Source organism: Actinomadura macrotermitis, assembly GCF_009604375.1.
Lineage (GTDB): Bacteria > Actinomycetota > Actinomycetes > Streptosporangiales > Streptosporangiaceae > Spirillospora > Spirillospora macrotermitis.
In genome coordinates, this window is record NZ_WEGH01000002.1 from 1342760 (window position 1) to 1395790 (window position 53031).

At 73.2% G+C, this 53031-nt stretch carries 62 protein-coding genes (2 of these 62 only partly in view); 35 read left to right on the forward strand and 27 right to left on the reverse strand.

What is annotated here, in order from left to right; genetic code table 11:
* On the forward strand, positions 1 to 360 hold the 3' portion of the coding sequence (locus ACRB68_RS18110; RefSeq protein WP_153533664.1) for an NUDIX domain-containing protein. It extends 186 nt beyond the left edge of the window; the window shows 360 of its 546 coding nt (coding positions 187–546); its start codon lies beyond the left edge, outside the window; its stop codon occupies positions 358 to 360.
* A gap of 5 nt (positions 361 to 365) precedes the next feature.
* On the opposite strand, the gene ACRB68_RS18115 is transcribed toward ACRB68_RS18110, so the two are convergent.
* Entirely contained in the window at positions 366 to 713 is a 348-nt protein-coding gene (locus ACRB68_RS18115; protein WP_153533666.1) for a DoxX family protein, read from the reverse strand.
* 80 nt (positions 714 to 793) lie between these two features.
* Positions 794 to 1273: a MarR family winged helix-turn-helix transcriptional regulator gene (locus ACRB68_RS18120; protein ID WP_207709723.1), complete on the reverse strand. Its 480-nt coding sequence runs from the start codon at positions 1271 to 1273 to the stop codon at positions 794 to 796.
* A gap of 51 nt (positions 1274 to 1324) precedes the next feature.
* Between ACRB68_RS18120 and ACRB68_RS18125 the strand changes: the two genes are divergently transcribed.
* Positions 1325 to 1714, forward strand: a complete 390-nt coding sequence (locus ACRB68_RS18125; protein ID WP_153533670.1) for a nuclear transport factor 2 family protein — start codon at positions 1325 to 1327, stop codon at positions 1712 to 1714.
* A 7-nt stretch (positions 1715 to 1721) separates the two neighbouring features.
* On the opposite strand, the gene ACRB68_RS42500 is transcribed toward ACRB68_RS18125, so the two are convergent.
* The 4 genes from ACRB68_RS42500 to ACRB68_RS18145 all read right to left on the reverse strand — a co-directional run bounded on the left by ACRB68_RS42500 (position 1722) and on the right by ACRB68_RS18145 (position 6354).
* A complete protein-coding gene (locus ACRB68_RS42500; protein ID WP_153533672.1) occupies positions 1722 to 3218 on the reverse strand; it encodes a DUF4153 domain-containing protein in 1497 nt (498 codons plus the stop codon).
* A complete protein-coding gene (locus tag ACRB68_RS18135; protein WP_328594375.1) occupies positions 3215 to 4225 on the reverse strand; it encodes a sensor histidine kinase in 1011 nt (336 codons plus the stop codon). Before ACRB68_RS18135 ends, ACRB68_RS42500 begins: the two co-directional genes overlap by 4 nt.
* A complete protein-coding gene (locus tag ACRB68_RS18140; protein WP_328594376.1) occupies positions 4222 to 4902 on the reverse strand; it encodes a response regulator transcription factor in 681 nt (226 codons plus the stop codon). Before ACRB68_RS18140 ends, ACRB68_RS18135 begins: the two co-directional genes overlap by 4 nt.
* A gap of 63 nt (positions 4903 to 4965) precedes the next feature.
* Positions 4966 to 6354 carry a glutamate--cysteine ligase gene (locus ACRB68_RS18145; protein WP_235959436.1) on the reverse strand — a complete coding sequence of 463 codons (1389 nt, stop codon included), beginning with the start codon at positions 6352 to 6354 and terminating at the stop codon, positions 4966 to 4968.
* Positions 6355 to 6651: 297 nt separating this feature from the next.
* Here ACRB68_RS18145 and ACRB68_RS18150 point away from each other — a divergent pair, with 297 nt between their 5' ends.
* Entirely contained in the window at positions 6652 to 8010 is a 1359-nt protein-coding gene (locus ACRB68_RS18150) for a sensor histidine kinase (protein ID WP_153533676.1), read from the forward strand.
* Positions 8011 to 8087: 77 nt separating this feature from the next.
* On the opposite strand, the gene ACRB68_RS18155 is transcribed toward ACRB68_RS18150, so the two are convergent.
* Positions 8088 to 8648, reverse strand: coding sequence for a YceI family protein (locus ACRB68_RS18155; RefSeq protein ID WP_153533678.1), 561 nt, complete (start codon positions 8646 to 8648; stop codon positions 8088 to 8090).
* Between the two features lie 131 nt (positions 8649 to 8779).
* Between ACRB68_RS18155 and ACRB68_RS18160 the strand changes: the two genes are divergently transcribed.
* From ACRB68_RS18160 to ACRB68_RS18170, 3 genes are all read left to right on the forward strand, one after another.
* Positions 8780 to 9406 carry a TetR/AcrR family transcriptional regulator gene (locus ACRB68_RS18160; protein WP_153533680.1) on the forward strand — a complete coding sequence of 209 codons (627 nt, stop codon included), beginning with the start codon at positions 8780 to 8782 and terminating at the stop codon, positions 9404 to 9406.
* A gap of 87 nt (positions 9407 to 9493) precedes the next feature.
* Positions 9494 to 10462: a hypothetical protein gene (locus tag ACRB68_RS18165; protein WP_153533682.1), complete on the forward strand. Its 969-nt coding sequence runs from the start codon at positions 9494 to 9496 to the stop codon at positions 10460 to 10462.
* Positions 10459 to 11517 (forward strand): hypothetical protein, encoded by a 1059-nt coding sequence (locus ACRB68_RS18170; protein ID WP_153533684.1) that lies wholly within the window; start codon positions 10459 to 10461, stop codon positions 11515 to 11517. The genes ACRB68_RS18165 and ACRB68_RS18170 overlap by 4 nt, the downstream gene beginning before the upstream one ends.
* On the opposite strand, the gene ACRB68_RS18175 is transcribed toward ACRB68_RS18170, so the two are convergent.
* The 3 genes from ACRB68_RS18175 to ACRB68_RS18185 are packed head-to-tail and all read right to left on the reverse strand — an operon-like array spanning position 11489 to position 13848.
* Entirely contained in the window at positions 11489 to 11953 is a 465-nt protein-coding gene (locus ACRB68_RS18175) for an NUDIX hydrolase (protein WP_153533686.1), read from the reverse strand. The two genes, ACRB68_RS18170 and ACRB68_RS18175, sit on opposite strands and share 29 nt — an antisense overlap.
* A gap of 39 nt (positions 11954 to 11992) precedes the next feature.
* Complete coding sequence (locus ACRB68_RS18180) at positions 11993 to 13195, reverse strand: sensor histidine kinase (RefSeq protein WP_153533688.1); 1203 nt, start codon at positions 13193 to 13195, stop codon at positions 11993 to 11995.
* Complete coding sequence (locus ACRB68_RS18185) at positions 13192 to 13848, reverse strand: response regulator transcription factor (RefSeq protein WP_153533690.1); 657 nt, start codon at positions 13846 to 13848, stop codon at positions 13192 to 13194. Before ACRB68_RS18185 ends, ACRB68_RS18180 begins: the two co-directional genes overlap by 4 nt.
* Before the next feature lie 145 nt (positions 13849 to 13993).
* Between ACRB68_RS18185 and ACRB68_RS18190 the strand changes: the two genes are divergently transcribed.
* From ACRB68_RS18190 to ACRB68_RS18205, 4 genes are read left to right on the forward strand one after another with little or no spacing between them, the layout of a single operon-like run.
* A complete protein-coding gene (locus ACRB68_RS18190) occupies positions 13994 to 14512 on the forward strand; it encodes a hypothetical protein (RefSeq protein WP_153533693.1) in 519 nt (172 codons plus the stop codon).
* Entirely contained in the window at positions 14509 to 15624 is a 1116-nt protein-coding gene (locus ACRB68_RS42505; RefSeq protein WP_328594378.1) for an efflux RND transporter periplasmic adaptor subunit, read from the forward strand. Before ACRB68_RS18190 ends, ACRB68_RS42505 begins: the two co-directional genes overlap by 4 nt.
* On the forward strand, positions 15621 to 16343 hold the full coding sequence (locus ACRB68_RS18200) for an ABC transporter ATP-binding protein (protein ID WP_328594379.1): 723 nt from the start codon (positions 15621 to 15623) through the stop codon (positions 16341 to 16343). The genes ACRB68_RS42505 and ACRB68_RS18200 overlap by 4 nt, the downstream gene beginning before the upstream one ends.
* Complete coding sequence (locus ACRB68_RS18205) at positions 16340 to 17542, forward strand: ABC transporter permease (protein WP_153533695.1); 1203 nt, start codon at positions 16340 to 16342, stop codon at positions 17540 to 17542. Before ACRB68_RS18200 ends, ACRB68_RS18205 begins: the two co-directional genes overlap by 4 nt.
* A 37-nt stretch (positions 17543 to 17579) precedes the next feature.
* On the opposite strand, the gene ACRB68_RS18210 is transcribed toward ACRB68_RS18205, so the two are convergent.
* Positions 17580 to 18770 (reverse strand): lipid-transfer protein, encoded by a 1191-nt coding sequence (locus ACRB68_RS18210; RefSeq protein ID WP_328594380.1) that lies wholly within the window; start codon positions 18768 to 18770, stop codon positions 17580 to 17582.
* A gap of 110 nt (positions 18771 to 18880) precedes the next feature.
* On the opposite strand from ACRB68_RS18210, the gene ACRB68_RS18215 reads away from it, so the two are divergent.
* From ACRB68_RS18215 to ACRB68_RS18225, 3 genes are read left to right on the forward strand one after another with little or no spacing between them, the layout of a single operon-like run.
* Positions 18881 to 20467 (forward strand): acyl-CoA synthetase, encoded by a 1587-nt coding sequence (locus ACRB68_RS18215; protein WP_153533697.1) that lies wholly within the window; start codon positions 18881 to 18883, stop codon positions 20465 to 20467.
* A gap of 33 nt (positions 20468 to 20500) precedes the next feature.
* Entirely contained in the window at positions 20501 to 21346 is an 846-nt protein-coding gene (locus ACRB68_RS18220) for a MaoC/PaaZ C-terminal domain-containing protein (RefSeq protein ID WP_153533699.1), read from the forward strand.
* Between the two features lie 53 nt (positions 21347 to 21399).
* Positions 21400 to 23121 (forward strand): WD40 repeat domain-containing protein, encoded by a 1722-nt coding sequence (locus tag ACRB68_RS18225; RefSeq protein ID WP_153533701.1) that lies wholly within the window; start codon positions 21400 to 21402, stop codon positions 23119 to 23121.
* A 140-nt stretch (positions 23122 to 23261) separates the two neighbouring features.
* On the opposite strand, the gene ACRB68_RS18230 is transcribed toward ACRB68_RS18225, so the two are convergent.
* The 3 genes from ACRB68_RS18230 to ACRB68_RS18240 all read right to left on the reverse strand — a co-directional run bounded on the left by ACRB68_RS18230 (position 23262) and on the right by ACRB68_RS18240 (position 27355).
* Positions 23262 to 24524 (reverse strand): hypothetical protein, encoded by a 1263-nt coding sequence (locus ACRB68_RS18230; protein ID WP_153533703.1) that lies wholly within the window; start codon positions 24522 to 24524, stop codon positions 23262 to 23264.
* A 146-nt stretch (positions 24525 to 24670) separates the two neighbouring features.
* Complete coding sequence (locus tag ACRB68_RS18235; protein ID WP_153533705.1) at positions 24671 to 25564, reverse strand: SAM-dependent methyltransferase; 894 nt, start codon at positions 25562 to 25564, stop codon at positions 24671 to 24673.
* Between the two features lie 165 nt (positions 25565 to 25729).
* The gene (locus ACRB68_RS18240; RefSeq protein ID WP_153533707.1) at positions 25730 to 27355 is read right to left on the reverse strand and encodes an SAM-dependent methyltransferase; all 1626 of its coding nucleotides are present in this window, start codon (positions 27353 to 27355) and stop codon (positions 25730 to 25732) included.
* Between the two features lie 280 nt (positions 27356 to 27635).
* Here ACRB68_RS18240 and ACRB68_RS18245 point away from each other — a divergent pair, with 280 nt between their 5' ends.
* From ACRB68_RS18245 to ACRB68_RS18260, 4 genes are read left to right on the forward strand one after another with little or no spacing between them, the layout of a single operon-like run.
* Positions 27636 to 27824, forward strand: coding sequence for a hypothetical protein (locus ACRB68_RS18245; RefSeq protein WP_153533709.1), 189 nt, complete (start codon positions 27636 to 27638; stop codon positions 27822 to 27824).
* A 59-nt stretch (positions 27825 to 27883) separates the two neighbouring features.
* The gene (locus ACRB68_RS18250; protein WP_153535070.1) at positions 27884 to 28468 is read left to right on the forward strand and encodes a DedA family protein; all 585 of its coding nucleotides are present in this window, start codon (positions 27884 to 27886) and stop codon (positions 28466 to 28468) included.
* Positions 28468 to 29379, forward strand: a complete 912-nt coding sequence (locus ACRB68_RS18255; RefSeq protein WP_153533711.1) for an ATP-binding cassette domain-containing protein — start codon at positions 28468 to 28470, stop codon at positions 29377 to 29379. The genes ACRB68_RS18250 and ACRB68_RS18255 overlap by 1 nt, the downstream gene beginning before the upstream one ends.
* Complete coding sequence (locus ACRB68_RS18260; RefSeq protein ID WP_153533713.1) at positions 29376 to 30143, forward strand: ABC transporter permease; 768 nt, start codon at positions 29376 to 29378, stop codon at positions 30141 to 30143. Before ACRB68_RS18255 ends, ACRB68_RS18260 begins: the two co-directional genes overlap by 4 nt.
* A 2-nt stretch (positions 30144 to 30145) precedes the next feature.
* Here ACRB68_RS18260 and ACRB68_RS18265 read toward each other — a convergent pair whose 3' ends face one another.
* Entirely contained in the window at positions 30146 to 30793 is a 648-nt protein-coding gene (locus tag ACRB68_RS18265; RefSeq protein WP_328594381.1) for a response regulator transcription factor, read from the reverse strand.
* Complete coding sequence (locus ACRB68_RS18270; protein ID WP_153533715.1) at positions 30790 to 32268, reverse strand: sensor histidine kinase; 1479 nt, start codon at positions 32266 to 32268, stop codon at positions 30790 to 30792. The genes ACRB68_RS18265 and ACRB68_RS18270 overlap by 4 nt, the downstream gene beginning before the upstream one ends.
* Positions 32269 to 32486: 218 nt before the next feature.
* Here ACRB68_RS18270 and ACRB68_RS18275 point away from each other — a divergent pair, with 218 nt between their 5' ends.
* From ACRB68_RS18275 to ACRB68_RS18285, 3 genes are read left to right on the forward strand one after another with little or no spacing between them, the layout of a single operon-like run.
* Positions 32487 to 33659, forward strand: coding sequence for an NAD(P)/FAD-dependent oxidoreductase (locus ACRB68_RS18275; protein ID WP_153533717.1), 1173 nt, complete (start codon positions 32487 to 32489; stop codon positions 33657 to 33659).
* Between the two features lie 23 nt (positions 33660 to 33682).
* Positions 33683 to 34579: an RNA polymerase sigma-70 factor gene (locus ACRB68_RS18280; RefSeq protein WP_153533719.1), complete on the forward strand. Its 897-nt coding sequence runs from the start codon at positions 33683 to 33685 to the stop codon at positions 34577 to 34579.
* 1 nt (position 34580) lies between these two features.
* A complete protein-coding gene (locus ACRB68_RS18285) occupies positions 34581 to 35102 on the forward strand; it encodes a hypothetical protein (RefSeq protein ID WP_153533721.1) in 522 nt (173 codons plus the stop codon).
* On the opposite strand, the gene ACRB68_RS18290 is transcribed toward ACRB68_RS18285, so the two are convergent.
* Entirely contained in the window at positions 35075 to 35242 is a 168-nt protein-coding gene (locus ACRB68_RS18290) for a hypothetical protein (protein WP_153533723.1), read from the reverse strand. The genes ACRB68_RS18285 and ACRB68_RS18290 overlap by 28 nt on opposite strands.
* Positions 35239 to 35622, reverse strand: a complete 384-nt coding sequence (locus tag ACRB68_RS18295) for an ATP-binding protein (RefSeq protein WP_207709724.1) — start codon at positions 35620 to 35622, stop codon at positions 35239 to 35241. The genes ACRB68_RS18290 and ACRB68_RS18295 overlap by 4 nt, the downstream gene beginning before the upstream one ends.
* Before the next feature lie 128 nt (positions 35623 to 35750).
* Between ACRB68_RS18295 and ACRB68_RS18300 the strand changes: the two genes are divergently transcribed.
* From ACRB68_RS18300 to ACRB68_RS18330, 7 genes are all read left to right on the forward strand, one after another.
* A complete protein-coding gene (locus tag ACRB68_RS18300; protein WP_153533725.1) occupies positions 35751 to 36575 on the forward strand; it encodes a helix-turn-helix domain-containing protein in 825 nt (274 codons plus the stop codon).
* Positions 36572 to 36766, forward strand: a complete 195-nt coding sequence (locus ACRB68_RS42055; RefSeq protein WP_328594382.1) for a DUF397 domain-containing protein — start codon at positions 36572 to 36574, stop codon at positions 36764 to 36766. The genes ACRB68_RS18300 and ACRB68_RS42055 overlap by 4 nt, the downstream gene beginning before the upstream one ends.
* Before the next feature lie 32 nt (positions 36767 to 36798).
* The gene (locus tag ACRB68_RS18310) at positions 36799 to 36996 is read left to right on the forward strand and encodes a DUF397 domain-containing protein (RefSeq protein ID WP_328594383.1); all 198 of its coding nucleotides are present in this window, start codon (positions 36799 to 36801) and stop codon (positions 36994 to 36996) included.
* 32 nt (positions 36997 to 37028) lie between these two features.
* Positions 37029 to 37223, forward strand: coding sequence for a DUF397 domain-containing protein (locus ACRB68_RS18315; protein ID WP_328594384.1), 195 nt, complete (start codon positions 37029 to 37031; stop codon positions 37221 to 37223).
* 32 nt (positions 37224 to 37255) lie between these two features.
* A complete protein-coding gene (locus tag ACRB68_RS18320) occupies positions 37256 to 37456 on the forward strand; it encodes a DUF397 domain-containing protein (RefSeq protein WP_153533730.1) in 201 nt (66 codons plus the stop codon).
* A gap of 271 nt (positions 37457 to 37727) precedes the next feature.
* Positions 37728 to 38246, forward strand: a complete 519-nt coding sequence (locus ACRB68_RS18325) for a pyridoxamine 5'-phosphate oxidase family protein (RefSeq protein WP_153533732.1) — start codon at positions 37728 to 37730, stop codon at positions 38244 to 38246.
* Positions 38247 to 38251: 5 nt separating this feature from the next.
* On the forward strand, positions 38252 to 40717 hold the full coding sequence (locus ACRB68_RS18330) for an excinuclease ABC subunit UvrA (protein WP_328594530.1): 2466 nt from the start codon (positions 38252 to 38254) through the stop codon (positions 40715 to 40717).
* A gap of 10 nt (positions 40718 to 40727) precedes the next feature.
* Here the strand turns inward: ACRB68_RS18330 and ACRB68_RS18335 are convergent, their stop codons facing one another.
* Positions 40728 to 41156 carry a MarR family winged helix-turn-helix transcriptional regulator gene (locus tag ACRB68_RS18335; protein ID WP_153533736.1) on the reverse strand — a complete coding sequence of 143 codons (429 nt, stop codon included), beginning with the start codon at positions 41154 to 41156 and terminating at the stop codon, positions 40728 to 40730.
* Positions 41157 to 41251: 95 nt separating this feature from the next.
* Between ACRB68_RS18335 and ACRB68_RS18340 the strand changes: the two genes are divergently transcribed.
* Together ACRB68_RS18340 and ACRB68_RS18345 are read left to right on the forward strand one after the other, a co-directional pair.
* The gene (locus ACRB68_RS18340) at positions 41252 to 42823 is read left to right on the forward strand and encodes a DHA2 family efflux MFS transporter permease subunit (protein ID WP_153533738.1); all 1572 of its coding nucleotides are present in this window, start codon (positions 41252 to 41254) and stop codon (positions 42821 to 42823) included.
* Positions 42816 to 43427, forward strand: a complete 612-nt coding sequence (locus tag ACRB68_RS18345; RefSeq protein WP_207709725.1) for a DsbA family oxidoreductase — start codon at positions 42816 to 42818, stop codon at positions 43425 to 43427. The genes ACRB68_RS18340 and ACRB68_RS18345 overlap by 8 nt, the downstream gene beginning before the upstream one ends.
* Here ACRB68_RS18345 and ACRB68_RS18350 read toward each other — a convergent pair.
* Positions 43399 to 44541: an epoxide hydrolase family protein gene (locus ACRB68_RS18350; protein ID WP_153533740.1), complete on the reverse strand. Its 1143-nt coding sequence runs from the start codon at positions 44539 to 44541 to the stop codon at positions 43399 to 43401. The genes ACRB68_RS18345 and ACRB68_RS18350 overlap by 29 nt on opposite strands.
* 63 nt (positions 44542 to 44604) lie before the next feature.
* On the opposite strand from ACRB68_RS18350, the gene ACRB68_RS18355 reads away from it, so the two are divergent.
* Both ACRB68_RS18355 and ACRB68_RS18360 read left to right on the forward strand, forming a co-directional pair.
* Positions 44605 to 45573 carry a helix-turn-helix transcriptional regulator gene (locus ACRB68_RS18355; RefSeq protein ID WP_153533742.1) on the forward strand — a complete coding sequence of 323 codons (969 nt, stop codon included), beginning with the start codon at positions 44605 to 44607 and terminating at the stop codon, positions 45571 to 45573.
* A gap of 75 nt (positions 45574 to 45648) precedes the next feature.
* A complete protein-coding gene (locus ACRB68_RS18360; protein ID WP_153533744.1) occupies positions 45649 to 46386 on the forward strand; it encodes a phosphotransferase in 738 nt (245 codons plus the stop codon).
* 24 nt (positions 46387 to 46410) lie between these two features.
* Here the strand turns inward: ACRB68_RS18360 and ACRB68_RS18365 are convergent, their stop codons facing one another.
* Entirely contained in the window at positions 46411 to 46923 is a 513-nt protein-coding gene (locus ACRB68_RS18365) for a VOC family protein (RefSeq protein ID WP_153533746.1), read from the reverse strand.
* Between the two features lie 98 nt (positions 46924 to 47021).
* The gene (locus ACRB68_RS18370) at positions 47022 to 47924 is read right to left on the reverse strand and encodes an NADP-dependent oxidoreductase (protein ID WP_153533748.1); all 903 of its coding nucleotides are present in this window, start codon (positions 47922 to 47924) and stop codon (positions 47022 to 47024) included.
* Between the two features lie 276 nt (positions 47925 to 48200).
* Here ACRB68_RS18370 and ACRB68_RS18375 point away from each other — a divergent pair, with 276 nt between their 5' ends.
* On the forward strand, positions 48201 to 48761 hold the full coding sequence (locus ACRB68_RS18375; RefSeq protein ID WP_207709726.1) for a dihydrofolate reductase family protein: 561 nt from the start codon (positions 48201 to 48203) through the stop codon (positions 48759 to 48761).
* On the opposite strand, the gene ACRB68_RS18380 is transcribed toward ACRB68_RS18375, so the two are convergent.
* Positions 48742 to 49152 carry a MarR family winged helix-turn-helix transcriptional regulator gene (locus ACRB68_RS18380; RefSeq protein ID WP_153533750.1) on the reverse strand — a complete coding sequence of 137 codons (411 nt, stop codon included), beginning with the start codon at positions 49150 to 49152 and terminating at the stop codon, positions 48742 to 48744. The two genes, ACRB68_RS18375 and ACRB68_RS18380, sit on opposite strands and share 20 nt — an antisense overlap.
* 80 nt (positions 49153 to 49232) lie before the next feature.
* On the opposite strand from ACRB68_RS18380, the gene ACRB68_RS18385 reads away from it, so the two are divergent.
* Positions 49233 to 50162 (forward strand): NAD-dependent epimerase/dehydratase family protein, encoded by a 930-nt coding sequence (locus ACRB68_RS18385; protein ID WP_153533752.1) that lies wholly within the window; start codon positions 49233 to 49235, stop codon positions 50160 to 50162.
* On the opposite strand, the gene ACRB68_RS18390 is transcribed toward ACRB68_RS18385, so the two are convergent.
* Positions 50099 to 50554, reverse strand: a complete 456-nt coding sequence (locus ACRB68_RS18390; protein ID WP_153533754.1) for a nitroreductase/quinone reductase family protein — start codon at positions 50552 to 50554, stop codon at positions 50099 to 50101. The two genes, ACRB68_RS18385 and ACRB68_RS18390, sit on opposite strands and share 64 nt — an antisense overlap.
* Positions 50555 to 50583: 29 nt before the next feature.
* Positions 50584 to 50934 (reverse strand): ester cyclase, encoded by a 351-nt coding sequence (locus ACRB68_RS18395; protein WP_153533756.1) that lies wholly within the window; start codon positions 50932 to 50934, stop codon positions 50584 to 50586.
* Between the two features lie 82 nt (positions 50935 to 51016).
* Between ACRB68_RS18395 and ACRB68_RS18400 the strand changes: the two genes are divergently transcribed.
* A complete protein-coding gene (locus ACRB68_RS18400) occupies positions 51017 to 51631 on the forward strand; it encodes a TetR/AcrR family transcriptional regulator (RefSeq protein ID WP_153533758.1) in 615 nt (204 codons plus the stop codon).
* A gap of 22 nt (positions 51632 to 51653) precedes the next feature.
* Here ACRB68_RS18400 and ACRB68_RS18405 read toward each other — a convergent pair whose 3' ends face one another.
* On the reverse strand, positions 51654 to 52115 hold the full coding sequence (locus ACRB68_RS18405; RefSeq protein ID WP_153533760.1) for a carboxymuconolactone decarboxylase family protein: 462 nt from the start codon (positions 52113 to 52115) through the stop codon (positions 51654 to 51656).
* A 147-nt stretch (positions 52116 to 52262) separates the two neighbouring features.
* Between ACRB68_RS18405 and ACRB68_RS18410 the strand changes: the two genes are divergently transcribed.
* Positions 52263 to 52802: a GNAT family N-acetyltransferase gene (locus ACRB68_RS18410; protein WP_153533761.1), complete on the forward strand. Its 540-nt coding sequence runs from the start codon at positions 52263 to 52265 to the stop codon at positions 52800 to 52802.
* A 2-nt stretch (positions 52803 to 52804) separates the two neighbouring features.
* On the opposite strand, the gene ACRB68_RS18415 is transcribed toward ACRB68_RS18410, so the two are convergent.
* Positions 52805 to 53031, reverse strand: the final stretch of a protein-coding gene (locus ACRB68_RS18415) for a TetR/AcrR family transcriptional regulator (RefSeq protein ID WP_153533763.1). It continues 415 nt past the right edge of the window; 227 of the gene's 642 nt are visible here — the last part of the coding sequence; its start codon lies off the right edge, out of view — the gene reads right to left on this strand; it ends in the stop codon at positions 52805 to 52807.

A 53031-nucleotide genomic window follows, 5' to 3' on the forward strand; every position in this document is an offset into this window, starting at 1 on the left:
TACCCGATCGGCCGCCGCACCTGGAACTTCCCCCAGGGCTCCCTGCCGGACCGCCGGAAGGCCGAGTCGCTGGTGCTGGCCCGTCACGAACTGGCCGAAGAGACCGGCATCCGGGCGGACGAGCTCACCGAGCTCGGCTACCTGAACAGCTCCCACGGCAGCAGCGGCCAGGGCTTCACGGTCTTCCTGGCGACCGGCCTGCAGCACGGCGAGCCGAACCGCGAACTCGAAGAGCAGGACATGCGGCAGCGCTGGTTCTCCCGCGCCGAGTTCAAGCAGCTGATCCGGGACGGCCTCATCACCGACGACTCGACCCTCGCCGCCTACACCCTGCTCACCCTCCACGAAGAGGGCCGCTGACCGGCTCAGGCGGCGAGCCCGAGGCCCAGGGTGGCCACGACCGGCGCGAGGTACAGCAGGGGGAAGGCGACGGTCTTGTAGGAGTGCGCCCGCAGGATCGTGACGACCGCGCCGAGGAAGTACAGCACCAGGCCGATCGCCGCCGCGATCCCGACCGCGGGCACCACGAGGCCGGCCAGCAGGCCGGCCGCGCCGAGCGCCTTGGCCAGGGCCAGCCGCGTCCACCACGCCTCGGGCACCCCGTACTCGATCAGCGGCTGCACGACGAAGTCGGCGCGGCGCAGCAGCGAGAAGGCGGAGAAGCCGACCCAGGCGGCGCTGAGGACGGTGACGGCGGTGAGCGTGGTGGACATCGCATGCTCCTGCGGGGCTCGTTGAACGGGGTCACTACTACGACCCCGCCCCCGCAGCATGTGTGACAGCCCTCTGTAGTTCAGGCGGGCGGCCGGACGTCGCGGCGGCGGACCGCCTCTGTGCCGCCGAGTTCGTCCAGCAGCTCGACGAGCATCCGCCGGGTCTCGTCCAGGCCCTGCTCCCCGCAGCGGGCCCTCAGCCGTTCCTCGAGCTCCCGGCGCGCGCTTCGCGCCGCCTCGACCGCGGCCCGCCCGCGCGCCGTCAGCGCCACCAGCCGCACGCGCGCGTCCCGCTCACCGGGGACGCGTTCGACGTAGCCGAGGCGTTCCAACTCGGCGACCGCCTTGGAGGCGCCCTGCTGGGTCATCTCCAGCCGGGCCGCGAGTTCGCCGATCGTGGGGCGGCCGTCGACGAGGTGCTGGAAGACGTATCCGTGGGAGGTGCGCAGGCCGGTGAAGCCGGCCGCCTCCAGCTGTTCCCGGACGGCGGTGACGGCCGCCGAGCCGACGAACAGCGCGAGCGTGCCGGTGTCCAGGTCGCGCGGTTCCACAGGGGTCACGGCACCCATCCTGTTATTGACAACCATGGTTGTGCAACTAAGGTTGTCTTTATGGAGACCCCCCTTGACCTGGCCCTGCGCTACCACCGGGCCGTGGCCGGCGGCGCCACCGGCGAAGAGCTGGCCCGCTTCTTCCACCGGGACGCCGTCCACCGCGAACTCCCCAACGCGCTGTTCCCCGCAGGCGGTGTCAGCGACCTGGACGGCATACTGCGCGCCGCCGAGCGCGGGCGCCGCAAGCTCGCCGCCCAGCGCTACGACGTCGTCAACGCCGTCGCGTCCGGCGATCAGGTCGCCCTCGAGGTGGTGTGGACGGGCACGCTCGCCGTCCCCATGGGCGACCTTCCCGCCGGTCACACCCTGCGCGCCCACATCGCCACCTTCCTCGAGGTGCGCGATGGCCGGATCGCCGCCCAGCGCAACTACGACTGCTACGAGTAGCCCCGGCTCAGCAGTGGCCGAGGGGCGGGTGGGCCTTCAGGAGGGCGCGGGCCTCGGTGCGGGAGAGGTTGTGGCTCAGGGCGCTCTCGGGGCGGGACAGGTGGGCCTGGACGTCGAGGAGGGCGCAGGAGCGCACGGGTTCGGGGAGGCGGTCCAGGGCGGGGACCGCGTCGGCGGACAGGGTGCGCAGATAGGCGATGTCGATCTTGCCGGTGCGGGCGTGGCGGGTGACGTTGCGCTCGGCGATGAAGGCGTCGGGGTTCAGGGCGGCAAGGGCGAGCAGGCCGGCCGCGCCGCTCGCGGCGACGGCGCGGGGCAGCCAGGCGGCCTTCAGGCGCAGGCCCGCCGCGGCGACCAGGACGACGACCAGGCCGAGCCACAGCTCGAACGCGTGCACCCAGAGGCGCAGCCGGGTCCAGCCGTAGGTCTCCTCGTACAGGTAGAGGCGGCGCAGGGCGACCGCGACGACCACCAGCGTCAGCGCGCACAGGGCGCCGAGCAGGGCGCGGACGAGCATCCGGTCGCGCGGCGCGTGGCGGACGGCGAACGCGATCACGGCGAGGACGAGGACGGTCACGACGACGAGCTGGAAGAATCCCTGCCGCGCGTACTGGGCGTAGGTGAGGCCGGTCGAGCGCAGCAGGCGGTCCTTGTCCGAGGCCAGCAGGACGCTCGCCTGGATCGCGCAGAACGCCAGGAACAGCAGGTCGAGCGCGGCGATCGGGACCGCCCACGCCCAGCGGCCGGCGGGCGGGGCGGGGCGCGGGACCAGCATCCGCAGCGGCGGCGGGGCGAGGGCCAGGAACACCAGCGCCAGCGTGAGCAGCGCCGTCGCGGTCCCGGCGATGACGCGCACGACGACCTTGTCGGGCGAGATGTCGGGGACCAGGCCGGCCGCGATGCCGCTGAACGCGGCGTCGGCGCCGGCGAAGAGGGCGCCGAACACCAGCAGGAGCGCCCCCGCGATCAGGCCGGTGCGGATGACGGGCCAGGCGCGGCCGCGGCCGTCGTTGAGGGCGCCGGTGACGCCGTGCACCGCCCAGGGCAGCATCCGCGCGCCGGCGGCGGGCAGGGCGAGGCCGCCGCCGAGCACCTCGGCCCACGACCGGCCGCCCGTCATCGCGTAGGACGCGACCGGCAGCGCCAGCAGCAGGCCGAGCGCGGTGATCCACTCCGCGTCGCGTAGCGCGGCGATCGCGGTGAGCGCGAGCGCCAGCAGGCAGAACAGCAGGCCGGTCCGGTCGCGCAGCATCCGCCCGCCGGTGACGGGCAGGACGACGGCCGCCACGGCGAGCGCGGTGAGGGGGAGGTTGAGGCCCAGCAGGCCGTTCCCGGGGATGTCGCCGAGGGCGACGGAGCCGATCACGGCGGCCGCCAGGACGCCGCCGAGCATGACGGGGGACAGGCGCCGGGCCGGGAGTTTCCAGGCGGCGATGACCTTCTCGGTGAAGAAGGGCTGCCGGGGCGGCACGAGCGGTGCCGGGACGGAAGGGTACTGGTTCACGCGGGCGCTCCCGGGAGGACGATGCGGATGCGGCAGCCGTGCGGGCTGTCCAGGACGGAGATGTCGCCGCCGTGCAGGTCGATGACCCAGCGGGCGATGGCGAGGCCGAGCCCGGTGCCGCCGTCGGCGGCACCGCGCGACCCCCGCGAGAAGCGCTCGAAGACGCGGGCGCGCTCCTCGGGCGGGATGCCCGGCCCCTCGTCGGCGACCTCCAGGACCAGGTCGTGGCGGTGGGCGGCGGCGGTGACGGTGATGGGCGCGCCCGGCGGGCCGTGCCGGACGGCGTTGTCCAGCAGGTTGGCCAGCACCTGGTGCAGCCGGTCGCGGTCGGCGGTGGCGTGCAGGCCCGGCGCGACGTCGATCTCGATGCCGGCGCCGGGGTAGGCCGCCGCGACCTCGGCGACGAACGCGGCGACGTCCAGCCGTTCCAGGTCCAGGGGCGCGGCGCCGGCGTCGACCCGCGACAGGTCCAGCAGCTGGGTGACCAGGCGGCCGAGCCGGTCGGTCTGCTCCAGGGCCGAGCCGAGCACCTCGGGGGTGGCCGGGGTGACGCCGTCGGCCATGTTCTCCAGGACGGCGTGCAGCGCGCTGATCGGGGTGCGCAGCTCGTGTGAGACGTTGGCGACGAACTCGCGGCGCTGCCGGTCGACCTCGGCCAGGTCGGCGGCCATGGTGTTGAACGCCTGGGCGAGCTCGCCGACCTCGTCGCGGGAGGTGGCGCGGACGCGGCGGCTGTAGTCGCCGCGCGCCATCGCGCGGGCCGCCGCGGTCATCTCGCGCAGCGGCGCGGTCATGCCGTGCGCGATGAGCTGGGTGACGACCAGCGAGATGAGCACGCCGACCGGCAGCGTCTGGCGGGCGCGGAAGCCGAGGGTGTAGCCCCACAGCACCATCAAGATCGCGGTGACGCCGGTGACGACGGTGACCACGCCGAACTTGACCTTGATGGAGCGCAGCGGGTCCAGCGGGCGCGGCAGCCTGCGCCACAGGGCGTGCAGCACCCTCACCGGGCCACCTCCAGCGCGTAGCCGACGCCGTGCACGGTGCGGATGAGGTCGGCGCCGAGCTTGCGGCGCAGCGCCTTGACGTGCCCGTCGACCACGCGGGTGCCCGACGCGCCGGCCCACTCCCAGATCCGCTCCAGCAGGACGGCGCGGGTCAGCACCGTGCCGGGGGAGCGGGCCAGGCAGTCCAGCAGCTCGAACTCGGTCGGGGTGAGGTGCACCTCGCGGCCGTCGCGGCGGACGCGGCGGGCGTCGCGGTCCAGCTCCAGCGGGCCGAGCCGCAGCACGGGCCGGGCCGCCGCCGCGGCGGCGGCGTGCAGCTCGACCCGGCGCAGCACGGCCCGGATCCGCGCGACCAGCTCGCGCATGCTGAACGGCTTGGTGATGTAGTCGTCGGCGCCGACGCCGAGCCCGACCAGCAGGTCGGTCTCGTCGTCGCGCGCGGTCAGCATCACCACCGGCACGGGCCGTTCGGCCTGCACGCGGCGGCAGACCTCCAGGCCGTCGAAGCCGGGCAGCATGACGTCCAGGACGATCAGGTCCGGCGCGAACGCGCGGGCCCGCTCGACCGCCGCGGGGCCGTCGGCGGCGGACGCCACGGCGAAGCCCTCGGCGGTCAGCCGGTCCGCGACGGCCCGGGCGATGGTCGGTTCGTCCTCGACGACCAGGATGCGTGTCACGAGGCCGACTCTAGGGTCGGCGTGTGCGTGCCTCCGGCGCCGTTCGTGTGGATTGTGTGCGGATCAGGCGCCGATCGGCCAGGTGTGCACCGGGTCGCCGGAGTACATCAGCTCGGTGTAGCGGCGGGTCATCCGGCGCAGCGCCTCGTGCCGCGAGACGCCGGAGGACGCCTCGACGGCGTCCACGGTCTGGATCTGCCAGGACGCGCCGGTCTGCCCCGACACCGCGCGCCGCTCGATGATGCCGAGCAGCCGGTCGCGGCGGGCCGGGTCGACGCCCCACAGGTCCAGGCCCTGGTGGGCGAGCGGCAGCAGCCGGCGCAGCACCAGCTCGGCCGAGGGGACCTCGCCGAGGCCGGGCCAGTACAGGGTGGAGTCCAGGCCGTCGCGGGCGGCGCGGTGCAGGTTCTCCTCGGCGCTCTGGAACGACATGCGCGTCCAGAGGGGGCGCTCCTCCTCGGCGAGCATGCGGACCAGGCCGTAGTAGAAGGCGCCGTTGGCGACGACGTCGGCGACGGTCGGCCCGGCCGGCAGCACCCGGTTCTCCACCCGCAGGTGCGGGCGGCCCTTCACCACCGCGTAGATCGGCCGGTTCCAGCGGTAGACGGTGCCGTTGTGCAGGGACAGCTCGGCGAGCTCGGGGATGCCGCCGGCGTCCAGGACGGCGAGCGGGTCCTCGTCCTCGCAGAGCGGGAGCAGCGCGGGGAAGTAGCGGGTGTTCTCCTCGAACAGGTCGAACACCGAGGTGATCCAGCGCTCGCCGAACCAGACGCGGGGCCGCACGCCCTGGGTCTTCAGCTCCTCGGGGCGGGTGTCGGTGGACTGCTCGAACAGGGAGATGCGGGTCTCCTGGTGGAGCCGGTGCCCGAACAGGAAGGGGGAGTTGGCGGCGAGCGCGACCTGCGGCCCGGCGATGGCCTGCGCGGCGTTCCAGTAGGCGCCGAACTCCTCGGGGCTGACCTGCAGGTGGAACTGGACGCTGGTGCAGGCGGCCTCGGGGGTGATGTTGTCGGTGTGCATGCACATCGGCTCGGGGCCGTCGATCTCGATGTTCAGCTCCTCGCCGCGCGCGGCGAAGATCTGGTCGTTCAGCATCTTGTAGCGGCCGTTGGCCGACAGGGTCTCCTCGCCGATGTCCGAGCGGCGCAGCGTCGGCAGGATGCCGATCATGACCAGGTGGCCGCCGAGCTCCTGGGCGCGCCCGTCGGCGTGCTCCAGGTGGTCGCGGACCTCGGTCTCCAGCGCGCCGGTGCCGGCCCCGCCGAGCTCGCGCGGCGGGATGTTGATCTCCAGGTTGAACTGGCCCAGCTCGGTGGCCCAGGCCGGGTCGGCGATCGCCTTCAGCACGTCGGCGTTGCGCATCAGCGGGTCGCCGAAGGCGTCGATGAGGTTGAGCTCCACCTCCAGGCCGATGTGCGGGCGCTCGAACTCGAACTGCGACTCGCCGAGCATGCGTGCCAGTGTGTCCAGGCAGCGCCGTACCTTGTCCCGGTATCGGCGCCGATCCTCTCCGCTGATGGTGACCGGCGTGACGTCCCTGCCCATGTGACCGCCCCTGGCGTCCGGTGAACTATCACAAAACGGATGTCCCCTCAGACGGCCGTGAAACCCCGAGGCGGGTTTCGGGCACCCGATTTGTTACTGATGGGTACCTTGGGGTGACCGGCGCGCGACAGGTGACGCACGGTGATTGCGGAGACCGGGCGCCGGGCGGGATAGTCGGGCTGAGCACTGTGAACCGGGGGGAACATGCGCCTGCGGCCCCGTTCGATCCAGGGGCGGGACACGCTGATCGCGGCCGTGCTCGCGGTGCTGGTCTTCGGCGGCGTCGCCGGCGGGATCGACTTCTCGGTCCGCACCACGACCAAGGCCGCGCTGCTGCAGGAGGCCCAGCTCGCCGCGCGGCGCACCAGCGGCGGCGTCCGCGACGGGTCGCTGGCCACCCCGATCCCCGACGACACCGGCGGCCGGGTGCTGATCCAGGTCGTCGGGCCCGGCGGCCACATCCTGGACACCACGACCGCCGCGGCGGGCCGCCCGCCGCTCAGCGACCGCTGGCCGCCGCCCGCCGAGCGCGTCCAGGACCGGATGGAGTGCAGCGGCGTCGGACCGGGCGGCGAGTGCCTGATGGTGGAGGCGATCCGGGTCTCCACCGCGCCCGACTCGGTGGTGGTCTACGCCGCCGAGCGGCTGCCGCGGTACCTGGTCAACGGGCTGCTGGAGCTGCTGCTCGGGCTCGGGGTGCTGGCCCTGTCGGCGGTCGCGGCGTGGGTGACCTGGCGGATCGTCGGCCGCACGCTGCGCCCGGTCGAGCAGATCCGCGCCCAGCTGTCGGAGATCAGCGCCAGCGACCTGTCGCGCCGGGTGCCGGCCCCGCCGGGCGAGGACGAGATCGCCCAGCTCGCCCGCACCGCCAACGAGACCCTGGACCGGCTGGAGCGCGCCGTCACGGTGCAGCGCCGGTTCGCCTCCGACGCCTCGCACGAGCTGCGCACCCCGATCGCGGGGCTGCGCGCCAACCTCGAGGACGCCGCGATGCACCCCGACGACACCGACCTGCGCGAGGTCGTCGGCTCGGCGCTGCGCGACACCGACCGGCTGGAGTCGATCGTCACCGACCTGCTGCTGCTGGCCCGGATCGGCACCGGCGGCGGCATCGCGCACGAGACCCTGGACCTGGCGGCCCTCGCCCGCGCCGAGATCGAGCGCCGCGCCTTCGAGCCCAAGCTCAGCGCCGAGCTGGCCGAGGGCGTGCTGGTGCGCGGGGTGCGGATGCAGCTGGTCCGGCTGCTGAACAACCTGCTGGACAACGCGGTGCGCTACGCCGACGAGCTGGTGGAGGTCGCGGTCCTGCGGGACGGCCCGCACGCGCTGCTCACCGTCACCGACGACGGCGCGGGCATCCCGCCCGCCGACCGCGAGCGCGTCTTCGAGCGGTTCACCCGGCTGGACACCGCGCGCAGCCGGGGCGCCGGCGGCACCGGCCTCGGCCTGGCCATCGCCCGGGAGATCGCGCAGGCGCACGGCGGGACGCTGCGGGTGGAGGACGGCCCGCGCGGCGCCCGGTTCGTGCTGACCCTGCCGCTGGAGGAGGGCGGCCCGGCGTGACGAAGGGCCCGGAACGCGCGAAGGGCCGCCCCGGAGGGCGGCCCCGCATGATCGGTGCAGGTGCTGGTCGCGGAGGGTCAGGCGCGGACGGCCTGGATCTCCAGCTGCACCTCGACCTTGTCGCCGAGCAGGGCCTTGTCGCCCTGCAGCGGGACGTTGAACTCCACGCCGTAGGCCTTGCGGCTGATCGTGGTGGTGGCGGAGAAGCCGGCGCGGGTGCCGCCCCACGGGTCCTGGCCGACGCCGTTGAACTCCACGTTCAGCACGACCGGGCGGGTGACGCCGCGGATGGTCAGCTCGCCGTCCACCAGGTACTCGCCGTCCTCGGCGCGCACGCCGGTGGTGCGGAAGACCATGTTCGGGTGGTTCTCGATGTCCAGGATGTCGGCGGAGCGGACGTGCGCGTCGCGGTCGGCGTTGCGGGTGTCGACCGACGCCATCGTGATCTCGGCGGTGGCGGTGGAGGCGGCCACGTTCTCGGCGACCTGCACGGCGCCGGAGAACTCGGTGAAGCTGCCGCGCACCTTGCTCATCAGGTGCCGGACGCTGAAGGTGACCTCGGAGTGCGTGGGGTCGATGTTCCAGGTGCCGGGGGTCAGCTCGGGGGCGACGGCGGCGGTGGCGATGTCGGCGGTCATGGGAGCTCCTAAGTTGTTTAAATTTCAACGACATGACCGAAGATAGTTGAGACTTCAAGCAGTGTCAAGCGCCGGCCCCTGGGCTGCTACATACAGGACGTCCTGTTTGTTACCTGGGTAGGCTGCGGGGCATGCCGACCACCGCACGCCCCCGGCGCACGCAAGAGGAGCGCACCGCCGCCACCCGCCGCGCCCTGCTCGACGCCACCATCGAGTGCCTGGTGGAGCACGGCTACCACGGCACCACCACGACCCGCGTGGTGGAGCGCGCCGGGGTGTCGCGGGGTGCCCAGGTGCACCACTTCCCGACCAAGAACGCGCTGGTGCTGGCCGCCGTCGAGCACCTGGCCCGCAAGCGCGCCGCGCAGTTCATCGAGCAGGACCTGGACCGGCTGCGGGCCGCCGAGGACGGCGTCGGCGCGGCCCTGGACCTGGTCTGGGAGGTGCACCAGGGACCGCTGTTCGAGGCGTCCATGGAGCTGTGGGTCGCCTCGCGCACCGACCCCGAGCTGCGCGAGCACGTCGCCGGGCTGGAGCGGCTGGTCACCGCCGGCATCCTGGAGCTCAGCCGCGCGCTGATCGGCGACCGGGCCGACGACCCGGGCTTCCGCGGCGACGTCTACGTCGTCCTGGAGACGATCCGGGGCCTTCGGCTCCTGCAGTTCATCCATCCGACGACGCCCGAGCGGTCCCGCGAGCGCTGGCTGCGCAGCAAGGAGCGGCTGCGGCTGATGGCCGCGCGCTGGGCGGCCTCCTAGCCCCCTCTTGACCTGGGCATTCCATGATCGGGAGAATGTCAGGCCGCCCGGTGTCGCAATCCGGGCATTCGGGGTACGGGGGTGCCGGTGGGAGCCGAGACGGAACTGGTGCCGATCGTGGATCCGGCGCTGCCCCACGAGGAGGCGGCGCTGCTGCGCGCGCACCCCGAGGTGCTCACGGCCGCGTTCGACGAGCCGCCGCCGGCCAAGCCCCTGGGCGGGCGCACCCGCGGCAACGCCAAAGACGCCTTCCTCAGCGTGGCCGCCGCCGCGCTCCTGCCCGCCGTGGCCGGCTACTTCGCCGGCGGCCCCGCCGCCATCGCCGTCGGAACGCTCCTGCAGATCGGCCTGGTGGCGGTGTGGTGGACGGGCGGCCTGGGTGCGGGCCTGCTCGCCATGGTCGTCCTCCAGGTCGTGCTCTTCCCGGTCTTCTTCGTCACCGGCTTCGGGGAGAGCGAGCAGGTGCGGCTGGCCCGCCGCCACCACCGCCGCTACTACGTGGCGAACGACTTCGACACCGAGCCGCTCGAAAGCATGAAGCGGGCGCAGCGGGCCGTGAACACGGTGCTGGCGTCGCAGGTCAACGGGGCCGGGCTGCTGGACGACATCGCCAACGCCACCACGCTTCCCCAGCAGGAGTGGGAGGTCGCGAAGACGCTCGCCGAGGTGTCGCACGTACGGTGGGACGTGGTCGAGGTGGGGCGCGGCAGCGCGCCGACCGAGCGGGTGACGGAGATGCTGACGGCCCAGCACCGGGCGCTGGACCTGGCGACCGAGGCCGTGGAGGCGCGCATCGCGGCACTGGTGGATTACGCCGAGCGGACCCGCGCCGCCGACGAGGCCTACCGCGAGTGGGAGGTGGTCCAGGAGCTGGCCGAGCTGAGCGTCGACTCGCGCGAGCTGCTGGCCCGCACGGTCCGCGACGAGCTGGCGATCGCCGAGATCGAGGGCCTGTCCGAGCAGGCCCGGCTGGTGCAGGAGGCGCTGCGGCGCAGCGTGGAGCAGGCCCGCGAGGCCGGGCTCGCGGTGCCGGGCCTCACGGCGGTGGCGGCGTGACGCCGCTCGGGCGGACCGCCGCGCACTCGGCGATGCGGGGCATCGGCGTCCTGGCGCTGTTCTTCCAGCTCTTCCTCACGCTGGTGTGGTTCTTCACGGGCGACGACGAGCCGGCCGCGCGTGCGGGACGGCCCCCGCTGCCCACGACCGTCGAGATCACCTACATCGTCACCGGCGCGGCCGGGACGGGCGACGTGCGCTACACGACCCAGGGCGGCACCCTGGGCCGCGACGACGCCCCGCTGCCGTTCAAGGCGACCGCGCGGATCGAGCGGGGCACCTCGATCACGCTGTACGCGCAGAACCCCGGCGAGAGCAAGGGACGGCAGATCACCTGCACGATCCTGGCGGACGGGGCCGTGGTCAAGCAGTCCAGCGACAGCGGGGACAGCGCGACCGCCACCTGCGAGAGCACGGTCGGCGAGGACCCGCCGCTGCCCGGCCTCAAGGCCCCCGACACCACCCCGCGCGCGCAGCCCGGCCTCGCCGAGGGCGAGTCCCGCCTCACCAAGGTCGTCAAGGTGAAGGACTACCCGGGCAAGGGCTCGCCGGTGGTGGGCCGGGTCACCGACGACGACGCCCGCATCTCCTACGCCGAGTTCGGCGGGGACTGGGGCAAGAGCCGTGCCGTCGATCCGCATATCAGCGGCAACGACCAGGAGCAGCGGTTCGACACCGAGCCCAAGTGGCAGGCCGCGATCGTGTCGGGCGTCGTCGACTCCGACCTGATGGACCACTACACCGGCCGCGACCGCCATCGCGCCCTCGCCACGGCGGTGATGGACGAGGCGCAGAAGTACGACTACGACAGCGGCGCCGGCCGCGACGTGGCGTCCCAGCCGATCACGGTGGGCGGGCGCAAGGGGTGGGTGGTCGTCCGCGAGATCCGCTTCGTCAAGCCAGGAATCCGCGCCAAGGTGGACCTCGGCGCGACCGTCATCGTCGACACCGGCCGGGTGCGGCCCGCCTTCATCACGATCGAGATCCCCGACACGCACAAGCGGCTGTGGCCCGACATCAACGCGCTCATCGGGTCGGTGCGGACAACGTCCTGATCAGCGACTTCAGGTCGGCGGCGAGAGCGGCGGGCAGGGCGTCGGGGGAGAACCAGCCGGCCTCCAGGATCTCGGCCTCCTCCAGCGCCAGCTCGCCGCCGACCAGGTCGGCCTCGTAGAACGCCTCGACGCGGTGCCGGTAGCCGCTGCGGACGCGGACGGGCTCGTCGCGCACCCGCACCCGCAGCGACGTCTCCTCCAGCACCTCGCGCGCGACGCCGTCGGGGAGCCGTTCCCCGGCGTTGACGTAGCCGCCCGGCAGCCCCCACGGGCGGTGGTCGGGCCACAGGCGGTGCCGTAGCAGCAGCACGCGGCCCTCGTCGTCGCGCACGATGCCCGCCGCGTACACCAGGAAGGTGCTGTGCTGGAGGCGCGCGAGACGCCACTGGGTCCGGCCGCCCAGCGTTTTCCACAGCCGGGCGATGAATGTGTACATGAAACGGGCTCGATGCGATGAGGAAGGGATGCGGCCAGGTTACTCGGCCCCGTCCCCCTTACTCTGCGCATCCGGGCCCGGTAGGACGACCGTCACCGTAAGGCCGCCCCCTTCGCGCGGATGCGCCTCCACCTCGCCGTCGTGTGCGCGCGCTACCGACCGCACGATGGACAGCCCGAGCCCGGCTCCCTTGGCCGTGACGAGCCGGTCGGCGTCCCCACGCCGGAACGGCTCGAACAGCGTCGGGACGTCGTAGGGCGGAACCACAGGACCGGTGTTGGAGACCGTCAGCACGGCCCGTCCGTCGTCGCGCGCGCTACTGGTGACACGGACCCACCCGCCAGGCCCGGTGTTGTGCCGGATGCCGTTCTCGACGAGGTTCTGCACCAGCCGCTCCAGCAGCAGCGCGTTGCCCTCGCTCGGCGCCTCGCCCGCGTCCTCGTGCACGGTGACACCGGCCTTGTCCGCCTCCAGCGCGGTCTGCGCGGTCACGTGCCGGACCATGTCGGCGAGGTCGACCGGCGCCCGGCCGTCCACCCGGTTCTCGGTGCCGGCGAGCAGCAGCAGCCCGGAGATGAGCCGCTCGTGCCGGGCGTTGATCTCCAGCAGGTCGGCGCCGAGCCGCCGCACGTCGGCCGACGCGCCCGCGCGGTGCACCGCGAGCTCGACCAGGGCGCGGCCGAGGGTGAGCGGGGTGCGCAGCTCGTGCGAGGCGTTGGCGACGAAGCGGCGCTGCCCGTCGAAGGACCGGTCCAGCCGCTCGACCATCGTGTCGAAGGTGTCGGCGAGCTCCTTGACCTCGTCGGCGGGGCCGCGCAGCGCGATCCGCTCGTGCAGGCCGCGGTCGGCGGCGGGCGCGGCGGCGATCCGGCGCGCGGTCTCGGTGACCCGGTGCAGCGGCGCCAGCACCCGGCCCGCGATGAGCCAGCCGAGGCCGGTCGCCGCGCCGCCGACGACGGCGAGCGCGATGCCGCCCTGGGTGATGAGCGAGGCCGCCGCCGCGTCGTGCAGCCGGGCGCGCTCCTTGCCCAGCGCGCGGTCGGTGGCGGCGGCCTGCGCGACGGGGTCCTGGACGGCGGGCCCGCCGCCGTCGGAGCGGTAGGTCCCGAGCACGACCTTGGCGCCGTTCTGGGACAGCCGCTGGTCGAACAGCGCGTAGGTGACGCCGAGCAGCACCACGCCCGCCGCCAGGAACAGCGCGGCGTAGGTGAACGTCAGCCGGGCCCGCAGCGACAGCCTCATGGGATCCGGTACCCCGCTCCCGTGACGGTCTCCACGACGGGAGGCCCGGCGAGCTTACGGCGCAGCTTCAAGATGGTGAGGCGGACGGCGCCGGTGAACGGGTCGGTGTGCTCGTCCCACGCCTTCTCCAGCAGCCGCTCGGCCGACACCACGGCGCCCTCGGCGAGCACCAGCTCGGTCAGCACGGCGAACTCCTTGCGGGCCAGCGGGACGTAGCGGCCGTCGCGGAACACCTCGCGGCGCGCCGGGTCCAGGGTGATGCCCGCGCGCCGCAGCACCGGCGGCGCCGCCGGGCGCGCGCGCCGCCCGAGCGCCCGCACCCGCGCGGCGAGCTCGGCGAACGCGAACGGCTTGGTGAGGTAGTCGTCGGCGCCGAGGCCGAGCCCGTCCACCCGGTCGGTGACCTCGGAGGCGGCGGTCAGCATCAGCACCCGCGCCGCGGCGCCGCCCGCGGCCAGCTCCCGGCACACCTGGTCGCCGTGCACGACGGGCAGGTCCCGGTCCAGCACGACGACGTCGTAGTCGTTGACCGCCAGCCGCTCCTGCGCCGCGCCGCCGTCGTGCGCGACGTCCACCGCGTGCGCCTCGCCGCGCAGCCACTCGGCGATCGCGCCGGCCAGCAACGGCTCGTCCTCCACCACCAGCACCCGCATGCGCATCCCCTCTCGTCCGTGGCCATCGTGCCGACGCGGGCGTTTCCTCACCGTTAGGAGCGGAGGAAACAGCGGGGAAACGGGCCGCCCGGTTGCATCACCTCCCGTCGGCCGGAAGCGATCCGGCCCGGAACAAGGAGCAACGATGCGACCGTGGATCGCGGCCCTGCCGCTGGCGCTCACCCTCGCCCTGACCGCGTGCGGCGGCTCGGACGGCGACGACAAGGACGACGTGGCGTCGGCGGGCGGCGGCAAGGGCGGCGCCTCCGGCTCCGCCGCCCCGACGCTCAGCCGGGACGAGATGGGGGTGAAGTTCGCGACCTGCCTGCGCGAGCACGGCCTGGACGTCAAGGACCCCGAGCCGGGCAAGGGCCTCATGCTGACGTTCGACCGCAAGGTGGACCGGACGGTCGTCGACAAGGCGATGCAGGAGTGCCGCCAGTACGACCCGATGGCCGACGGCGGCAAGGGCGCCGACCCCAAGGGCGAGGAGCACCAGCGCGAGTACGCCGTGTGCATGCGCAAGAACGGTGTCGAGGCGTTCCCCGACCCGAAGCCGGGCCAGAAAGGCATGATCATCACCCGTGACGCCGACGCGGACCCCGACTTCAAGTCCGCGCAGGCCGCCTGCCGGCCGATCCTGCAGGGAGGCGGCGGGAAGTGACCACCGAGACCGTCGTGCAGGAGCGCGCGCCAGGGGAGACGCGCCGCCGCCGCCGGGGCGGGCGCCGGTTCGCCGTGGCCGGGCTCGCAGGGGTCGTGGGTGTCACCGCCGCCGCCTTCGCGCTGGCCGGCGGCGGCTCCGGGGACGGCCCGCAGGCCTCCGCGCTGCCGCCGAAGACCATGCCGGTGACACGGCAGACGCTCAAGGACGCCGAGAGCGCCGACGGCACCCTCGGCTACGGCGAGGCGGCGACCGCGACCAGCCGGCTGCCCGGCACGATCACCCGCCTGCCCGCCGGCGGCGACCGCATCACCCGCGGCAAGCCCCTCTACGAGGTGGACAACGACCCGGTGACGCTGCTGTACGGGTCCAAGCCCGCCTACCGGACGCTGCGTCCCGGCATGGAGGGCTCGGACGTGCGCCGCTTCGAGAAGAACCTGGCGGCGCTCGGCTACGACGGGTTCACCGTCGACGACGAGTACACCGAGGACACCGCGGACGCCGTCCGCGAATGGCAGGACGACCTCGGCCTGGAGGAGACCGGCGAGGTCGAACTAGGCCGCGTCGTGTACGCGCCGGGCGCCGTCCGGGTGGACGCGCTGCAGGCCGGCGAGGGCGACCCGACCGCGCCCGGCCGCAAGGTGCTCACCTATACCGGCACCGCCAAGGCCGTCACGGTGAAGCTCGGCGTGGAGGACCGGCGCCTCGCCCGCAAGGGCGCGGACGTGGACGTCACGCTGCCCGACGACAGCGTCGTGCCGGGCCGCATCACCAAGGTCGCCACCGTCGTCGAGCCGGCCGCCGAGGGCAAGGACCCCGAGACCAAGGTCGAGGTGGAGGTGGCGCTGAAGGGCGCGAAGGCGCAGAAGGCGGCCGACGCGTACGCGCTGGCGTCGGTCGACGTCGGCTTCACCGCCGGCACCCGCCGCGACGTGCTGACGGTCCCGGTCGCGGCGCTCGTCGCGCTGCAGGGCGGCGGGTTCGGCGTGGAGGTCGTCAAGGGCGGCACGTCGGCGTACGTGCCGGTGAAGACCGGGCTGTTCGCGGGCGGCCGGGTCGAGGTCTCCGGCGCCGGGATCGCCGAGGGCACCGCGGTGGGGGTCCCGAAGTGATCGAGCTGACGGACGTGACGAAGCGCTACCCCGGTGGCGTCACCGCGCTCGCGGGCGTCTCGCTGCGCATCGCGGCGGGCGAGCTGGTCGCGATCGTCGGGCCGTCGGGGTCGGGCAAGTCGACGATGCTGAACGTGCTCGGCACCCTGGACCGGCCGACGTCGGGCGAGGTGCGCGTGGACGGGCACGATGTGGCCCGGCTGCCCGACGCGAAGCTGTCGGCGCTGCGCGCGACCCGGATCGGGTTCGTGTTCCAGCACTTCCACCTGGCCTCGGGCACGACCGCGCTCGGCAACGTCGCCGACGGGCTGCTGTACTCGGGGCTGCGGCCCGCCGAACGGCGCCGCCGCGCGGCGGCGGCGCTGGAGCGCGTCGGCCTCGGGCACCGCATGCACCACGAGCCGCACGAGCTGTCGGGCGGCGAGCGGCAGCGCGTCGCGATCGCGCGGGCCGTCGCGGGGGAGCCGCCGCTGCTGCTGGCCGACGAGCCGACCGGCGCGCTGGACTCGGTGTCGGGGGAGGGCGTCATGCGGCTGCTGCGCGAGCTGAACGCGGCGGGCACCACGGTCGTCGTCATCACCCACGACCGCGAGATCGCCGCCGCCCTGCCCAGACGGGTGCAGATGCGCGACGGGAAAGTGGGGGGGTCGGGGCTCCCGGAGCTTGTGACGAGCCCCGAAGTCGGGGGTCTCCCTCATGAAAATAGGGAGCGGGCATGACGACTGACCTGCGGCCCGCCCGCCTCATCCCCCGCGACGTCGTCAAGGTCGGCGCGGTCGGGTTGCGGACCCGGCCGATGCGGGCGTTCCTGTCCGCGCTCGGCATCGCGATCGGGATCGCGGCGATGGTCGGCGTCGTCGGCATCTCGTCGTCGTCGCGGGCGGATCTGGACCGCGCCCTCGCCGCGCTCGGCACGAACCTGCTGACCGTCGCGCCCGGCACGAGCATGACCGGTGAGCAGGCGCAGCTGCCGCTGGAGGCCGAGGCGATGGTGGGCCGGATCAGGCCGGTGCGGCAGGTGTCGGCGATCGGCCGGGTGGCGGACGCGAGCGTCTACCGCACCGGGAAGATCCCGGCGACCGAGACCAACGGGCTCGGCGCGTACGCGGCGCGCACCGGCCTGCGCGAGGCGACCGGCGCGCAGTTGGCGAGCGGCCGGTGGCTGGACGGGGCGACCGGCTCCTACCCGGCGACGGTGCTCGGCGCGACGGCCGCGCGGCGGCTCGGGATCGGGCACGCGGGACCGGACGTGCAGGTGCTGATCGGCGGCCGGTGGTTCACCGTCATCGGCATCCTGCGGCCGGCGGCGCTGGCGCCCGAGCTGGACACCGCCGCCCTGGTCGGCTGGCCCGCCGCCACGTCGGTGCTCGGCTTCGACGGGCATCCGACGACCCTCTACACCCGGTCGCGGGACGCCGCCGTCGAGCGGGTCCGCGGGGTGCTCGGCGCGACGGCGAACCCCGAGGCGCCGAACGAGGTGGAGGTGTCGCGGCCGTCGGACGCGCTCGCCGCGCGCAAGGCGGCGGGTGAGGCGTTCACCGGCCTGCTGCTCGGCCTCGGCGCGGTGGCGCTGCTGGTCGGCGGCGTCGGGGTGGCCAACACGATGGTCATCTCGGTGCTGGAGCGGCGCGCCGAGATCGGGCTGCGCCGCTCCCTCGGCGCCACCCGGGGCCAGATCAGGCTGCAGTTCCTCGCCGAGTCGCTGCTGCTGTCGGCGCTCGGCGGCGTCGGCGGGGCGCTGCTCGGCGCGCTGGTGACCGCCGGCTACGCCCTGGTCCAGGGCTGGCCGCCGGTGGTGCCGGCGTGGGCGGTGCTCGGCGGCGTCGCCGCGACCCTGGCGATCGGCGCCGCCGCGGGCCTGTACCCGGCGATCCGGGCGTCCCGGCTGTCGCCGACCGAGGCCCTGGCCGCGCACTGAACGGGTGGGGGCGGCCCGGCCGCCCCCACCCGGGACGTCAGCGGGCGGGCTTGTAGACGGTGACGACGGCGGCGCCGCCGAGGCCGATGTTGTGCTGCAGCGCGCCGGTCACGTTCTCGACCTGGCGCTTGTCGGCCTGGCCGCGGATCTGCCAGGTCAGCTCCGAGCACTGCGCGAGGCCGGTCGCGCCGAGCGGGTGGCCCTTGGAGATCAGACCGCCGGAGGGGTTGACGACCCAGCGCCCGCCGTAGGTGTTGTCGCCGCTGTCGACGAGCTTGCCGCCCTCGCCCTCGGCGGCCAGCCCGAGCGCCTCGTAGGTGAGCAGCTCGTTGGTGGAGAAGCAGTCGTGCAGCTCCACGACCTGCACGTCCTCGGCGCCCAGGCCGGCCTCGTCGTAGGCCTGCCGCGCGGCGAGCGCGCTCATCTTCGCGCCGACCAGGGTGATCGCGCTCTTGTCGGTGAAGGTGTCCCTGGTGTCGGTCACCATCGACTGGCCGGCGATCTCGACGGCGCGGTCCCACAGGTCGTGCTCGTCCACGAACCGCTCGCTGGCGATGACCGCGGCGCCCGAGCCGTCGGAGGTCGGCGAGCACTGCAGCTTGGTCAGCGGCTCGTAGACGGTGCGGGCGGCCAGGATGTCCTCGAGCGAGTACTCGTCCTGGAACTGGGCGTAGGGGTTGTTCACCGAGTGCTTGTGGTTCTTCCAGCCGATCTTGGCGAACTGCTCGGCGGTGGTGCCGTACTTCTCCATGTGCTCGCGGCCGGCCGCGCCGAACATGTAGGGGGCGATCGGCTCGCCGGTCCACTCGTAGAGCTCGAACACCTCCTTGATGTGGTTCAGCATCGGCTGCTCGCGGTCCTCGAAGGTGGTGCCGAGCGAGCCCTTCTGCATCTTCTCGAAGCCGAGCGCGAGCGCGCAGTCGACGACGCCGGCCTTGACGGCCTGGCGGGCGAGGAACAGCGCCGTGGAGCCCGTCGAGCAGTTGTTGTTGACGTTCACCACGGGGATGCCGGTGATGCCGAGCTCGTACACCGCGCGCTGGCCCGAGGTGGACTCGCCGTAGACGTAGCCGACGTAGGCCTGCTGGATCGCGTCGTAGGAGACGCCCGCGTCCTCCAGCGCCTTGGTGCCGGCCTCGCGGGCCATGTCCGGGTAGTCCCACTCCCGGCTGCCGGGCTTCTCGAACTTGGTCATGCCGACGCCGACGACAAAGGTGCGGTTGCTCACGTGACGTACCTCCTCGATGTGCCCGCGACGCTAGGGCCTATGTTAGAAACAGTCAAGCTTGTATGTTTCTATGCTGTCCCGCCCTGAGCGCCGTACGTCCCGGAGGACGGATGCCCCGCAGCTTCAACCTGGCCGACCTGTTCGAGACCGTCGCCGACGCCGTGCCGGACAAGCTCGCGCTCGTCGCCGGAGACGTCCGGCTGACCTACCGCGAGCTGGACGAGCGGGCGAACCGGGTCGCGCACCACCTCGCCGCCGCCGGGGTGACGGCGGGCGACCACGTGTCGATCCTCGCCTACAACCGCGCCGAGTGGCTGGAGGCGCAGATCGGCGCGTTCAAGCTGCGCGCGGTGCCGGTCAACGTCAACTACCGCTACACCGCCGGCGAGCTGGCGCACGTCATCGGCGACTCGGAGTCGGTCGCGCTGGTCGGCGAGCGGTCGCTGATCGCGCGGCTCGGCGAGGCGCGCGACGGGCTGACGCACCTGCGGCACGTGCTCGTCATCGAGGACGGCTCGGCCGACGAGGTCCCCGGCGGCGTGGCCTACGAGGACGCGCTGAAGCAGGCGTCCCCCGGACGCGACTTTGAGGAGCGCTCCGGCGACGACCTCTACCTGATCTACACCGGCGGCACGACCGGACTGCCGAAGGGCGTCATGTGGCGCTCGGAGGACATCTTCATGTCGGCGATGTTCGGCGGGAACATGCTCGGCGACCCGATCGCCTCGCCCGAGGAGCTGACCGAGAAGGTGCAGGACGGCGGCCTCACCACCATGGTGTGCGCGCCGATGATGCACGGCGCGGGCATGTGGGTCGCCTGGATCGCGCTCACCTCCGGCTCCACCCTGGTCCTGTGGACCGGCCACGCCTTCGACGCCGCCGCCGTCCTCGCCACCGCGCAGGCCGAGCGGGCGCAGGTGCTGCTGCTCGTCGGCGACGTGATGGCGCGGCCGATCGTGAAGCTGCTCGCCGCCGACCCGGCCGCCTACGACCTGTCGTCGGTGCTGGCGATCGGCACCGGCGGCGCGGCGACCTCGCCCGACGTCAAGGCGCGGCTGCACGAGCTGATCCCGTCGCTGCTGCTGGTGCTGGACGCGTTCGGCGGCTCGGAGACCGGCGCGTCCGGCCAGGCGATCGAGCCCGCCCCCGACGGCTCGCCGCGCTTCCTGCCGCGCTCGGCCGACGTCGCGGTGCTGGACGACCGGCTGCGCCGCGTCCCGCCCGGCTCCGACGAGATCGGCCAGCTCGCCCGCACCGGCCGCATCCCGCTCGGCTACTGGAACGACGAGGCCAAGACCGCCCGCACGTTCGTGCTGGACGAGGACGGCAACCGCTGGTCGCTGCAGGGCGACATGGCCCGCGTCGACGGCGAGGGCGCGATCGTGCTGCTCGGCCGCGGCTCGCTGGTCGTCAACACCGGCGGTGAGAAGGTCTTCGTGGAAGAGGTCGAGGCGACGCTGAAGACGCACCCGGCGGTGGAGGACGCGCTGGTCGTCGGCGTCCCCGACGAGCGGTTCGGGTCGCGCGTCGCGGCCGTCGTCGCCGCGCGGGACGTCACGGCCGAGGAGCTGGCCGCGCACTGCCGCCTGACGCTCGCGGGGTACAAGGTGCCGCGCGACATCGTCATCGTGGACGAGGTGCGGCGGTCGCCGGCCGGGAAGGCCGACTACCGCTGGGCCAAGGGCCGCCTGGCCTGAACACGGTTCGCCACCAACCCCCAGGGAGAGATCATGACCGAGCCGAAGATGAACACCGAGAGCCTCGGCGTGTGGAGCGACCCGTTCGACTTCAAGGTCGAGCAGGCCCGCACCGTCGCCTACGCCGAGGCCACCAACGACGACAACGGGCGCTACCTGTCCGGCGAGATCGCCCCGCCGGTCTTCGCGATCGTGCCGGTGTTCGACGGGATGATCCCGCCGCTGTTCAAGGTCGTCCCCGACAGCCTGATCCCGTTCGTGGTGCACGGCGAGCAGGACATGGTGTTCCACCGGCCGATCGTGCCCGGCACCACGCTGACCTCCCGCGCCAAGGTCACCGGGTTCGCGTCCAAGTCGTCCGGCACCACCGTGTCGCTGAAGCTGGAGACGCGCGACGAGTCGGGCGAGCTGGTCAACGAGCAGTGGATGGTGTCGTTCTTCCGCGGCTACCAGGCAGGCGAGACCGTCGGCGAGCTCGCGCCGGCGCACTCCTTCCCCGAGGAGCTGCGGGACGCGCAGCCGATCGCCGAGGTCGTCCAGCACGTCGACGACGACCAGACCTTCCGCTACTCCGAGGCGTCCGGCGACCCGATGCCGATCCACCTGGACGAGGAGTTCGCCAAGTCCGCGGGGCTGCCCGGCATCATCGCGCACGGCCTGTGCACCATGGCGTTCACCTCCCGCGCGGTGATCGAGTCGGTCGCGGCCGGTGAGCCGACCCGGCTGAAGCGGCTCGCGGTGCGCTTCTCCCGCCCCGTCCTGCCGGGCCAGGACGTCACCACCCGCATCTGGGACAAGGGCGACGGGACCTACGCGTTCGAGTCGACCTCCAGCAGCGGCGACGTCGTCATCAAGGATGGCCTCGCCGAGATCGGCTGACCCGTCCCCGGGCGGGGGCCGCGCGGCCCCTGCCCGGGAGTACCCTGCCCCGGGTGGGGAAGATCATCGATTACGGGCGGTTCGCGGAGCGGCTGCGCCGGCCCGCCGGCCGCTGGGACCTGCTGCGCGGGTTCCAGGAGGAATGGGGCTACGAGGTCCCGCAGGACGCCCGCTCGTGGGAGCGCGACGCGCCCAACGAGCACAAGGAGTACGTGCGGGGCCTGAGCGGTGAGGACGGCGACGACAGCGACCCCTCCCTGCCGATCCCCGAGGCCCTCGGCGAATGGTGGGACCTGCCGTTCAACTCCTTCGTCCACAGCGCCCGCCTGTACGAGACGAACCCGGAATGGCCGCCCACGCTCCGGCCCGACCCGACCGGCTACGGCGTCTCGGACGCCCTACCGCCCGGTTCGCCCTTCATGCCCGCCAACGGCGACCCGCGCCTCTGTGTCTTCATGGCCGAGAACCAGTACTGCAACGAGTGGGGCTACCTGGCCGCCGACTCGGCCGAGCCCGATCCGCGCGTCCTGGTCAGCACCGGCGACGATTGGGTGCTGCAGGCCGCGTCCGTCTCGCAGTTCTTCCTGCACCTGGCCGTGGACCGGCTGCCCCGCCACTTCGGCTGGACGGTCGAGGTGAGCGAACTGCCCGGCGAAGTCCTGGAGCGGCTGCGCGCCGCGTACCCGCCGCTCGGCCTGGAGCCGTGGTGCGAACTCGGCAGGCACGTCACCGCGTACGGCGCCCCGGACGCGATCCTGTTCCACGACACCGGGATCGGTGATTTCGAGCTCGTCGCCACCGGCCGCACCGAGGAGGCGCTGCGCGAGGTGGCGCGCGTCCTGGAGGTGGACTGGGACGAGTGGATCTGCGAGCCCGAGTCGACGCCGCCGCGCCTGAACGTCCCGGGCGGCGACGGCTACACGATCGTGTCCGTCTCCGAGGAGCCCCTCGCCCGGCCTGACCCCGGCCTGGAGTTCGCGGACGGGCTGCGCCTCCCGGACGGCGTCACCGCCACCGCCGGCATGCCCGGCCCCATCGTCGCCATGGGCGACGCCGACGGCCTGGTCTCCCTCTGGGCGCCCGGCATCGAACCCGAGCCGTTCGGCGTCGCCCGCCGCGGCGGGCCCGTCACCGCCGTCGCGCTGGCCCGCCTGGAGACCGGCCGGGCCCTCGCCGCCGCCTGGGCGGACGGGACCGTCCGGCTGTGGGACCTGGACTCCGGTGAGGCCGCCGACCTCGAGCTCGGCCCCGCCATCGAGGTGATCACCCTGGACGCCGGCGCGACGCTGCGGGCGGGCGGCCCGGCCGGCACCGCGACGCTCGCCCTCGACCCGGACGGGCTGTGGCCGGCCCGCTCCGTCATGGTGCGGCTGCACCGGATCGACTGGTCCGGGCTGCACGGCGTGTCCGGCCCGGCCACGGCCTTCCCCGACCTGCTGGCGGCGGCGCGCGGGCCGTCCGCGCCCAAGGCGGTGGCCGCCCTCGGCGAGCTGCTGCACCGCGACGGCGAGGTCGCCCAGGCCGCCGCCGCGTCGCTCCCGTACCTGCTGGTGATCGCCTCGCTGCGCGCCACCCCCGCCCGCGTGGAGCTGCTGGAACTGGCCGGCCGGATCATCCACGCCGTCCGGACGGCGCCGCCCCCGGCCGACCCCACCTGGCACGACATGGCCCGCCAGGTCGTCGAGGACATCACCCCGGCGATCCACGCGATCGTGGAGATGGACGACGACCCGGCCGTCCGCGCCGCCGCGTCCCGCATCCTGGAGAGCGCCTAGCCCGCCGTCCAAAGGTCAGCGGTGATGCGTCTTCCAGACTCGTCCAGGTGCGGATCGACGGGAACGTGTACGACCGTGGAGAGTGGAACTCCTGCCAGTCCGTCGGGAGCCGCGGGCAGGGCCGGTCCAGCAGGGCGGGGTCACCCTTGCCCCGGGGGCGGGTGGACCATGCTGCTGCACGGCATGGTGTGGTCGCGCAATCTGGACGCGGAGATCAGCCGGTTCTCGGCCGGCATGGAGGTGCCGTCGATGACGACAGAGGTGTTCGGAGCGGCCTCGTCCAGGTCGGCCAGAAGGGTGGCCAGGAGTCTGCAGGCCAGCTCGACCGCGTCACCGAACGGGCAGACGGCAGGCAGATCCCGCTCGATGCGCAGCAGGTCGGCCAGCTCGGTCCTGAGCCTGGCGACGGTGACGCTCATAGGCCTGCTGAAGGCCATCATGAAGCCGTCCATCACGGCCGGCTCGGGCAGCTGCGGCACGGCCGCCACGCGGCTTCTGACCCGGTCGGGCAGAGAGGGGTACCAGTCCCGGATCGCCCGCATGGCCTCACCGGCATAGAGGGCCAGGGCGTAGAACGCGGCCGGGTGCGTGCTCCGCAGATCGGCGTCTTCCGCCGCGTACAGCAGCGAGATCAGCCATACCCATCTGGACGTGGTGTTCCGCACGGTCACATATCCGGTGTTCATGCGCTGGTGATCGATGGCCTGACGTTGCCGCAGTCCCCGTCCCCACACCGGCACGTGGGAGGAGCGAAGCCCTCCGGCCAGCAGATGAGCGATCCAGTCGCGCGGGAGCACCGCCAGCCGCTCGGCCGCCGCCTGGCCCGCCGGCCCGCCCCGGGATCCGTGATCGGCGGGGCTGGGCAGGGCGATCGTCCACGCCTGCAGGTCCGGTTCGGCCTCGGCGCCCTGCTCGAGCAGCACGCCCGGGTCGGTGACGACGACCGCCTGGCGCCACAGGTCGGCCGGCAGCAGGCCCGCGTCCGTCAGCAGCACGGGCCAGTGCGTGTGGTCCAGTTCCCCGATCCTGTCGATCTCATCGACCGCTGTGAGGTACACCAGCACCCCGGGCCCGGTCCGCCAGCCGATCGCGTGGACCGCTGTGCCCAGGGCTCGGTTCCCGTTCCGATCGTCCTCGATCACGGTGTGGAACAGCCGGGCCGGCCGGGGCGTCCCGGAGCGCTGCTCAGGCGGGTGGAAGATCCAGTGCGCGTCCGCAGGCACCTTGCGCCCGCTGCCCCGGCACCAGGCGTCGATGGTGTTCCGCGTCCACAGCGGAAGCCCGTCGGCATCGACCGCGTCCCTCGCCGGAAGCGGCTTGGCGCGCAGCGTCCTGGGCGAAAGGCCGACGCGGGCCGCGAACTGGGGCAGTGTGTACAGCACGGCAACCGGGGACAGGGGCAACGCGTGTCCTTTCGGGAGCAAGCCGTCTGGTCGCCTAAGGCGCAGCCGCCGTACACCGGCGGCCCGGTGAGGTGCAGCGCCGGCGAGGCCGTGGACATCGCCCGCGCACCTGGAGCAAGGTCACGATCTTGGGTCGCGGCGCACGCTCAGAAAGGAAGCCGTCCGAGGGCGCACAGCCACTGGACCTGGTCGGGCGCGGCCGGGGGAGCGGGAGGCGGCGATGGCTGCAGGGACCAGCGTTCGCATGGCGCCAGGCCGGGGCCGAGGAGCTCCAGCCCGTCCAGCAGGCCGTGGATCTGCTCGGGAGCACGTGCGGTGATCAACGGCCGGACCGTCTTGTTCCACGCGGCCACCAGGGAATCGGCGGCCGGGGGCCGCCAGCCGGGCCGGCCGGACCAGGCGGACAGATGCGTGAACAGCAGGCAGGAGCCGGCGGGCGCCGTGCGGATCAGCCGCTGCACGATCCGCCGGGCCTGATCGTGGTCGAGGATGCACTCCATCACCCCCGTCAGCACGATCCCCACCGGCCGGTGGAAGTCCAGCATGTCCGCAGCGTTGAAGAGCAGCTCATCGGGTTGGGCGAGGTCGGCGTCCAGATGGCCGACCGAGCCGGCCCGGTCACCGACCAGCAACGCCCGCGCGTGCGCCATCACGACGGGATCGTTGTCGGCGTACACCACCCGGGCGCCCGGGTGGATGTTCTGGACGATCTGGTGGGTGCTGCCGGTGACGGGCAGGCCCACGCCGATGTCCAGGAACTGGTCGATCCCCTGCGCGGCCATGTGGGCGGTCGCCCGCATCGTGCAGGCCTGGTGGTGCCGGGCCGCCGTTCTGGTGCCCGGGGCCCGCTCCTCCAGGCGGGCCGCGGCCTCCCGGTCGTGGAGGTAGCTGTCCCTGCCGCCCAGCCAGTGATTCCACACCCGCGCGCCCTGCGGGCCGGAATCCCGGCTCCATCCGCCTCGGCTGTGCAGGTCGTTCATCCCGGCCGGGCGCCCTCGCCGCGTAGTGGACGCCGAAGCGGCAGCCGATAGATCAGACATGGCGATCACCGTAAACCGGTCACTGTCACCGCAGATGTCACCCCAAAAGGAAACCTTTCCGGGACCGATCCGCGTAGACAGCGAGGGAGGTGCGAAACGGGCGCTGCCGTCCCGCGATGGGCCGATATCGCGCCAGCCGCGCCGCCATCGATCCGCCGCCTCGGCTCAGCGTGCGGCCATCACCCGGCCCACGGCTCCCAGGATCCTCATCGGCCGCTGGACGTAGGGCTGCTCGGGTCGCCAGTTCCCCACGTCGGTCAGCCCGGGCGGCATCAGGGGAAGCCCCACCATCAGTCGTTCGATCTGCTCGGGGCTGCGCAGGTTCTGCGGAATCGCGGCGTCAGGGTTGCGGGAGTCGATGTAGGGCCGCTGCCGCGGATGCAGGCGGTCGCCGCTGAGGTGGGTCATGGCCCAGGCGCTGCCGGGCGCCAGCGCGCCGACGTACCGGCGGATGATCTTGACGACGTCGTCGGTGCCCAGATCCTCGTCCGGTTCGCCCACGTACTGCAGCGTGTTGGCCGACAGCAGGCCGACCGGTTCGGACAGGTCCAGATGGCGCCGCGCGTAATCCAGGACCTTGTCGGCCTCCTGCAGATCCGCCTCCAGGAAGAACGTCGACCTGTTGTCGATCACCAGGGCCCGCGTGTGGATCGCCACGTCGGCATTGCAGTCGACGTAGACCACGCGCGGGGTCTGGGCCGACACCCGCCGCGCCACTTCATGCACGTGCGGCCATTCCGGCACCGGCATCCCCGATCCCAGGTCCAGGAACTGCCGGATGCCGTCCCGGGCGAGGACCTCCACCATGCGGATCATGCATTCGCGGTTCTCCGCGGGCAGCTTCACGGTGTCGGAGCCGTCGGCGGCGGCCTGCACCCAGGCCCGCTGCGCCGCGGTGTTGTTCTTCCCGCCCAGCAGGTAGTCGGTGACGCCGACGTTGTCGATCGTGTTGACGGGCAGGGGCCGCTGCTGCGGCTGCTCGGGAGCACGCCACAGCAGCGTCTCGTCCTCGGCGAGGATCTGTTCGCGCATCCGCTGCAGCAGGGCTCCCGGCGCGGCCCCCAGTTCGGCCTCCATCGCCTCGGCGGCCTGCTGGTAGGTCCGCAGGGCCTCCGTCCGCCGGCCCAGCCGGTACCAGGTCAGCATCAGCCGGCAGTGCAGCACTTCGTTGACCGGGTCCAGGGTGAGGTATTCGGTGATCTGCTCCACCAGCGCCGGCGAATGCCGTCCCAGGTCCAGCTGGATGCCGATGTAGGCCTCGACGGCCGAGCGCCGCTGTGTCAGCAGCGGGTGGCGCAGCCAGTTCGCGGCCGGGGTGTCGGGCAGATCGGGCAGCCCCTGCCTGAACGGCACCCCCCGCCAGGGCGTCAGCGCCTGCTGCAGATGCGCGGCAGCCTCCGACAACAGCCCCTCCTGCTGCGCCTTTTTGGCGAGCTTGACGCCTTCGCGGAACGCCGCGACGTCGATGTGGTCGCCCGGCCCCAGCGCGAACCGGTACTGCCGGCCTCCCAGCGGAGCGGGCTCGGTCACCAGCCGCTCGGCGAGCGGTCCGAGCGCCTTGCGCGCCTTGTAGACGCGCGTGGTCAACGCCGAGGTGTAGTCCTGGGTGGAGTCGACATCCCACAACAGCGCCTTGAGCTCCCGCGTGGATATCGCGCCAGGGCTCTGCATGGCCACCGCGCAGATCAGCTCCCGCACGCTCTGCTGCCGCCGCCTGCTGCCCTTCTCCAGGTCGACCGGCCGGCCCTGGTCGTCCTCGACCATCAGCTCACCGATCAGTGAAATTCTCATCTCCGCCTTCCTTCGCTCGCCCTCAGGCGACCTGACAGCCGGCGTCCCTGCGCGCCTGATACCAACCACGCTCTGATCGCTTTCCGCAAGCGCGCCGGCGGCGCGGGGCGTCGGCGAATCGTGCCTAATTAAACCGGTTCACGAAGAAAACCCGTGGTCACCGCTTCCGGTGACCGTTCGGGCCCCGGTCTAGGGGGAGCAGCCGTCGGGGGTGATGTGCCATCGGCTCGCAGCCGTCTTCCCCGCAGCACTGAGAAGAAACTACGGACCGAGGATGGCGATGGACCGGCAGACGCCCCTGCCGTACCCCTTCGACGGCGGCTATGAGAACGGGTACAGCGGAAGCGGCGCCGACGGCCTGCGCGCCGCCCGGGACGCCGCCCGCCAGATGGCCGGCGGGGAACCGTCGCCCCCGGGCGGCTGCGTCGCGGCCAGGTTCCGCCTGCCGAAAGTAGGGGGTGGCCGGTGACGTTCGCCCGGTCCGCCGGCGGGTGATCGTTTCCTAGCGTTCGAGACGTGGACGCAATCATGGAAATGCTGCACACGGCGGTGTCGTCGCCGTGGTTCTACGCCGCGCTGTTCGCGGTCGCGCTGGTCGACGGGTTCTTCCTGGTGGTGCCGAGCGAGAGCATGGTGATCACCGCCGGGGTGTACGCGGCGTCGGGGGAGCTGTCGGTGCTGCCGGCGGCGGCGCTGGCGGCGGCCGGCGCGTTCCTCGGCGACCACGTGTCGTACCTGGCCGGGCGCGCGTCGGGGGACCGGCTGGCGGGGCGGCCGGGCACCCGGCGGCACCGCGCGCTGGCGTGGGCGTCGGGGGTGCTGGCCGAGCGCGGCGGGCTGGTCCTGGTGGTGGCGCGGTACGTGCCGGGCGGCCGGACCGCGGTGACGCTGACGATGGGCGCGGCCGGGTACCCGCTGCGGTCGTTCTCGCTGTTCGCGGCGATCGCGGCGGTCGGCTGGGCCGTTTACGGGACGGTCCTCGGCTACGTGGGCGGGGTCGCGTTCGAGGACGACCCGCTGAAGGGCGTGGCCGTCGGGCTCGGCCTGGCGCTGGCGGTGACCGTGCTGGTCGAGGCGGCCCGCCACCTGGGCCGCCGGAAGGCGGCCGCCTGATGATCACGATGCGGGGGCTGACGAAGCGGTTCGGCGACAGGGTCGCCGTGCAGGACCTGACGCTGGACGTGGCGGCGGGCAAGGTCACCGGCTTTCTCGGGCCGAACGGCGCGGGCAAGTCGACGACCATGCGGATGGTGCTCGGGCTGGACCGTCCGACCGCGGGCGAGGCGCTGGTCGGCGGCCGCCCCTACGCGGCGCTGCGGCGCCCGCTGCGCGAGGTCGGCGCGCTGCTGGACGCCAAGGCGGTGCATCCCGGGCGCAGCGCCCGCGCGCACCTGCTGGCGATGGCGCGCAGCAACGCGATCCCGGCGCGGCGGGTGGACGAGGTGCTGGAGATGGTCGGGCTGACGGCCGTCGCGGGCAAGCGCGCCGGGTCGTTCTCGCTCGGCATGGGGCAGCGCCTCGGCATCGCCGGCGCGCTGCTGGGCGATCCGCGGGTGCTGATGTTCGACGAGCCGGTGAACGGCCTGGACCCCGACGGGGTGCTGTGGGTGCGGCGGCTGATGCGGTCGCTGGCGGCCGAGGGCCGCACCGTGTTCGTCTCCAGCCACCTGATGAGCGAGATGCAGCAGACCGCCGACCGGCTGGTGGTGATCGGCCGGGGCCGGCTGCTGGCGGACGCGCCGGTCGCGGACGTGATCGCGGGCAGCTCCCGCAACGCGGTCCGGGTCCGCACGCCCCGGCCGGACGTCCTGGCGGCGCGGCTGGCGGCCGAGCCGGGCGCGGAGGTGACGCGGTCGGGCGCGGACGGGCTGGTGGTGACGGGCGTCCCGGTCGAGCGGGTCGGGCTGATCGGCCACGAGGCGGGCGTGCCGCTGTACGAGCTGAGCGCGCAGGAGGCGTCGCTGGAGGAGGCCTACATGGAACTGACCGGCACGAGCGTGGAGTACGGGGTGACGGGACGATGAGCGTGCTGCGGGGCGCGGTCGCGGCGGAGTGGACCAAGCTGTGGTCGCTGCGGTCCACCTGGTGGTCGCTGGCGGGCACGCCGGCGCTGATGGGCCTGATGTGCCTCATCCTCGGTTCGTCGGTGGCGTCCGACAACACCAACGAGATCACCACCGACGACCAGGGCGTGGTGTCGGTCAGCGGCGTCGCGGTGGGCGCGGTCGACCTGGTGCAGTTCGTGCCGCTCACCCTGGCCATCCTGATGATCACCAGCGAGTACGCGACCGGGGGCGTCCGCGGCACGCTGCAGTGCGTGCCGCCGCGCGGCCGGATGCTGCTGGCCAAGGCGGCGGTAGCGGCGGCGGCGCTGTTCCCGCTGGGCGTCCTGTCGGGGCTCCTCGGCACGGCGGTGGCCGGGTTCGCGCTGGGTGAGTGGGGCCGGTTCTCGGCCGCCGACACCGCTTTCGACGCGCTGGCGATCGGCGGCTACCTGGTGCTGATCAGCGTGTTCGCCCTCGGCCTCGGCACGCTGCTGCGCAGCACCGCGGGCACGCTCACCACCGCGTTCCTGCTGGTCATGGCGGTGCCGATCCTGCTGGACGGCACCGACGCGCCGCTGCTGGAGCACGTGGCCGACGCGCTGCCGAGCGCCGCCGGGCGGATCTTCATGGGCGGCGCCGACGACGCCTCCTACCCGCAGGCGGTGGGCCTGCTGATCCTGGCGGCCTGGACGGCGGCGTCCCTGTGGGCGGCCCGCACGACCCTGCGCCACCGCGACGCCTGAGTTCAGCAGAGGCCGGCCTCGTAGGCGATGATCGCCGCCTGCACGCGGTTCCTGACCTCCAGCCGGGTCAGGATCGCGCTGACGTAGGACTTCACCGTCCCCTCCACCACGTGCAGGCGGGCGGCGATCTCGGCGTTGGACAGGCCCGCGCCGACCAGCGCCAGCACCTCGCGCTCGCGCGGGGTCAGCGCTTCGATGCGGCCGCGGGCCGCCGCGCCGTGCGCGAGGCGGCCGCCGCGCAGCTCGGTGATGAGCCGGTGCGCGACCTTGGGCGACAGGTACGCGGCGCCGCCGGCGACGGCCCGCACGCCCGCGATCAGCTCCCGGGGGTCGCCGGATTTCAGCAGGAACCCGGCGGCGCCGTCCGCCAGCGCCCGCGCGATGTAGTCGTCCTCGCTGAACGTCGTCAGCATCACCACGGCCGTGCCGGGCGCGACGCGGCGCAGCTCGGCGGCGGCGGCCAGGCCGTCCAGCCGCGGCATCCGGATGTCCAGCAGCGCCACGTCGGGGCGGTGCGCCAGCGCCAGCTCGATCGCCTCGTGCCCGTCGCCGGCCTCGGCGACCACCTGCACATCGGGGTCGGCCGACAGGATCGCCCGGACCCCGGCGCGGATCATCGCCTCGTCGTCGGCGAGCAGTACCCGGATCACCGGTCTCCTTCCCTGGGCGGCGGCGCCGCGTCCTTGGCGGCCAGCCGGCCGTCGGCGAAGCACAGCCGGTACACCGTGCCGAGCCCCAGCAGGTTGCCGTCGGAACGGTAGTAGGCGCAGCGCGCGCGCTGCGGCGGTGGGGCGAAGCGGTAGCGGACGTCGCCGGCGTTGAGCAGCTCGACCTCCGGCAGCACCCGCTCCACCTGCGTGCGCGGCTGCCCGACGCGCAGCGCCGCGTAGTCGGCCGGGTGCAGCACCGACGCGAACGTGGCGTAGGCGTAGTACCCCAGCATGATCGCCGACAGGAACGCCACCAGCGCCGCCGGGACCGTGATCGCGGTGATCAGCCCGCGGCGGACCTCCTGCCGGCCGCGCGCCAGGTGCCACGCCGACTCGCTCTCCGGCCGCGCCGGGGCGGGGACGTCGGGCAGCTCGGCGGTCACCGCGAACCCGCCCGCGCCGTCGGGGCCCGCGCGCAGCGTGCCGCCGACGAGCCGCACCCGCTCGTCCAGGCCGGTCAGCCCGTGCCCGCCCGACACCGCCGGCCGCACGGGACCGGCGGCCGGCCCGTTGACCACCGTGACGATGCTGCGGCCGCCGGAACGCTCCACCCGCACGGTCACGTCCGCGCCGGGCGCGTGCTTGGCGGCGTTGGTGAGCGCCTCCTGCACCACCCGGTGCGCGGCCAGCGCCACCATCGGCGCGCCGCCGGCGACGTCCGAGCCGGCGAGCCGCACCGGCATGCCCGACGCGCGGGCGCGCTCGACCAGGTCGGCGATGCTCTCCCGGACCGGCGCGGCGTCCTGCGGGGCGTCCTCGCGCAGCACGCCGATGATGTCGCGCAGCCGGTCGGTCGCGTCGGCGGCGCCGGCGCGCAGCTCGGCCGCCGCGGCGCGGTGCCGCTCGTCCAGGTCCGGCGCCACCTGCAGCGCGCCGGCGCGGACCGCGATCAGGGCGAGCTCGTGGCCGAGGGAGTCGTGCATGTCCTGGGCGATGCGGGCGCGCTCGCGCATCCGCTCCCGCTCGGCGACGATGCGCTGCTCGCGCTCCAGCCGCTCGGCGCGCTCCCACCCGGCGCGCACCAGCTCCTGGTACTGCCGCCAGTACCGGCCGGTGAGCCAGGGCAGCACCCCGATCACCACGAACCAGATCGTCAGCGGGAACCAGGTGGTGACGTCGATGCCGCGGACGATGTTGAACAGCGTGCCGCCGGTGAACATCGCGGTGAAGACCCACACGACGGGCCGGGCGTGCGGGGTGCGGCGTCCGGCCAGGTAGGCCGCGACGGGCAGCGAGAACGCGAAGTTGCCCTGCACCGGCAGGAACAGCGCCGACACCACCAAGAGCACCAGCGGCCGGGACCGGCTCACCGCGACCGCGCCACCGAGCGCGACCACCCCCGCCATCGTCGCCCACCACAAGGGCTTGTCCGGTTCGAGCGGGGTCAGGTTGCCGCTGATTACGGGAGCGGTCATCAGCGCCCACAGCAGTACGTTCCCGACCACCGCACGCCGCGTCCCCGAGCCGTTCACGCCGTTCACGCTACAAGCCGGTGATCTGCCGGGTTACTGCCGAAAGTCAGGGATGAGGACCCGTTTCAGCCGCCATGGATGTGATCTGGGCCACGTGATGTCACAAGTCCGCTCTGGCGGACGCCTTGTGTGCGAAACCCCGAGCGAACGGAGCAGAGACCATGACCGAAGTCATCGTGATCGGCGGCGGATACGCCGGAGTCCTCGCGGCCAACCGCCTCACCAGCCGCGACGACGTGACCGTGACCCTCGTCAACCCGCGTCCCTCCTTCGTCGAGCGGATCCGCCTGCACCAGCTGGTGGCGGGGTCCGACGACGCGGTCGTCGACTACAAGGACGTCCTGAACGAGCGCGTCGAGCTCGTGGTCGACACCGCGACCGCGATCGACCGGGACGCGCGCACCGTCTCCCTCGCCGGCGGCGGCACGCTCGGGTACGACTACCTGGTCTACGCGGTCGGCAGCCGCAGCGGCGCGCCGGAGGTGCCCGGTGCGGACCGGTTCGCCTACCCGCTCGCGACCCTGGAGGAGGCCGAGCGGCTGCGGCAGGCCGTGGACGCCGCGCCCGCCGACGCGGCGCTGACGGTCGTCGGCGGCGGCGCCACCGGCATTGAGACCGCGGCCGAGCTCGCCGAGGCGGGCCGCACCGTCACCCTCGTCTGCGGCGGGCGGCTCGGCCCCTACCTCCACCCGAACGGCCGCCGCTTCGTCGCCAAGCGGCTGGCGGCCCTCGGCGTGACCGTCGTCGAAGGCGCCGAGGCGGCGGCCGTGACGGCGGACGCGGTGCGCCTCGCCGGTGGCAGCGAGGTGCGCGGCCACCTGACCATCTGGGCCGCCGGGTTCGGTGTCCCAGACCTGGCCGCCCGCAGCGGCCTCAGCGTCGACGAGGCGGGCCGCCTCCTCACCGACGAGACCCTGACCAGCGTCGACGACGACCGCATCGTCGCCGCCGGCGACGCCGCCTCGCCGTCGGGCCTGCCCTACCGGATGGGCTGCCAGTCCGCCGTCCAGCTCGGCCCGCACGCCGCCGACGCCGTGCTCCGCCGGATCGAGGGCGGCCGGCCCGAGGCCGTCAGCGTCGGCTTCGCCGGGCTGTGCGTCAGCCTCGGCCGCGGCGCCGGCATCTTCCAGTTCGCGCGCAAGGACGACACCGCCATCCGCTTCTACGTCGGCGGCCGCGCGGGCGCGCGCCTGAAGGAGTTCGTCGTCACCCACACCGTCAAGCAGCTGGCCGACGAGGCGCGCAAGCCCGGCGCGCGCGTCCTGAAGGCCAAGGACGACAGCCGGCTGCAGCGCGTCCAGGCCGCGCGCGAGAACCAGCCCGTGCACGCCTGACCGCTCCCTGGAAGGATCCGAGGATGCACGACCACGTCGCGGACCCGGCGACCGAGGCCTTCGTCGCCCACCGCAACCTGCTCTTCACCGTCGCCTACGAGATCCTCGGCTCGGCCGCCGACGCCGAGGACGTCCTCCAGGAGGCCTGGCTGCGGTGGGCCGAGATCGACCTGGCGCAGGTCCGCGACCAGCGTGCGTTCCTCGTGCGCATCACGACCCGGCGGGCGCTCGACCGGCTGCGGGTCCTGCGGCGCCGCAAGGAGTCCTACGTCGGCCCGTGGCTGCCCGAGCCGCTGCTCACCGCCCCGGACGTCGCCGAGAACGCCGAGCTCGCCGAGAGCCTGTCCATGGCCATGATGCTCGTCCTGGAGACGCTCTCGCCCACCGAGCGGGCCGTGTTCGTGCTGCGGGAGGTCTTCGACGTCGGCTACGACGAGATCGCCGAAGCCGTCGGCAAGACCCCCGCGGCGGTCCGCCAGATCGCGCACCGCTCCCGCAAGCACGTCGACGCCCGCCGCCCCCGCGAAGCGGTGTCCTCGCGCCAGGCGCGGGCCGCCCTCGCGTCGTTCCAGCACGCAGTGGAGACCGGCGACATCCAGGGCGTGCTCGACGTGCTCGCGCCCGACGTCGTCCTGATCAGCGACGGCGGCGGCGTCCGCAGCGCCGCGCTGCGGCCCGTCACGGGCCTGGTGAAGGTGGGCCGGCTCCTGCTGGCGTCCCTCGGCGACAAGGAGGGCAAGCTCACCGGCGAGCCCACCACCGTCAACGGCGACCCGGCGCTCCTGCTGCGCCTCGACGGCGAGCTCGACAGCGTCATGGCGCTCCACCTCGAAGAGGGCCTGGTCACCGGCCTCTACTTCATCCGCAACCCCGATAAGCTCACCCACATCGCCGCGGCCACCCCCCTCACCCTGGACTGACATGGACTTCGACCGAGCACGCCGACTCGCCGAGCTGCGCCGGCGGAGCGCCGCGTTGTCGGCGTTCGTGGCCGCCTGCGCCGGCGACCGGGAACGCGCACGCGAGGCCGGACGGCTGGCCGGGCAGGTGTTCGCCGCCGACCTGGCCGACGTGGAAGCCGCCGAAGAGGCCGCCGAGACACTGGCCCGGTGGGCGGACGACCTGCGGGAACACCCGCACCGCCCGACCGAGCCGGGCCCTGAGGAAGCCGACCTGCGGATGCGCGACCACCTCAAGGACGTCGTGCGCGACCACCTGCCGGTCGAGTTCCGCGACTGGATGTCGGAGGCCCGGCTCAGCCTGGAGTTCGGCTTCCGGGCCATGAGCCGCGCATCGGATCCACGCATCCGCGAAAAGGCGGCCTACATCTACGGGCGCGGCACCATGGCCCTGGAACTGGGCCACCGCGAGGCGGCGGACCGCGAACTCGAGCGACTGCGGGAGCTGGAAGACGATCAGCGGCGGCCCTCCAGCGCGGTGTAGAGCTCGATGGCCGAGCGCGCCTGGACGAACTCGTGCCGGCCGCGCACCGCCGTCCACACGCCCCGCCCCGGATCATGGACGAACCCCCAGGTGGGGAAGGCGGTGCGCAGCCGCGCCAGCCAGACCGACGGCGGGGTCATGAGACCGGCAGGTCCAGCAGGGCGTAGACGGACTTGCCGCCCGCGGGCTCGGCGCGCTGCCCCCACTCCCGCGCCAGCGCCTCGACGATCACCAGCCCGCGCCCGCCGTCCGGCGACGGGGTGATCACGGCCCGGCCGGGGCTCGTGTCGTAGACCTCGATGCGCAGCACGGCCCGCTGCCGCACCAGCCGGAAGCCGATGAGGGAACGCGGCCGGGCCCGCACGGCGTTCGTGATCAGCTCGGACGCGACGAGCAGGGCGTCGTCGACCAGGGCGCAGAGCCCCCACTTGCGCAGGTGCGCCTCGGCCAGGTCGCGCAGCAGGCCGACGGCGGACGGCGTGGCGATCATCGCGCGCTCGAAGGTTTCCTCGGCCATCATCACCCGTCCCTGGAGGCGTTCACGGAGCGTCGGCATTCCGTCGCGTTGCGCTTCCAAGCGTGCCTTCGGCGGCCTATCCTGAGAATGCGAAGGATCGCCACGCAGCGCGACGGCGAAAGGCAGCCCCCATGCCCCGACCGCCCGACCCGATAGACGGCACAAAGAGCATTTATGCCGTATTCGCCTACGAACTCCGCCGCCAGCGCGAGGCCCGCGGCCTGTCCCAGGACGGCCTGGCCAAGGAGCTCTACATGGCCCGCTCCACCATCCAGGCCTACGAGGGCCAGACCCACGCCCCGGACGAGGACTTCGCCAAGCTCGCCGACGAGTACTGCGGCACGGGCGAGCTGTTCTGGCTCCTCTGGCACCACGCCCAGCGCGAGCACCTGGGAGGGTGGAAGGCGGAATTCGCCAATGTGGCAGAACAGGACGCTCGGCAAGTATGGATGTATCAGACGCTGGTGATTCCTGGACTTCTCCAAAATGAGGAATACATCCGAGCCCTCTATGGGGCGGCGCGTCTGCCCCCCGAGAGGGTGGAAGCGGGTGTGGCGGAGCGCCTCCAGCGACAGACTCTCCTCGGCCGAGAGAACCCGCCGCTGCTGTGGATCTTGATCCATGAGGCCGCTTTGCGGAGACTCGTAGGCGGACCGGAGGTGATGGTCTCTCAGTTGGAGCACTTGCTCCAGCTGATGACCTTGCACCATGTCGCACTCCAGATCATCCCGCTGACATGCGGCGCTGATCTTGGAGGAACGGCCGGTGGGCACATCATCTGGGAATTGCCGGATCGAGACTTGGCGTACGTAGAGGCATCCACCAGTTGCCGCCTCGTGCGGGATACCGCCGAGGTCAAGGAGGCCAGGGTGTTGCATGAGCGGCTCAGGCTCGAAGCATTGCCTCAGTCGGAGTCCTGCAAGCTGATCATGAGCATTGTGGAGAGCCACAAGTGATCCACCGCATCGAGTGGCGCAAAGCCGGCAGCAGCAAGATCGAGGGGGAGTGCGTCGAGCTGTCCACCAACGCCACCGAGGTCACCTACATCCGTGATTCCAAGGATCCGCACGGTCCGCGCCTGGCTTTACGGGCCGCCGGCCTGGCCGCCTTGGTCGGCCGGATCAAGTCCGGGGCCCTGGACCTCTGAGCTTTGCCACCTTTGAACGTGGAGGTCATGCAGTGATCGACGGCATCGAGTGGCGCAAGGCCGGGCAGAGCAGCACGCAGGGGGGCGAGTGCGTCGAGCTGTCCACCAACATCGCCGAGGTCACCTACATATGTGATTCCAAGGACCCGCATGGTCCGCGCCTGGCTTTACGGGCCGCCGATCTGGCCGCCTTGGTCGGCCGGATCAAGTCCGGATTCCTAGATCTCTAAGCTCCGCCATTCTCGAACGTGGAGGTCATGCAGTGATCGATGGCATTGAGTGGCGCAAGGCCAACAACAGCAGGACCAACAATGAATGCGTCGAGCTGTCCACGAACGTCGCCGACGTCACCCTCATCCGTGACTCCAGGGACCCGCACGGCCCGCGCCTGACCCTGCGCCCCGTCGGCCTGGCCGTCCTCGTCGGCCGAATCAAGTCCGGAGCCTTGGACCTCTGAGCTCCGCCACCCACGAACGCGGAGGCCATGCAATGAGCAACGACATCGAGTGGCGCAAGTCGAGCCGCAGCAACACTTCAACGAGCGGCGAGTGCGTTGAGCTGTCCACCAACGTCACCGAGGTCACCCACGTTCGTGATTCCAAGGACTCGCGCGGCCCGCGCCTGACCCTGCGCCCCGCCGGCTTGGCGGCCCTCGTCGGCCAGATCAAATCCGGCGCCCTAGACCTCTGAGTCCCACCGCCCCCGAAGGTAGAGGCCATGCGGCGCTCGCCGATCTGGCCGTGCTGCTGGAGTTCTGGGAGTCCGCCCAGGGCTGCTGACGCCGGTTCGGCCCACCTCACCTCGTCGCCCTCGTCCGCCCGCCGACAGAGCAACCCCGGCGGTATCTGCACAGTCGATGGAAAACATGACACAAGGTGTCTGGTTTCGCGGCGAGCATGGGTCGCCGGTCGCGTCGATGGAGAGCGCGGGCCGAGCCCTACGGACACAGACGAGGATCCCCATGCGCGAAACGCGAGAAGATCTCGAAGAGCTGCAGGCCCTGCTGGACGCCTCCCTCTCCCGTGCCACCTCGCATCTCCGCTCGATCATCAATGCCGAGAGCACGCTGACCGCGGCGGAGCTCACCGGAGTCCTCACCGGGATGTGCACCCTGGCGGTGTCCACGGTGACGGCGAAGGGCGAGCCGCGGATCAGCGGGGCGGACGGGCACTTCCTGCGCGGCAAGTGGCACTTCGGCACGGCGCGCACCGCCGCCAAGGCCCGGCATCTGGCCGCCCGTCCCGCCGTCAGCGTCGCGCACATGCGCGGTGAGGATCTGGGCGTGTTCACGCACGGCACGGTGGAGGTCCTCAACCCTCCGGGCGGCGAGCCGGCCGCGGACTGGCCGGACCTGCTCGCCTACTTCAAGGACTTCTACGGCGACGACCTCTTCGACTGGGACAACGACGTGGTCTACTACCGGCTGCACCCGCACTGGATGAGCGTCTACGCCCCCAAGCTCGCTGCGGCGTCCCGTTGAGCGGCGTGCGGGGCGTCGCGGGTACGGGGCGCGAGACCATCGACGTGGTGGGGGCTCGCACCAACAATCTGCGGAACGTGTCGGTGAGCATCCCCAAGGGCCTGCTCGTCGCCTTCACCGGGGTGAGCGGCAGCGGCAAGACCTCGCTGGCCGTCGACACCCTGCACAGCGAGGCCCAGCTGCGGTATCTGGAGGGGCTCTCGCCGTTCGTGCGGCAGTACATCACCCAGCGCAACCGCCCGAAGGTCGACCGCATCCGGGGGCTCGGCGCGACGCTCGCGGTCGACCAGCGCCGCCTGAACCGCAACCCCCGCTCCACGGTCGCGACGATCACCGGCATCGACGGGCACCTGGGGCTGCTGTACTCGCGCCTTCCGGGAGTCGGCCCGGCGGCGGAGAGCGGGGACGGGCAGCTGACGACCGCCCACTTCGACCGCAACTCCCCGGAAGGGGGCTGCGCGGACTGCCACGGGGTGGGCGGACGCTGGCAGGCGCAAGAGGATCTGGTCATCACCCATCCGGAGCTCCCGCTCTTCGAGGGGGCTTCGCCCTGGTTCGCGAAGTGGCGGTCGGGGGAGCACATGTTCGTCCCGGCGCTCGCCGAGAAACGGGGCGTGGACCTCGGGCGGCCGTGGCGGTCGCTGCCTGAGGAGTTCCGTCACTGCGTCCTGTACGGAACGGGCGACGAGACGATCGAGGCGTCCGTCGGCGTACCGACCAAGAACGGGTCGGCCCTGATGACCTACACCTCGAGCGGGCCGCTGCGGGGCGCGCTCGCCGAGGTGGAGCGGGTGTTCGTGAACGCCCAGACCTCCAGCGCCAAGCAGCGTTACCTGCCGTACATGCGCAAGCGGCCCTGCGCCACCTGCGGCGGCAGCGGTTACGACCAGGTGGCCAGGTCGGTGCGGCTCGGCGGGCTGACGTATCCCGACCTGATCGAGGTGGAGGTACGGGAAGTGCGCGGCTGGGCGGAGCGCGTGGCGGACGGCCTGGGCGCCCGGCAGCGCGAGGTGGGCGAGCCGCTGCTGCAGGACCTGGACCGCAGGCTCGCGATCCTGGACCGGCTCGGCCTGGCCCATCTCCAGCTGTCCCGGAGCGCGGCGACGCTGTCCGGGGGCGAGTTGCAGCGGACCCGGCTCGCCGCCCAGCTCGGCACCGAGCTGAGCGGCATCGTCTTCGTCCTGGACGAGCCCGGGGCCGGGCTGCACCCGGTGGACAAGGCGCACCTGCTCGACATCGCCCTGGAGGTGCGCGCGGCCGGCAACACGGTGCTCCTCGTCGAGCACGACCCCGAGCTGATCGCCCGGGCCGACTGGGTGATCGACATGGGGCCCGGCGCGGGCCGCCTCGGCGGCGAGGTCCTGGTGTCGGGCCCTCCCGCCGACGTGGCCGCTCATCCGGCGTCGCTGACCGGGCGCCATCTCGCCGGCGCGGGCCCGCGGCTGCGCCGGTCCCGCCGCCCGGTCACCGGCGGCACCGGCTGGGTGGAGCTGCACGGTCTTCGCGCGCACAACGTGACCGCGGACCTGGTGCGCTTCCCGGCCGGCCGGCTCACCTGCCTGACCGGGGTGAGCGGCAGCGGCAAGAGCAGCCTGCTCGCCGCGCTCGGGGCGGGCGCGGCGGCCGCCCTCGACGGGACGGCGACCGGCACGGTGCGCGAGGTGACCGGCCTCGCGGGGTTCGGCTGGGTCGCCGTCGTCGACCAGGAGCCGCTCGGCCGGACGCCGCGGTCCAACCCGGCCACGTACAGCAAGGCGTTCGACATCGTCCGCCGGTTGTTCGCCGAGGCCGGGACGGGGGTCGACGCCTCCTGGTTCAGCTTCAACACCGCGGACGGCGGCCGTTGCGAGACCTGCACCGGCTACGGCCGGAAACTGGTCGACATGCACTTCCTGCCGGACGTGTGGGTGGTCTGCGACGTGTGCGAGGGCAGGCGCTACAAGCCGGAGGCGCTGGAGATCAGGTACCAGGGGCTGGCCATCGACCAGGTGCTGGAGCTGACCGTCGCCGAGGCCGTGGCGCGGTTCTCCGGGCCCCCGCGGCTCGTGGAGATCCTGGGGGCCTTGGACCAGGTCGGGCTCGGCTATCTGCAGCTCGGCCAGAGCGCCACGGAGCTGTCCGGCGGCGAGGCGCAGCGGCTGAAGCTGGCGTCGGCGATCCAGCGCGGCGCGTCGAGCCGCAAGGCCGGGCTCGTCGTGCTCGACGAGCCGGTCTCGGGCCTGCACCCGTCCGACGTCCAGCGGGTGGTGGACGCGCTCGACGTGCTGCTCGACTCGGGCAACACCGTCGTCGTGGCCGAACACGACATCCCCGTCGCCGCGTCCGCGGACTGGGTGATCGACCTCGGGCCGGGGGCCGGCCCGGACGGGGGCGCGGTGGTCGCGGAGGGCACTCCGGACGCCGTCGCGGCGGCGGACACCCCGACGGCCGGTTTCTTCCGGCGGTACGCGGCGGGCCTGCCGCTTCTCTGAGACGCCGGCTCTAGATCCGGTCGAACAGGTCCGTCACCTTGCCGATGACCCGGATCGCGGCCTGCAGGTCCTCGGGCGGGACGTCCGACAGCGCCTGCTGCCACCGCTGCCGCCATCGCTCGCGGGCCTCGGCGACGAGCGCGCGGCCGTCGTCGGTGAGGACGACCTGGACCGCGCGCCGGTCGGTGCGGCTGCGCTCGCGCCGGATCACGCCCTTGGCCTCCAGGGCGTCCAGCATGCCGGTCATGGTCGCCGGGGTGACGTCGGCGTAGTCGGCCAGCTGCCGCGCGGTGGCCTGCCCCGCCTCGGCCAGGCCGTCCAGCGCGCGCAGCTGGGTTCCGGACAGGTCGCCGCCGGCCTGCTCGCGGCCGCGCTTGCGGCGGAAGGCCGTGAACAGCCCGGCGACCGCCTGTTCCACCTGCTCGGTCTCGGTGCCCATGTTCGGATCCTAACAGTCTGGTCCCTAGTTGTATGGACATGTAATCTACGGAGCCATATTGTACGGAGCCTAATCAATTTGGACGGAGGTCCCCCATGACCGGATCCCTTGCCCCTCCCGCCCCGCCCCGGCTCGGGCGCGGCGCCGTGGCGGCGGTGATGGCCGCCCTGATGCTCGGGCTGCTGCTCGGCGCGCTCGACCAGATGATCGTCGCCGCGGTGATGCGCACCGTCGCCGACCAGCTGGACGGCCTGACCCTGCAGGCCTGGGCGACCACCGCCTACCTGATCACCGGGGTGGTCTCCACGCCGCTGTACGGGCGGCTGTCGGACATCTACGGCCGCAAGCCGCTCTACCTGGCCTCGATCTCGCTGTTCCTGCTCGGCTCGCTGCTGTGCGCGGCGGCGCAGTCGATGTACGGGCTGGCCGCGTTCCGCGCCGTCCAGGGCCTCGGCGCCGGCGGGCTGATGGCGCTGGCGTTCGCGATCCTGGCCGACCTGCTCCCGCCGGAGCGCCGCAGCCGGTACCAGGCCTGGTTCGGCGCGGTGTTCGGGGTCTCCAGCGTGGCCGGGCCGGTGCTCGGCGGCCTGTTCGCCGGGATGGACGACCTCCTCGGGATGGCGGGCTGGCGCTGGGCCTTCCTGGTGAACGTGCCGGTGGGGCTCGTCGCCCTCGTCCTGGTGGTCACGCTCTACCGGCTGCCGCACACCCGCACCGCCCAGCGCGTCGACTACGGCGGCGCGGCGACGCTGCTGCTCGGGCTGGTGCCGCTGCTGGCCGTGGCCGGGCAGGGCGGCGCCTGGGGCTGGTCCGCGCCGCGCACGCTCGTCCTGGCCGCGGTGGGCGTCGCCGGGCTGGCCGGGTTCGTGCTGGTCGAACGGCGGATGGGCGACGCGGCCCTGCTGCCGCCGCGGCTGTTCACCAGCCGGCTGTTCACGGTGAGCAGCGCCGTCAACGTCGTGGTCGGCATGGGCGTGTTCGGCGGGCTCGCCGTCCTGCCGCTCTATCTGCAGATCGTCAAGGGCCTGTCCCCGACGGCGGCCGGGCTGATGCTGCTGCCGCAGACCCTGGGCATCGTCGCGGCGGGCAGGCTGTCCGGCCCCTTCGTGACCCGGACGCGCCGCTACAAGGGCCTGCTGCTGCTCGGCCTGGCCACCATGACCGCGTGCGCCTTCGCCTTCGCCCGGCTGGCGCCCGGCACGCCGCTGTGGTTCACCGGCTTCGTCGCGGCCCTCATGGGCCTCGGGATCGGCCTGTGCTTCCAGGTCATGCTGATCGCCGTCCAGGCGTCGGCGCCCGCGGGCGCCATGGGCGCCGCCAGCGCCTCCTACACCTTCTTCCGCCAGATCGGCGGCACCGCCGGAACCGCCGTCTACCTGACGATCCTCTTCTCGCTGGCCGAGGAACGCATCACCGCCGCGCTGCACCGGGCGCAGGGCACCGCCGCGTTCCAGGCCGCGCTGGCCGGCGATCCCGGAGCGCGGCGCCTGCTGGACGGCGCCGATCTCGACGACACCTCCTACCTCGGACACCTCGACCCCCGGCTGGCCCGGCCCGTCCTGGAGGGCATGGCCAGCGCGATGGACACCGTGTTCGTGGTGGTCGGCTGCGTCATGGCGGCCGGCCTGGTCCTCGCCCTCTTCCTGAAGGAGCAGCCCCGTGACTGAGGTGGAGATCTGGTCGGACGTCATGTGCCCGTGGTGCTACCTCGGCAAGAAGCGGCTGGAACGGGCCCTCGCCGGTCTGAGTGGTGTCGGCGTCACCTGGCGCAGCTTCGAGCTCCGCCCCGACCAGCCGGCGGCCCCCGGCGTCACCCTGGCCGAGATGATGACGCGGCGCTTCGGCCTGGACGGCCCCGACCTCACCGCGGTGTTCCAGCGCATCCGGCGGCTGGGCGCGGCCGAGGGCCTGGACCTGCGCCCCGCCACCGCCCGCCCCGTCAGCTCCTTCGACGCGCACCGCCTCATCCACCTGGCCGCCGGTCAAGGCCTGGCGGACGCCATGGTCGAGCGGCTGTTCCGGGCCCATCTCGTCGACAACGTCAACGTCGCCGACCCCGAGGTCCTCCGGCACCTCGCCGCGCAGACGGGCCTGCCCGACGCGGCAGTGCGTTCCGTCCTGAACACCGACGCCTACGCCGCCGACGTCCGGGCCGATGAGGAACGTGCGGCCGAGCTCGGCGTCCGCCAGGTGCCCACCTTCGTCATCGACGGCGCCCCCGCCCTCTCTGGAGCCCCGGATGTCAGGAGGCTCCGCGCCCTCCTGAGTTGAAGAACGCCCGGAGGTCGGCGATCAGCAGGTCGGGGGTCTCCAGGGCCGCGAAGTGGCCGCCGCGCTCGAACTCCGTCCAGCGCACCACGTTGTGCACCACGTCGGCCAGCGGGCGGACCGAGAAGTCGGTGGGGAACACCGCGACCGCGGTCGGCACCTTTCCGCGCTCCTTCGGCGCCCACATGGTGAAGTCGTTGAACCGCTCGTAGTAGGTGTGCGCCGCCGAGCCCGCAGTGCCGGTGAACCAGTAGACGCTCACGTCGGTGAGGATGCGGTCCCGGTCCACCGCGTCCTCGGGGAGCTCGGCGGCCGGGTCGGTCCAGTCCTTGAACTTCTCCACGATCCAGGCGAGCTGGCCGGCGGGGGAGTCGTGCAGCGCGGCCGCGACCGTCTGCGGGCGCGTGCCCTGGACCTGCATGTACGCGCCCAGCTTCTCCTGCCACTCCTTCATCCCGGCCAGCCGCCCGCGCTCGGCCTCGCTCAGCGCGCCCATGACCGCCGGATCGCCGCCGGGGAAGGTGAGCAGGCCGTTGACGTGCACGCCGATGACGGCGTCCGGCGCGGCGCGCCCCACCAGCGGGGCGATGAACGCGCCGACGTCGCCGCCCTGCACGCCGTACCGGTCGTAGCCGAGCCGGGACATCAGCTCCGCCAGCGCCGCGGCGGTGCGGCCGTCGGTCCAGCCGGGGCCGGGCAGCGGGCCGGAGAAGCCGTACCCCGGCAGCGACGGGATCACCAGGTGGAAGGGTTCGTCGCCGCCGGTGAGCGGGCCGATGAGGTCGAGGAACTCCACGACCGAACCGGGCCAGCCGTGCAGCAGCAGGAGCGGGGTGGCGCCGGGCTCGGCGGAGCGGACGTGCAGGAAGTGCACCTGCGCGCCGTCCACGGTGGTGGTGAACTGCGGGTACGCGTTGAGCGCCGCCTCCTGGGCGCGCCAGTCGAAGCCGTCGGCCCAGTAGGCGGCCAGTTCGCGCAGGTAGCCGGTCGGCACGCCGCGCTCCCACCCGGTGCCGGGCACCTCGGGGGCCCAGCGGGTGCGGCGCAGCCGCTCGTGCAGGTCGTCGAGGTCGGCCTGCGGGATCTGGACGCGGTAGGGCTGGATCTCGTTCGTCATGCCCGGCACGGTAGGAAGCATTGGTGACAGGTTCTGGCACCGATCGAGGCCACAATTGCGCCCATGCTGGAAACCTCCGCGCGGCTGCTGCGCCTGCTGTCGCTTCTGCAGACGCGCCCGGACTGGACCGGCGCCGAGCTCGCCGACCGGCTGGAGGTCGGCCTGCGCACCGTGCGGCGCGACGTCGGGCGGCTGCGCGAGCTGGGCTATCCGGTGGAGGCCGCCCCGGGCGCGGCCGGCGGGTACCGGCTCGGGGCGGGGGCCGCGCTGCCGCCGCTGCTGCTCGACGACGAGGAGGCCGTGGCGGTGGCGATCAGCCTGCGCACGGCCGCGACGGGCAGCGTCGCCGGCCTCGAAGAGAGCGCGGTGCGGGCGCTGGCCAAGCTCCAGCAGGTCCTGCCGTCCCGGCTGCGGCACCGGGTGGAGGCGTTCCGCGCGGCGACCGTGGCGCTGCCCGGGGCGGCCGATCCGGAGGTCGGCGCCGGCCTGCTGGCCGCGCTCGCCGCCGCGTGCCGCGACCGGCGCCGGGTGCGGCTGCGCTACCGGGGGCGCGGCGGCGTCACCGCGCGTGAGGTCGAGCCGCATCGGCTGGTGCACACCCGGCACCGCTGGTACCTGGTGGCGCGGGACGTGGCCAAGGACGATCGGCGCGTCTTCCGCGTCGACCGGATCGAGGGGCCGCCCGGACCGCCGGGGGCGCGCTTCACGCCGCCCGAGGAGGACGCGGCCGCCTACGTCGCGCACGCCATCACCTCGGCCCCGTACGCCTACCGGGCCCGCGTCCTGTTCCACGCCCCGCTGGAGGAGGTGGCGCCGCGCACGTCGCCCGGCGCCGGGCGGCTGGAGGCCGTGGACGCCCGCACCTGCCTGTTCACCGCCGGTTCGAACTCGCTGCGCGAGCTGGCGGTGCACGTGGCGGCGAAGGGGTTCGACTTCGAGGTGCTGGATCCGCCGGAGCTGGTCCCGGTGCTGCGCGAGGTCCGCGACCTCCTCAACCGGGCCGCGGCCAGGTCGGACCCGGGTTCGGGCTGAAGAGACCCCGCCCGGCACCGGGCACTTCCCCGGCGGTTGCGGACTTTTGCGGCCGTCCGCTCGATAATGGCCGGCATGGAGCAGGTCGAGGTCGTCGTCGCCCACCATGAGTGCGCGACCCTGCGTGTCGGCGACGTGTTCCTGAAGATCGACTCTGATCAGGCGCGCACCGGCGTCGAGGTCGCGGCGATGGCCCTGGCGCCGATCCCGACGCCCCGGGTGCTGTGGCGCAAGCCGCCCGTGCTCGCGCTGGCCGCCCTCCCCGGGGCGGCGCTCGGCCGCCTCGGCGAGCCGTCGGCCGCGTCGCCGGCGGCGTGGGCCGCGGCGGGCGCCGCCGTGCGCAAGCTGCACGACGCGCCGCTGCCGCCATGGCCCGGCCGCGGCCCCGACGAGATCAGAGCGCGCCTCGACGGCGAATGCGAGTGGCTCCTGGCCAACGACGTCATTCCCCGTGACCTGGTCACGCACAACCGCCGGATCGCCGAGACCGCGCTCCGGCCGTGGACCCCGGTGTTCGCGCACGGCGACCTGCAGGTCGCCCACGTGTTCATCGTCGGCGACGAGATCACCGGGGTGATCGACTGGACCGAGGCGGGCCCGGGCGACGCCCTGTTCGACCTCGCCATCTTGACGCTCGGGCACGAGGAGCACCTGGACGAGGTCGTCGCCGGCTACGGCGCCGACGTCGACCGCGACGTGATCCGCGCGTGGTGGTCGCTGCGGAGCCTGCAGGCGATCCGCTGGCTGGCCGAGCACGGCTTCGACCCGGCCGCGCCGGGCTGTGAGATCGACGTGCTGAAAGCCCGCATGTGAGCGCCGTCCCGCGGGACCGGCGCGTCAGCCGCGGGAGAAGGAGCCGGCGGGAGTGATCAGCTCGAGGTTGACCCCGTCGGGGTCGGAGAAGTAGGCCACCCGCGTCCCGGCGCCGTGGTGGGCGTGCTCGTCGGTGAAGGTGAACGGCGGCGCGTCGAACTCGATGCCGGCCGCGGTCATCCGGTCGTAGACGGCCTGCACGTCGTCCACCTCGAAGCACAGGTGCATGGACCCGGCGTCGGTCGGCAGCGCCTTCGCCGTGCCCATCTCGGGGTCGACGAACTGGATCATGTCGATGTTCAGGTTGGACAGCCGCAGGGTCGCGTAGCGCAGCCGGACGCCGCCCGGCCCGACGCGGTCGCTCACCTTCGGCCCGTACATCGCCTCCACGCCCCGCATGTCCTCGGCGACGAACGGGTCCCGGCCGGTCAGCGCCCGGTAGAAGCGGATGGTGCGGTCGAGGTCCCGGACGGCGATGCCGACGTGGTTGGCCTTCGTCAGCGAGACGCCGATGTCGGCGTCGGGCACGGTCTGCACGATGGCGTTCCTTCCGTGGTCGCGCGGATCCCGACAGGGCTCCTACCCCGGACGATCGGACGGCAGGGCCGGAACGCCGGAACTTTGCCGTCCCATGGTCAGCCGACCAGCAGGACGAGCTTTCCGCGCACGTGGCCGTTCTCGCCGGCGCGGTGGGCCTCCGCGATGTCGGTCAGGGGGAAGGTATGCGTGGCCGGGAGCGCGAAGCGGCCGGTCTCGATCAGCTCGCCGATCTCGCCGAGCACGTGGACGGCGCGGCCGGTGTCCCCGCGGCTGAACCGCACACCGTGTTCCTGGGCGCCGGTGAAGTCGGCGATCGTGATGACGTTCCCGGCGCCGCCGGCGAGGGCGATCAGTTCGGGCAGGTTCCCGCTGCCGGCGGCGTCGAGCGCCAGGTCGACGCCGCCGGGCGCGAGCGCGCGGACCCGTTCGGTGAGGCCCGCGCCGTAGGCGACGGGCTCGGCGCCCAGCGAGCGCAGGTGGTCGTGGTTCGCCGGGCTCGCGGTGCCGATCACGCGCGCGCCGCGCGCCGCGGCGAGCTGGACCGCGGCGCTGCCGATGCTTCCGGAGGCGCCGTTGACGAGCAGCGTGCCGCCTTTCCCGGCGCCGAGCTGGTCGAGCGCGCGGGTGGCCGTCTCGATGGCGGCCGGCAGCGCGGCGGCGTCGGCGAAGCCGAGCGACGGCGGGATCGGCGCGTAGTGGGACAGCACCGCCAGCTCGGCCTGCGCCGCCCCCGCGGCGGAGAAGCCGAACACCCGGTCGCCGGCGGCGACGCCGGTGACGCCCTCGCCGAGCTTGTCGACGACGCCCGCCGCCTCGTAGCCCAGGGTCTGCGGGAGCTCCTCGTCCATCAGGCCCCGGCGCTTCTTCCAGTCGCTCGGGTTGACGCCGGCCGCGCGCACCGCGATCCGGACCTGGCCGGGGCCCGGATGCGGATCGGGGAGATCCACGATCTCCAGGACCTCCGGGCCGCCGAAGCGGTCGAAACGGGCTGCCTTCATCGTCTGCTCCGGCTTCTGCTCACGGCCATGCCAGGACCACCGTATGCGGCGGCCTATGCCCGCCGTCATCGAACCTGCCGGCGGATCGCCTTCCCACGGGTGCCGGGAAGGACCGGCCACGCTCACGTCCGGATGCTGCGCCCTGATACGCCCGGCGTACAGGCACAACCGGAGCGGACCACAGCTCACTGGGACGTGCCACGGCCGCGCGCGATGAATCGGGCGGGTGCCGCCGGTACATACCGGTGAGCAATCGACCGAAGGGAACCATTCATCGTGAGCGTCATCGTCATCGAGTTCATCACCCTGGACGGCGTCGTGTCCGACCCGGACGGGTCCGGCGGCACGCCGGCCGGCGGGTGGGCGTTCCGGCACGGGGCCGAGGCGGTCGCCGGGGACAAGTTCCGGCTCGGCGCCACCCTGGACGAGGGCGTCCTGCTGCTGGGGCGCGAGACCTGGCAGCTGTTCTCGGGGATCTGGCCGGGGCGCGACGACCCGTTCGCCCGGCGGATGAACGCCGTGCCCAAGCTGGTCGCCTCCCGCACGCTGACCGACACTTCGGGGTGGGCCGACTCGCAGGTCGTCGACGACGTCGTCGCGGCCGTCGAGCGGGAGCGGCGCGATGTGATCATCACCGGCAGCCTGAGCGTCGTTCACCTGCTGATGGCGCGGGACCTGATCGACGAGTACCGGCTGCTGACCTTCCCCACCGTCCTCGGCGCGGGCCGGCGGCTGTTCCCCGCCGAGGCGCCGCCCGCCGACCTGGAGTGCGTATCGGCCGACCGGCAGGGCGCCGCCGTCCTCGGGCGGTACCGCGTCAGGACAGCTCGGCGATGATCTTTTCGAGGGCGCTGCGCAGGTGGCGGCGCTCGTCGTCGGTGAGGCCGGCGGTGATGCGCTCCTCCAGGCGCCGCCGCGCCCGCTTGACCGGCTCCTCCGCGCGGCGGCCCCGGTCGGTCAGGTAGAGCCGGACGAGCCGGGCGTCGGCGGGGTCGCGGCGCCGGACGACCAGGTCCGCGGCCTCCATCCGGGTGGCGGTGTTGACGACGGTCGGGGTGGTGAGCCCGAGCCGGGCGGCCAGCTCGCCGGGGGTCAGGCCGTCCTCCTCCCAGAGCACCTCCAGCAGGAGGTTCTGCCCGATCCGGACGCCGTGCTCGCTCATCGCCGCGTCGGAGGCCGCGCGCATGAGCTTGTGGGCGCGGGTGGAGAGCCGGAGCACGTCGTCCATGCCCCGATCCTACGGTCGCTTGCCTGCTAACGATCTCGCCTCTAGGATTTCGCTAGCACGCTAACGAAATGGAGGGGCGCATGATCCTGATCACCGGCGGCCTGGGGTTCATCGGCTCGCACGTCACGCGGGCGCTGCTGGACCTGGGGGAACCGTGCCTGGCCGTCTCGCGTTCCGCCGCGCCGCGCGAGCTCCCCGAGGGCGCGGCGGCCGAACGGCTCGACATGGCCGACCGGTCCGCCTTCCTCGCCCTCGGCGACCGGTACGACATCACCGGGATCGTCCACCTGGCGAGCGCCCCGCTGCGCGGTACGGACGTGCTCGCCGAGCTGCGCGCCAACACGTCCGGCCTGCTCAACGCCCTGGAGGCGGCACGGGCCTGGGGCGTCCGCCGCATCTGCGTCGCCAGCACGATCGGCGTCTACGCCGGCGTCCGGGGCGCGGTGTTCCGCGAGGACGCGCCCCTCCCGCCGGGCGCGCCGCACCCGACCCCCGCGTTCAAGCGGAGCGCCGAGGCGCTGGCGGCCGTCGCCGCGGACAATGCCGTCAGCATGCGGATCGGCGCGATCTGGGGCCCGCACGGACGCGCGGATTCACCGTTCTTCGCCATCCCCGGCCTGGTGAACGCGGCCGTGCGCGGCGAGCCCTACCCGAAGCCGGTGCACGCTGGCGACGGCATCGACGCCCTCTACGCGCCGGACTGCGGCCGCGCCATCGCCCTCCTGCAGACCGCCGGGACGCTCCGGCACGGCGTCTACAACATCGGTTCCGGCCGCGTCACCACGAACGCGCAGGTCGTGGCGGCGCTGCGGAAGGCCGTCCCGGACGCCCCGATCGAGCTGGCCGAAGGGCGCTCCCAAGGCGAAGAACAGCGTCTCGACGTCACCCGCCTGCACGACGACACCGGCTTCGCTCCTGCTTATGACGCCGACGCCGCCGTGGCCGACTACGTCGCCTGGCTGCGATATTCGACCACCACAACGGGGATTTCCCGATCGGTGCGGTCCTGATGGGCCGCGATATGCGGCCGGGCCTCCTTGAGGACGCCGAGGAGCCGTTCGCGTTCCGCCCCCTCGGCAGTGGTGGCGATGGCCTCGTAGTGCTCTACGGTGCCCGATCCGGTTCCGAGTTCAATGGTCACCCGCGGGTTCGCGGCGAGGTTGCGGTACCAGGCGGGATGCGCCGGGGCCGCCATGGCCGAGGCCCACACGAAGACGCGGCCGGGCCCGTCCTCGAAACAGCCGAGCGGCGTTGTGCGGGGCAGCCCTGTTTTCACGCCCGTCGTGGTCAGCAGGACCACGCGCGTATTTTCCAGGCCGAGCTGGGTGACGACGCCGCCGTTGGCGCGGAATTCCTCGATGACCGATCGGTTGATCTCACGGATGTCACCGGGCATGGACATGCGGGCTCCAGAAGGTCGAGGTGCGCGGATCAGGTTCGGGGATCGGGGCCTTCGGTGACGCCCCAGGCCTCGGCGAGCCGGCCGTCGTCGATGCGGAAGATCTCGATCAGCGTGGGCGGCGTGCCGCCGAGGCCCGTGACCGACGAGCGGACGGCGACCCTGTCGCCGTCGACCAGGATGTCGTCGGCCACGACCCGCATGTCCGGGAACCGGGCGACGACCTGGCGCCAGGCGTCCCTGCCCGCGGCGAACCCGGTGGCGCCGAGCGGGTGACTGAAGAAGCCGGGGGTGAACAGGCCGGCGGCCTCGTCGAACCGCCGGGTGTTGAAGCATTCCTGCATCCGCAGCACCAGGGCGCGTGCTTCCTCGCGGGTGGTCATCGGTGCGGCCTCCTTTAACCGGGGCGACGCCCCGGTTCTGTTCGCAGCATACGGGGCGGCGCCCCGGTTAAGCTAGGGCGTGATGTCCAGCCGATCACCTGAGCCCCCGGCTGCTCCCGGGAACGACCGGGGGCTGCGGGCCGACGCGCGCCGCAACCGCGACCGGGTGCTGCAGACCGCGCAGCGGTTGTTCGCGACCGAGGGCCTCGGCGTCTCGCTCGACGAGATCGCCTGCCGCGCGGGCGTCGGCCCCGGCACCGTCCACCGGCACTTCCCCACCAAGGAGGCGCTCTATCTCGCCGTCGCGATCGACCAGATCAGGCGGCTGGTGGCCGAGGGCGAGGCGCTCGCCGGCGGCGACGACCCGGCCGCGCTGTTCACGCTGCTGTCCCGGATGATGGCCTCGGGCGCGGAGAACGCCGTGGTGAAGAGCGCGCTCGCCGCCGCCGAGTTCGACCTGCGCAGCGCCGCCCCGGACGTCGCGGCGGACCTCACCCGCCAGGTCGCGGGCCTGCTCGACCGCGCGCGCTCCGCCGGCGTTGTGCGCCCCGACCTCACCGCCGGCGAGGTGATGGCCCTCGTCGCCGGCGCCTTCGCCGCGATCCGCCACGCCGAGGCGGAGACCGGCGGCGAAGGCTCGGCGCACCTCGCCCAGATCATCCTCGACGGGCTGCGCCCCCGGCCCGGCGGCCCGTGAACCGCCGGGCGGGGCGGCGGGATCAGCCCCAGTTCTGGCCCGCGGGCTCCTTGATGGTGGCGTTGAGCCGGTTGAACAGGTTGGTCAGCGCGATGTTGAGGATGACGGCGGAGAGCTGCCGCTCGTCGAAGTGGGTGGCGACCCGGTCCCACAGCTCGTCGGGGACCGCGTCGCCGCTGCGGTCGCCGAGGCGCGTCATCGCCTCGGCCAGCGCCAGCGCGGCCCGCTCGGCGTCGCTGTAGAAGGGCGCCTCCTCCCAGGCCGCGACGTTGCCGATGCGGTCTTCGCTCTCCCCGGCCTTCCGCAGGTTCCGCACGTGGGAGTACACGCACGCGCCGCAGCCGTTGATCTGGCTGGCGCGCAGCGCGGACAGTTCCAGCACCTCCTGCGGCGCGCCGCCGGAGTAGATGCCCTTGAACATCGTCTGGATGCCCTCCAGGCCCTCGGGCAGCACGTACGCCGGGTTCTTCATCCGAGACTTCATCGCTGATGTTCCTTTCGGGGACGCCGGGGCGATCCCGCGCCGGCCTTGTCGTCGCCCCTATGACCCGCCTCCGGCGTCGAGTGTGACGGCCCGCGCCGAAAAGGAAAGCACTTGCCCGCCGGGCGGGGCGGCTTTCATCATCGGGAGATGAAGCCGCCCGAGCTCATCGCCCTCGACGGCATGCTGCTGCGCCGCTGGACGCCCGCCGACGCGCCGACCCTGCACGCGGCCGTCCTGGAGTCGTTCGAGGCGCTGCACCCGTGGATGCCCTGGGCCGCCGAACGGCCCCAGGCGGATGAGCAGGCGGCCTTCGTCGAGCTGACGATCGGCCAGTGGGACGCGGGCGAGGCCTTCGTCTACGGCATCTTCGACCCCGGCGGCGAGCGGCTGCTCGGGACCGCGGGCCTGCACGCGCGGGTCGGGCCGGGCGCCCTGGAGATCGGCTACTGGCTGCACCGCGACCACACCGGCAAGGGCCTGATGACCAGGGCGGCCGGGGCCCTCACCGACGCGGGGTTCGCGCTGCCGGGGATCGGGCGGATCGAGATCCACTGCGACGAGGCCAACACCGCCAGCGCGGCCGTCCCCCGGCGGCTCGGCTACCGGCTGGACCGCGTCGAGGAGATCGGCCGGGAGGCCCCCGCCGAGATCGGCCGCCGGATGATCTGGGCGAAGACGCGGCGCTGAGGTCACAGGCCGCGTTCGACCAGGTCGATCAGCTGGTGCACGGCCTCGTCGGTCTGGGATTCCTGGAGCCCGCGCAGCGGGCCGTCGATCAGCAGGACGGCCAGGCCGTGCACGCATGACCAGATGAGGAACTCGGCGCCCGGGCGGCGCTCTTCGGGCATGGCGCCGCAGGCGACGAGGTCGTCCAGGGCGGCGCCGAGCAGCTGGAACGGGGTGAGGCCGCCCGTTC

Excerpts from the sequence above, each read along its gene's own strand:
- ACRB68_RS18115 (WP_153533666.1), bottom strand. The coding sequence starts at position 713 with ATGTCCACCACGCTCACCGCCGTCACCGTCCTCAGCGCCGCCTGGGTC.
- ACRB68_RS18125 (WP_153533670.1), top strand. The coding sequence starts at position 1,325 with ATGGAGACCCCCCTTGACCTGGCCCTGCGCTACCACCGGGCCGTGGCC.
- ACRB68_RS18145 (WP_235959436.1), bottom strand. The coding sequence starts at position 6,354 with ATGCTCGGCGAGTCGCAGTTCGAGTTCGAGCGCCCGCACATCGGCCTG.
- ACRB68_RS18150 (WP_153533676.1), top strand. The coding sequence starts at position 6,652 with ATGCGCCTGCGGCCCCGTTCGATCCAGGGGCGGGACACGCTGATCGCG.
- ACRB68_RS18155 (WP_153533678.1), bottom strand. The coding sequence starts at position 8,648 with ATGACCGCCGACATCGCCACCGCCGCCGTCGCCCCCGAGCTGACCCCC.
- ACRB68_RS18160 (WP_153533680.1), top strand. The coding sequence starts at position 8,780 with ATGCCGACCACCGCACGCCCCCGGCGCACGCAAGAGGAGCGCACCGCC.
- ACRB68_RS18175 (WP_153533686.1), bottom strand. The coding sequence starts at position 11,953 with ATGTACACATTCATCGCCCGGCTGTGGAAAACGCTGGGCGGCCGGACC.
- ACRB68_RS18180 (WP_153533688.1), bottom strand. The coding sequence starts at position 13,195 with ATGAGGCTGTCGCTGCGGGCCCGGCTGACGTTCACCTACGCCGCGCTG.
- ACRB68_RS18185 (WP_153533690.1), bottom strand. The coding sequence starts at position 13,848 with ATGCGGGTGCTGGTGGTGGAGGACGAGCCGTTGCTGGCCGGCGCGATC.
- ACRB68_RS18190 (WP_153533693.1), top strand. The coding sequence starts at position 13,994 with ATGCGACCGTGGATCGCGGCCCTGCCGCTGGCGCTCACCCTCGCCCTG.
- ACRB68_RS18205 (WP_153533695.1), top strand. The coding sequence starts at position 16,340 with ATGACGACTGACCTGCGGCCCGCCCGCCTCATCCCCCGCGACGTCGTC.
- ACRB68_RS18215 (WP_153533697.1), top strand. The coding sequence starts at position 18,881 with ATGCCCCGCAGCTTCAACCTGGCCGACCTGTTCGAGACCGTCGCCGAC.
- ACRB68_RS18220 (WP_153533699.1), top strand. The coding sequence starts at position 20,501 with ATGACCGAGCCGAAGATGAACACCGAGAGCCTCGGCGTGTGGAGCGAC.
- ACRB68_RS18235 (WP_153533705.1), bottom strand. The coding sequence starts at position 25,564 with ATGTCTGATCTATCGGCTGCCGCTTCGGCGTCCACTACGCGGCGAGGG.
- ACRB68_RS18240 (WP_153533707.1), bottom strand. The coding sequence starts at position 27,355 with ATGAGAATTTCACTGATCGGTGAGCTGATGGTCGAGGACGACCAGGGC.
- ACRB68_RS18245 (WP_153533709.1), top strand. The coding sequence starts at position 27,636 with ATGGACCGGCAGACGCCCCTGCCGTACCCCTTCGACGGCGGCTATGAG.
- ACRB68_RS18250 (WP_153535070.1), top strand. The coding sequence starts at position 27,884 with ATGGAAATGCTGCACACGGCGGTGTCGTCGCCGTGGTTCTACGCCGCG.
- ACRB68_RS18255 (WP_153533711.1), top strand. The coding sequence starts at position 28,468 with ATGATCACGATGCGGGGGCTGACGAAGCGGTTCGGCGACAGGGTCGCC.
- ACRB68_RS18260 (WP_153533713.1), top strand. The coding sequence starts at position 29,376 with ATGAGCGTGCTGCGGGGCGCGGTCGCGGCGGAGTGGACCAAGCTGTGG.
- ACRB68_RS18270 (WP_153533715.1), bottom strand. The coding sequence starts at position 32,268 with ATGACCGCTCCCGTAATCAGCGGCAACCTGACCCCGCTCGAACCGGAC.
- ACRB68_RS18275 (WP_153533717.1), top strand. The coding sequence starts at position 32,487 with ATGACCGAAGTCATCGTGATCGGCGGCGGATACGCCGGAGTCCTCGCG.
- ACRB68_RS18280 (WP_153533719.1), top strand. The coding sequence starts at position 33,683 with ATGCACGACCACGTCGCGGACCCGGCGACCGAGGCCTTCGTCGCCCAC.
- ACRB68_RS18285 (WP_153533721.1), top strand. The coding sequence starts at position 34,581 with ATGGACTTCGACCGAGCACGCCGACTCGCCGAGCTGCGCCGGCGGAGC.
- ACRB68_RS18290 (WP_153533723.1), bottom strand. The coding sequence starts at position 35,242 with ATGACCCCGCCGTCGGTCTGGCTGGCGCGGCTGCGCACCGCCTTCCCC.
- ACRB68_RS18295 (WP_207709724.1), bottom strand. The coding sequence starts at position 35,622 with ATGATGGCCGAGGAAACCTTCGAGCGCGCGATGATCGCCACGCCGTCC.
- ACRB68_RS18300 (WP_153533725.1), top strand. The coding sequence starts at position 35,751 with ATGCCCCGACCGCCCGACCCGATAGACGGCACAAAGAGCATTTATGCC.
- ACRB68_RS18320 (WP_153533730.1), top strand. The coding sequence starts at position 37,256 with ATGAGCAACGACATCGAGTGGCGCAAGTCGAGCCGCAGCAACACTTCA.
- ACRB68_RS18325 (WP_153533732.1), top strand. The coding sequence starts at position 37,728 with ATGCGCGAAACGCGAGAAGATCTCGAAGAGCTGCAGGCCCTGCTGGAC.
- ACRB68_RS18335 (WP_153533736.1), bottom strand. The coding sequence starts at position 41,156 with ATGGGCACCGAGACCGAGCAGGTGGAACAGGCGGTCGCCGGGCTGTTC.
- ACRB68_RS18340 (WP_153533738.1), top strand. The coding sequence starts at position 41,252 with ATGACCGGATCCCTTGCCCCTCCCGCCCCGCCCCGGCTCGGGCGCGGC.
- ACRB68_RS18350 (WP_153533740.1), bottom strand. The coding sequence starts at position 44,541 with ATGACGAACGAGATCCAGCCCTACCGCGTCCAGATCCCGCAGGCCGAC.
- ACRB68_RS18355 (WP_153533742.1), top strand. The coding sequence starts at position 44,605 with ATGCTGGAAACCTCCGCGCGGCTGCTGCGCCTGCTGTCGCTTCTGCAG.
- ACRB68_RS18360 (WP_153533744.1), top strand. The coding sequence starts at position 45,649 with ATGGAGCAGGTCGAGGTCGTCGTCGCCCACCATGAGTGCGCGACCCTG.
- ACRB68_RS18370 (WP_153533748.1), bottom strand. The coding sequence starts at position 47,924 with ATGAAGGCAGCCCGTTTCGACCGCTTCGGCGGCCCGGAGGTCCTGGAG.
- ACRB68_RS18380 (WP_153533750.1), bottom strand. The coding sequence starts at position 49,152 with ATGGACGACGTGCTCCGGCTCTCCACCCGCGCCCACAAGCTCATGCGC.
- ACRB68_RS18385 (WP_153533752.1), top strand. The coding sequence starts at position 49,233 with ATGATCCTGATCACCGGCGGCCTGGGGTTCATCGGCTCGCACGTCACG.
- ACRB68_RS18390 (WP_153533754.1), bottom strand. The coding sequence starts at position 50,554 with ATGTCCATGCCCGGTGACATCCGTGAGATCAACCGATCGGTCATCGAG.
- ACRB68_RS18395 (WP_153533756.1), bottom strand. The coding sequence starts at position 50,934 with ATGACCACCCGCGAGGAAGCACGCGCCCTGGTGCTGCGGATGCAGGAA.
- ACRB68_RS18400 (WP_153533758.1), top strand. The coding sequence starts at position 51,017 with ATGTCCAGCCGATCACCTGAGCCCCCGGCTGCTCCCGGGAACGACCGG.
- ACRB68_RS18405 (WP_153533760.1), bottom strand. The coding sequence starts at position 52,115 with ATGAAGTCTCGGATGAAGAACCCGGCGTACGTGCTGCCCGAGGGCCTG.
- ACRB68_RS18410 (WP_153533761.1), top strand. The coding sequence starts at position 52,263 with ATGAAGCCGCCCGAGCTCATCGCCCTCGACGGCATGCTGCTGCGCCGC.